Origin of the sequence: Trichocoleus sp. DQ-A2 (genome assembly GCF_039961915.1) — a bacterium.
GTDB lineage: Bacteria > Cyanobacteriota > Cyanobacteriia > Cyanobacteriales > FACHB-T130 > FACHB-T130.
Map to the genome: position 1 here is coordinate 57,226 of NZ_JAMPKD010000005.1, position 57,671 is coordinate 114,896.

The 57,671-nt window shown below is 47.6% G+C and carries 39 protein-coding genes (2 of these 39 only partly in view); 21 read left to right on the forward strand and 18 right to left on the reverse strand.

Annotated elements, in window-relative coordinates:
- Positions 1-1,634 carry the 3' portion of an iron uptake porin gene (locus NC997_RS05995; RefSeq protein WP_190530076.1) on the forward strand. Its footprint begins 391 nt before the window's first position, so 1,634 of the gene's 2,025 nt are visible here — the last part of the coding sequence; the start codon falls outside the window, past its left edge; it ends in the stop codon at positions 1,632-1,634.
- 373 nt (positions 1,635-2,007) lie between these two features.
- On the opposite strand, the gene NC997_RS06000 is transcribed toward NC997_RS05995, so the two are convergent.
- Entirely contained in the window at positions 2,008-3,828 is a 1,821-nt protein-coding gene (locus tag NC997_RS06000; protein ID WP_190530079.1) for an NFACT RNA binding domain-containing protein, read from the reverse strand.
- 152 nt (positions 3,829-3,980) lie between these two features.
- Positions 3,981-4,793 carry a PEP-CTERM sorting domain-containing protein gene (locus NC997_RS06005; RefSeq protein ID WP_190530081.1) on the reverse strand — a complete coding sequence of 271 codons (813 nt, stop codon included), beginning with the start codon at positions 4,791-4,793 and terminating at the stop codon, positions 3,981-3,983.
- A gap of 723 nt (positions 4,794-5,516) precedes the next feature.
- Here NC997_RS06005 and NC997_RS06010 point away from each other — a divergent pair.
- The 3 genes from NC997_RS06010 to NC997_RS06020 all read left to right on the forward strand — a co-directional run bounded on the left by NC997_RS06010 (position 5,517) and on the right by NC997_RS06020 (position 7,329).
- Positions 5,517-5,783, forward strand: a complete 267-nt coding sequence (locus NC997_RS06010) for a DUF370 domain-containing protein (protein ID WP_190413898.1) — start codon at positions 5,517-5,519, stop codon at positions 5,781-5,783.
- A 31-nt stretch (positions 5,784-5,814) separates the two neighbouring features.
- Positions 5,815-6,378, forward strand: coding sequence for a guanylate kinase (gmk, locus tag NC997_RS06015; protein ID WP_190413938.1), 564 nt, complete (start codon positions 5,815-5,817; stop codon positions 6,376-6,378).
- Positions 6,379-6,633: 255 nt separating this feature from the next.
- Complete coding sequence (locus tag NC997_RS06020) at positions 6,634-7,329, forward strand: SH3 domain-containing protein (protein ID WP_190413900.1); 696 nt, start codon at positions 6,634-6,636, stop codon at positions 7,327-7,329.
- A 99-nt stretch (positions 7,330-7,428) separates the two neighbouring features.
- Here NC997_RS06020 and NC997_RS06025 read toward each other — a convergent pair whose 3' ends face one another.
- Together NC997_RS06025 and NC997_RS06030 are read right to left on the reverse strand one after the other, a co-directional pair.
- Complete coding sequence (locus NC997_RS06025; protein WP_190413901.1) at positions 7,429-7,800, reverse strand: hypothetical protein; 372 nt, start codon at positions 7,798-7,800, stop codon at positions 7,429-7,431.
- Positions 7,801-8,043: 243 nt separating this feature from the next.
- Positions 8,044-9,753, reverse strand: coding sequence for an AarF/UbiB family protein (locus tag NC997_RS06030; RefSeq protein WP_190413903.1), 1,710 nt, complete (start codon positions 9,751-9,753; stop codon positions 8,044-8,046).
- Between the two features lie 656 nt (positions 9,754-10,409).
- Between NC997_RS06030 and NC997_RS06035 the strand changes: the two genes are divergently transcribed.
- On the forward strand, positions 10,410-11,666 hold the full coding sequence (locus tag NC997_RS06035; RefSeq protein WP_190530083.1) for a Na/Pi symporter: 1,257 nt from the start codon (positions 10,410-10,412) through the stop codon (positions 11,664-11,666).
- A gap of 115 nt (positions 11,667-11,781) precedes the next feature.
- On the opposite strand, the gene NC997_RS06040 is transcribed toward NC997_RS06035, so the two are convergent.
- Positions 11,782-14,442 carry a M1 family metallopeptidase gene (locus NC997_RS06040; protein WP_190530085.1) on the reverse strand — a complete coding sequence of 887 codons (2,661 nt, stop codon included), beginning with the start codon at positions 14,440-14,442 and terminating at the stop codon, positions 11,782-11,784.
- A gap of 477 nt (positions 14,443-14,919) precedes the next feature.
- Here NC997_RS06040 and NC997_RS06045 point away from each other — a divergent pair, with 477 nt between their 5' ends.
- Together NC997_RS06045 and NC997_RS06050 are read left to right on the forward strand one after the other, a co-directional pair.
- Positions 14,920-16,155: a glycerophosphodiester phosphodiesterase gene (locus NC997_RS06045; protein ID WP_190530121.1), complete on the forward strand. Its 1,236-nt coding sequence runs from the start codon at positions 14,920-14,922 to the stop codon at positions 16,153-16,155.
- 443 nt (positions 16,156-16,598) lie between these two features.
- The gene (locus NC997_RS06050) at positions 16,599-19,490 is read left to right on the forward strand and encodes a tetratricopeptide repeat protein (protein ID WP_242031508.1); all 2,892 of its coding nucleotides are present in this window, start codon (positions 16,599-16,601) and stop codon (positions 19,488-19,490) included.
- 124 nt (positions 19,491-19,614) lie between these two features.
- Here NC997_RS06050 and NC997_RS06055 read toward each other — a convergent pair whose 3' ends face one another.
- A complete protein-coding gene (locus NC997_RS06055) occupies positions 19,615-20,538 on the reverse strand; it encodes a class I SAM-dependent methyltransferase (protein WP_190530089.1) in 924 nt (307 codons plus the stop codon).
- A 181-nt stretch (positions 20,539-20,719) separates the two neighbouring features.
- Positions 20,720-22,387 carry a DUF3352 domain-containing protein gene (locus NC997_RS06060; protein WP_190530091.1) on the reverse strand — a complete coding sequence of 556 codons (1,668 nt, stop codon included), beginning with the start codon at positions 22,385-22,387 and terminating at the stop codon, positions 20,720-20,722.
- A gap of 512 nt (positions 22,388-22,899) precedes the next feature.
- Between NC997_RS06060 and ligA the strand changes: the two genes are divergently transcribed.
- Both ligA and NC997_RS06070 read left to right on the forward strand, forming a co-directional pair.
- Complete coding sequence (gene ligA / locus NC997_RS06065) at positions 22,900-24,945, forward strand: NAD-dependent DNA ligase LigA (RefSeq protein WP_190530093.1); 2,046 nt, start codon at positions 22,900-22,902, stop codon at positions 24,943-24,945.
- An 89-nt stretch (positions 24,946-25,034) separates the two neighbouring features.
- Positions 25,035-25,958 carry a DMT family transporter gene (locus NC997_RS06070; RefSeq protein WP_190530094.1) on the forward strand — a complete coding sequence of 308 codons (924 nt, stop codon included), beginning with the start codon at positions 25,035-25,037 and terminating at the stop codon, positions 25,956-25,958.
- A gap of 68 nt (positions 25,959-26,026) precedes the next feature.
- Here NC997_RS06070 and NC997_RS06075 read toward each other — a convergent pair whose 3' ends face one another.
- The 3 genes from NC997_RS06075 to NC997_RS06085 all read right to left on the reverse strand — a co-directional run bounded on the left by NC997_RS06075 (position 26,027) and on the right by NC997_RS06085 (position 30,080).
- The gene (locus NC997_RS06075) at positions 26,027-27,787 is read right to left on the reverse strand and encodes a serine/threonine-protein kinase (RefSeq protein WP_190530096.1); all 1,761 of its coding nucleotides are present in this window, start codon (positions 27,785-27,787) and stop codon (positions 26,027-26,029) included.
- Positions 27,788-27,877: 90 nt separating this feature from the next.
- Positions 27,878-28,936: a tRNA dihydrouridine synthase DusB gene (gene dusB / locus NC997_RS06080; RefSeq protein WP_190530098.1), complete on the reverse strand. Its 1,059-nt coding sequence runs from the start codon at positions 28,934-28,936 to the stop codon at positions 27,878-27,880.
- A gap of 106 nt (positions 28,937-29,042) precedes the next feature.
- Entirely contained in the window at positions 29,043-30,080 is a 1,038-nt protein-coding gene (locus NC997_RS06085) for an ADP-ribosylglycohydrolase family protein (RefSeq protein ID WP_190530100.1), read from the reverse strand.
- Between the two features lie 490 nt (positions 30,081-30,570).
- Here NC997_RS06085 and dnaK point away from each other — a divergent pair, with 490 nt between their 5' ends.
- Positions 30,571-32,496, forward strand: coding sequence for a molecular chaperone DnaK (gene dnaK / locus NC997_RS06090; RefSeq protein WP_190530102.1), 1,926 nt, complete (start codon positions 30,571-30,573; stop codon positions 32,494-32,496).
- 266 nt (positions 32,497-32,762) lie between these two features.
- On the opposite strand, the gene NC997_RS06095 is transcribed toward dnaK, so the two are convergent.
- The gene (locus tag NC997_RS06095; RefSeq protein ID WP_190433498.1) at positions 32,763-33,956 is read right to left on the reverse strand and encodes an HhoA/HhoB/HtrA family serine endopeptidase; all 1,194 of its coding nucleotides are present in this window, start codon (positions 33,954-33,956) and stop codon (positions 32,763-32,765) included.
- 276 nt (positions 33,957-34,232) lie between these two features.
- On the opposite strand from NC997_RS06095, the gene NC997_RS06100 reads away from it, so the two are divergent.
- Both NC997_RS06100 and NC997_RS06105 read left to right on the forward strand, forming a co-directional pair.
- Positions 34,233-35,552, forward strand: coding sequence for a CHAT domain-containing protein (locus NC997_RS06100; protein WP_190530104.1), 1,320 nt, complete (start codon positions 34,233-34,235; stop codon positions 35,550-35,552).
- 67 nt (positions 35,553-35,619) lie between these two features.
- Entirely contained in the window at positions 35,620-38,082 is a 2,463-nt protein-coding gene (locus NC997_RS06105) for a CHAT domain-containing protein (RefSeq protein ID WP_190530106.1), read from the forward strand.
- 227 nt (positions 38,083-38,309) lie between these two features.
- Here the strand turns inward: NC997_RS06105 and NC997_RS06110 are convergent, their stop codons facing one another.
- Entirely contained in the window at positions 38,310-38,594 is a 285-nt protein-coding gene (locus NC997_RS06110; RefSeq protein WP_348225583.1) for a hypothetical protein, read from the reverse strand.
- Between the two features lie 87 nt (positions 38,595-38,681).
- Between NC997_RS06110 and NC997_RS06115 the strand changes: the two genes are divergently transcribed.
- Positions 38,682-40,949, forward strand: a complete 2,268-nt coding sequence (locus NC997_RS06115; RefSeq protein WP_242031509.1) for a caspase family protein — start codon at positions 38,682-38,684, stop codon at positions 40,947-40,949.
- 159 nt (positions 40,950-41,108) lie between these two features.
- On the opposite strand, the gene NC997_RS06120 is transcribed toward NC997_RS06115, so the two are convergent.
- The 3 genes from NC997_RS06120 to NC997_RS06130 form a co-directional block, all read right to left on the reverse strand.
- Positions 41,109-42,761 carry a DICT sensory domain-containing protein gene (locus NC997_RS06120; RefSeq protein WP_190530108.1) on the reverse strand — a complete coding sequence of 551 codons (1,653 nt, stop codon included), beginning with the start codon at positions 42,759-42,761 and terminating at the stop codon, positions 41,109-41,111.
- Positions 42,762-43,089: 328 nt separating this feature from the next.
- Positions 43,090-44,589, reverse strand: a complete 1,500-nt coding sequence (locus NC997_RS06125) for a UDP-N-acetylmuramoyl-L-alanyl-D-glutamate--2,6-diaminopimelate ligase (protein WP_190530110.1) — start codon at positions 44,587-44,589, stop codon at positions 43,090-43,092.
- Positions 44,590-44,686: 97 nt separating this feature from the next.
- The gene (locus NC997_RS06130) at positions 44,687-44,971 is read right to left on the reverse strand and encodes a glutaredoxin family protein (protein ID WP_190414783.1); all 285 of its coding nucleotides are present in this window, start codon (positions 44,969-44,971) and stop codon (positions 44,687-44,689) included.
- A 373-nt stretch (positions 44,972-45,344) separates the two neighbouring features.
- On the opposite strand from NC997_RS06130, the gene cysH reads away from it, so the two are divergent.
- From cysH to recJ, 4 genes are all read left to right on the forward strand, one after another.
- Positions 45,345-46,076 carry a phosphoadenosine phosphosulfate reductase gene (cysH, locus tag NC997_RS06135; protein WP_190414784.1) on the forward strand — a complete coding sequence of 244 codons (732 nt, stop codon included), beginning with the start codon at positions 45,345-45,347 and terminating at the stop codon, positions 46,074-46,076.
- A 91-nt stretch (positions 46,077-46,167) separates the two neighbouring features.
- Complete coding sequence (sbcD, locus tag NC997_RS06140) at positions 46,168-47,520, forward strand: exonuclease subunit SbcD (RefSeq protein ID WP_190530125.1); 1,353 nt, start codon at positions 46,168-46,170, stop codon at positions 47,518-47,520.
- A 193-nt stretch (positions 47,521-47,713) separates the two neighbouring features.
- Positions 47,714-48,187, forward strand: coding sequence for a hypothetical protein (locus NC997_RS06145; protein WP_242031510.1), 474 nt, complete (start codon positions 47,714-47,716; stop codon positions 48,185-48,187).
- Between the two features lie 89 nt (positions 48,188-48,276).
- On the forward strand, positions 48,277-50,430 hold the full coding sequence (gene recJ / locus NC997_RS06150) for a single-stranded-DNA-specific exonuclease RecJ (RefSeq protein WP_348257767.1): 2,154 nt from the start codon (positions 48,277-48,279) through the stop codon (positions 50,428-50,430).
- A 159-nt stretch (positions 50,431-50,589) separates the two neighbouring features.
- Here recJ and NC997_RS06155 read toward each other — a convergent pair whose 3' ends face one another.
- The gene (locus NC997_RS06155; RefSeq protein WP_190414819.1) at positions 50,590-50,712 is read right to left on the reverse strand and encodes a photosystem II reaction center protein Ycf12; all 123 of its coding nucleotides are present in this window, start codon (positions 50,710-50,712) and stop codon (positions 50,590-50,592) included.
- Positions 50,713-50,975: 263 nt separating this feature from the next.
- Between NC997_RS06155 and NC997_RS06160 the strand changes: the two genes are divergently transcribed.
- The 4 genes from NC997_RS06160 (at position 50,976) to NC997_RS06175 (ending at position 53,592) form a co-directional block, all read left to right on the forward strand.
- Positions 50,976-51,326, forward strand: coding sequence for a YkgJ family cysteine cluster protein (locus NC997_RS06160; protein WP_190429480.1), 351 nt, complete (start codon positions 50,976-50,978; stop codon positions 51,324-51,326).
- 208 nt (positions 51,327-51,534) lie between these two features.
- Positions 51,535-51,861, forward strand: coding sequence for a TMEM165/GDT1 family protein (locus NC997_RS06165; RefSeq protein WP_347275957.1), 327 nt, complete (start codon positions 51,535-51,537; stop codon positions 51,859-51,861).
- 95 nt (positions 51,862-51,956) lie between these two features.
- Entirely contained in the window at positions 51,957-52,259 is a 303-nt protein-coding gene (locus tag NC997_RS06170) for a TMEM165/GDT1 family protein (RefSeq protein WP_190414788.1), read from the forward strand.
- Positions 52,260-52,404: 145 nt separating this feature from the next.
- Entirely contained in the window at positions 52,405-53,592 is a 1,188-nt protein-coding gene (locus NC997_RS06175; protein ID WP_348257768.1) for a serine/threonine-protein kinase, read from the forward strand.
- 48 nt (positions 53,593-53,640) lie between these two features.
- Here the strand turns inward: NC997_RS06175 and NC997_RS06180 are convergent, their stop codons facing one another.
- Positions 53,641-57,186: a DNA polymerase III subunit alpha gene (locus NC997_RS06180; protein ID WP_190525275.1), complete on the reverse strand. Its 3,546-nt coding sequence runs from the start codon at positions 57,184-57,186 to the stop codon at positions 53,641-53,643.
- A 65-nt stretch (positions 57,187-57,251) separates the two neighbouring features.
- Positions 57,252-57,671, reverse strand: the final stretch of a protein-coding gene (gene gatA, locus NC997_RS06185) for an Asp-tRNA(Asn)/Glu-tRNA(Gln) amidotransferase subunit GatA (protein WP_190525276.1). 1,038 nt of this gene lie beyond the right edge of the window; 420 of the gene's 1,458 nt are visible here — the last part of the coding sequence; its start codon lies beyond the right edge, outside the window; its stop codon occupies positions 57,252-57,254.

The following is a 57,671-nucleotide window of genomic DNA, read 5'->3' on the forward strand; positions in this document are numbered from 1 at the left end:
ATGTTTTAGAACAAATCGATGTTTATACCAATCCAGAGGGCGCGGATAGTTCTCTGGATAGTTCTCTAGAACAAGTCACGAATGTTTCCCAACTGCAAGACGTAGAACCGACAGATTGGGCGTATGAAGCGTTGCGATCGCTTGTCGAACGTTACGGTTGTATTGCAGGATATCCCGATGGCACCTTTCGCGGCAACCGGGCACTCAGCCGGTATGAATTTGCCGCCGGTTTGAATGCTTGTCTGCAACAAATCGAGAAATTGATTGCCGCCAGTTCGGCAGATTTCGTCACCAAAGCGGATTTAACTACATTACAGCGACTGATTGATGAATTTGGCGCGGAATTGGCGACATTGCGGACGCGCGTTGATAATTTAGAAGATCGCACCGCTTTTCTGGAAAGCCATCAATTTTCCACCACCACCAAATTACAGGGAGAAGCGATCTTTGCGCTGGCAGGGATTTTCAAGGGAGAAGATGCGACTGGCGATGAGATCGACGATGTAGCGATTTTTGGTCATCGGACCCGTCTGAATTTTGAAACCAGCTTCACCGGGAAAGATGTGCTGAGAACACGACTGCAAGCGGAAGGACTCGGTTCTCTTACCGAACGCACTTTGACACCAGAAGGCAACCTGTTTTTCTCAGGTGATACCGACAGTAATGTTTTCGTGGATGCGTTTCTTTACGCTTTCCCCATCGGTGAGAGAACAGAAGTGGTAGTTGCGGCAAATGCAGGTGCGGCGGATGACTTTACCGATACCGTCAACTTCCTCGACGGTGATGGTACAACTGGGGCACTCTCTACTTTTGGAACGCGCCCGCCGATTTATTACCTAGCAGAAGGTGCTGGAGTTGGACTAAGGCAGCAGTTGGGCGATCGCTTTGAACTCAGCTTAGGCTATTTAGCAGGGGACGCCGCTAACCCGGAAGAAGATGGTGGTTTGTTCAATGGCCCTTATGGTGCCTTGGCACAGCTATTGATCAAGCCAAGCGATCGCTTGAAGCTGGGCTTGACGTACATTCATTCCTACAACAACAATGACACCGGCACTGGTAGCAATCTCGCAAATTTCCAGGGCGGACTTGCCCGCTTCTTCGATACCGATATTGACGGTAGTTCAGTCGGCGGGGGTTTAACTAACTTAGGGTTCAGCACCAATCTCCCCGTGATCAGCAATTCTTATGGGGTAGAGTTATCTTGGCAACTGAGCGATCGCTTTGTTTTGGGTGGCTGGGTTGGCTACACCAACACGCGCAACCTCTCCACTTTAGGCGGACTCATTGAGCGTGGCAAAGTTGACATCTGGAACTGGGCTGTCACCTTAGCCTTCCCAGATTTGGGTAAACAAGGCAACTTGGCTGGCATTATCGTTGGGATGGAGCCGAAAGTCACTAACTCAACCATCGATATCAATCCCGGCGCAGTCGCCGCATTAACCGCAGCAGGCATCCCCACCCCGCCAGTGGGAGACAATGACGATACTTCACTGCACATTGAAGCGTTCTATCAGTATCAATTGACAGACAATATCGCCATCACACCTGGGGTTATCTGGCTTACTGCTCCCGACCACAATAATCGTAACGATGATATTGTGATCGGCACTATCCGCACCACGTTTACATTCTAGTGAAGCGCCATTAGTCATTAGTCATTCGTGATTGGCAGAACGCCACGCTTTGCTTGCGGGGTAGCGTTCCTCTTAACTGGGGATATTCAATCAGATTCAGTCCTAAAGGATTCTTAAAGGCGAGATCCCCGACTTCTCTAAGTCAGGGATCTGAAGGGAAGGCCTTGCGATATGACTAATGACTAGTCACCGCTGAAAAAAAACCAGCTGATGTGGCAGCTGGTTGAACAAAATCTTTATTTTTGTTGTCGTTAATCCGAGGAAATCCAGAGCTGCGCGTTCCCATCCGCCAGCCGTAAGATTTCTTTAATATTTACTGTAACAGGAAATACACATTTTTTGAAAGAAATATTTACATTTTTTTGTAAACTTCTTACCTTAGATAGTTGATTCCTGTTTGAGGACTCCCCCAGATAATGCGCTCCTGCTTATAAATAGCGATTCCCGGTTTAGCACCCTTGGGTTTGTAGACGTGCTTGGGTTCCGTGTAGACAACTGGCACGCGATCGCTTTGTCTGGCGCGGCTGTAATAGGAAATTAAATCGGCGGCAAATTGCAAATCGGCTTCTTCTGGGACAGAACCCGGAGCGACACGCAGCAATCCATGACTTCCTGGAATTTCCTGCGTGTGAAACCAGAGGTCATAGTCTCCAGCCATCCGAAAGGTTAGCTGGTCGTTCTGGCGGTTATTGCGCCCAATCAATAACTCAAAGCCGCTGGGTGTTTGGTAACGATAAGGGTGGCTTCCCTCCTCGTCCCTACGGATGCGGTTGTCCGGATCTTGTAGATACTGCTGCTGTATCAGCTCATCGCGGATTTCTAAAAGCGTTTGTAAATCTTCTGGGTCATCGTAAGAATCCAGCTGAGTTAGGCTAGCTTCCACTTGCTCCAAGTAGTCTATTTCCGTTTGCACCTCGTTAAGTAACGGTTCAACGGCTGAGCGAGCGCGTTTCAGCTTCTGATGCCGCTTGTAGAGGGATTGGGCATTTTGGACGGCATTTTTTTCAGGGTCGAGGGGAATTGTGACAGGTTTGTCGGTGTCAAAATCATTGAGGTCAATTGACTTCATCCCTGGTTCCCAGTTCTGAAGGTAAGCCATCAGCAAATCTGCCTGTTGCCGATATTGGTCTGCTTGATCGGATTGCTGCAAGCGTTCCGTAAAAGTAGACGCCTTCAAGCGTAATTTTTCCAGAACGTTGTTGAGTTTCTGGCTCAACTGATGATGAATCTGGTTAAATTCTTGTTGATTGAGCCGATCGGTGTAGTAGCGGTTGAGTAATTCTTGGATTGATTCAGCAGGCTTAACAATGCCCCAGCCCAAGACGTTGTATCCTTCAGGTGTCCAGCCGGGATGAAAAACTGCCCCAGTCTCCTTATGCGTCACGAGTGTCGTAGGCGAGGGGATAGAAGACTGAGAGGATTGGCTTTTCAGAATTGCTTGCAGCCATTCTTGCCATCGGAGAAATAATGCGTCCCAGTCAGATTGTGTGAGGGTATCGGTCGATTGCTCTGGATCTAGACCAGCGGCTTGTACCATTGAGACAACCAGCGCTGGACTCAAACCCCGGTAATTTTTCAGCATCTGACGCCGCAGTGCTGCGGGAATTAAACTCAGCCGTTCTTGCCAGCGTTCTTGAGATTCGCTTAAAGTCGGGATGGTTGCAGTGAGGGCGGGTGGAGATTCGTAGGGCTGTCCGGTCAGGATGGTACGGACGCTAGATTGTTGGGCGTTGACTTGATGGGCGGCGGTGACAATCAGGTTGTCTGCACCTGTAAGGATGACGTTACTGTATTTGCCCATGATTTCAACGTACAGGTGCCAGATAGCCGGATCTCCAGGCCGTCTGGCAAATTGTAAATCTATCACTCGTTCCCAAGGTGCGATCGCTGAAGGTGTATTCGCGTCAGCGCTACTCGCTTCTATCGCCACCAAGGCAAAGCCCCCCAACTGATGTCGTAACTGGTCGCTGAAGGTAAATGTATCTGGCGTGCGGGGGGGTGGATCGCCAATGCAAACACGCGCTGCTTGCGGATGCCAAGAAACTGTCAGCCAACTCCGCCGCTTCAGGGTTCGCAGGGCTATGGAAATTGTAAAGCGATCGCGCTGATAAACTTGTTCCAGCCGCGCCGGTATCCACTCAGCACGCAGCTCAGAACAAGCGGCAGTTAAGGTAGTAAAGTCAACGAGTTGCACGCGCGATCGGTATTTTTTGTAAAGATTTCGAGGAGCGGTCTCTTTCTATCCTCTCAGTTTCAGGCTACTTCCGACAAAAAAACGCACAAAGCTATTTTAAAGGAGCTTTGTGCGTTAATGAGTATCACCCGTTTCTGTTGAGACACATTGGCTTAGACAGATTGGCGACGGCGACGAGTTTTTAAGCCGAGTGCGATCGCGCCCAAGGTCAATCCTAGCGTCGCGCTGGGTTCTGGAACGCTCTGTTGGTTTTTCCAGTCATCGGTCGTCCCAACTTTGATTTGGTAGGCGAGATTGGATTGGGTAGGGATTTTTCCCGTCCAACTCATAATTGAATTCCCTGTAAGGCTGAAACTCCCCGATACATCGCCGATCCGAAGATATTGCACTCCCCCCTTCACATCCTCAAAAATATTGCCATTGGCATCCTTGTACCAGGTTGTGCAATTAGGACTCAAGGTACATGAAACGCTAGAAGTTTCGGCGATGGACTTCATACCCGACGCATCTTTCAGCAATAAGTCTTTGACCGTCATGCTGCTATTCGTGTTATTTGCTCTAGTGCGGACAAAGATATCTGTGACGCCTTGGGTAAATTTCGATGTGTAATCGTAAGCTAAAGTTTGGTTTCCAACTTTATAAGTAACGATCTTTGTGAGTGCGTCGTAAGCCAGAGTGAGAGCATCCACTCTTCCGCTTTGCCAGTAATTTGAACCTGTTAATTCCTGTTGTTTCTGTACTGTAAAATTAGTGCTGCCAGTATCATCGTGCAGATCGAGTTCGTAAGTGCTGTTATTGATACTGCCAATCCGGCCCTCCGCAACAAACAATAAATCTACATTTAAATCTTTAAAGGCTTGGTCAGTTTCTAGATAACTTAAAGAAATTGCTTTTGCGTGGGTGGCAGTCGATAATATCCCTAAAGTGGCAACGAATAATCCAATAAGTGTTTTACGAATAGCCATTTTTTTATTCCCTGGTTTGGGTAAGTGAAGCACGGTATATCAGGATTTTTCTTTACTTCCCCGCTTGCCGTGCTTTGGTTGGCGCTACTTTTTTAGCATAAATTACTCATGCCAATGACCGCTACTAAAAGTAGCCTATTTTACGGAAACTTTATCGCTGTGGTTTATATTTTGAAGTTATGGAAAAACCTAGATAAAAGTATTTTGTTTTCGATAGTTTGGGATGTCAAAAAATCTTTGTTTCCATAAAAACACGGTAGTTGTTTTTATGGAAATGGTGAAAAAGCGGATTAATTGTAATTCTACGGATAAGCGCTCTATGTAAAATCTCGTAAATAGTTGCAACCATCCATCCTCTGGTAGAATTTGATTTTTATGGGCATACAAAGAAATACTTCCCACCCTGTGAACGAAGAGCGATTCCACGGACAATCGTGAAGCGATCGCGTCCCTCAAGCTGTTCCAGTCATGCTGGATATCTATTTCACAACCAGCGCCAAGAGAAATGAATTAAGTTGAATTTGTGCAGTTGAATGTTAACGCAACTGTCAAACCTGCCTCTGCCTTTCGGAATAGATAATAGAGGTAAAAGGGAAAAAAAAGCAGCGATCCCTTAAAAACGCGAGTTTTTGTGGATTTTAGGCTTGTAAGTCAAAAATTTTGTAGATAACATGGGAACTAGACTTAAATAAGCTTTTTAGGCGGTTATGCCGCTAGTTTTTTATGGACATTCAGTTAATCAATATCGGTTTTGGTAACATCGTGTCTGCAAACCGAGTGGTTGCCATTGTCAGTCCAGAATCTGCGCCCATTAAACGGATTATCACCGACGCCAGAGATAGAGGGCAGTTGATTGATGCAACCTATGGGCGTCGCACTCGCGCGGTAATTATTACCGATTCCAGCCACATCATTCTCTCCGCCATTCAGCCTGAAACCGTTGCTCATCGCTTTGTGATTGGCAAAGACGTGAATGCCAGCAACAATTAAGGCAATAGGCATTTTCACGGGTGACAGGAGCATGAAAACTGGCAGGCTGATTGTTTTGACTGGGCCGAGTGGCGTAGGCAAAGGTACTTTGCTGCGATCGCTCTTGCAGCGTCATCCGGAACTGTATTATTCTGTATCCGCGACGACTCGCGCCCCTCGTCCCGGCGAAATTGAGGGAAAACACTATTATTTTGTTAGCCGCAACCAGTTTGAGCAAATGCTGGAAGCTGGTGAATTACTGGAGTGGGCTGAGTTTGCTGGTAACTGTTATGGCACCCTACGACGACAAGTGGAGGAGCAAATCCAGCAGGGTCAGTGGGTGATATTAGAAATTGAACTAGAAGGGGCGCGGCAGATCAGACAAAATTTCCCAAGCGCCCTACAGATTTTTATCCTACCGCCTTCCGTCAGCGAACTAGAAAATCGAATCCGAGGACGCGGGCAAGATTCAGAGGTAGCGATCGCGCGACGGCTTAACCGTGCCGAAGCCGAAATTGCTGCGGCGAGTGAATTCGATATTCAAATCATGAACGACGATCTGGAAAAAGCCCTGAATCGTATCGAAGCCGCTATCTTCACACCGGCAAGCTGTTGAATTTTTTCCCGCTTTAAATCACAAAGGCGATCGCTTTCAGTTATAAAAGCGATCGCCTTTTTCTAGAGCTGGAAAATTGGAATAAAGATAAAAATTAGGCTCAAAAAGTTCCCTATTGACTCTTAAATATATCTTGAGATAGATATGGAATTTTTGATTGTAGGCAAGTCCGAAAAATCAGTTTGCATCATTGTGTTTAATAACATGCGGAAGGAAAACGACCTTCACAGACTGATTTAAAGGAAAAGAACTACTATGCGCCTTGGATCTCTTAAAGTAATTGGTGGATGTGCCACAACGGTTACGCTACTAGCCCTTGCAGTAGGTTTGTCCGTCCCCAAAAATTTAGCTGAACCTTCTCAAGATGGTAACAAATTTGCTCCCAGAACTGTCGCACCAGAACAAGCGGGCGGTGTTACGGAAGCTCAGACAGCCCGCGAAGCGATAAAAGCTAGGGTTGGTACGGCAAATGCTCTCGGTGCAGGTATCGCTGGCACGGCGACGGATGATGGTCGGGTTTATAACGTCCTGAGTACCGTGAACATTCGCTCTTGTCCCAGTACCAGCTGCCGTATCCTGCGGGTCGCTAGACCCGGAGCTGATGTTCTCAACGATCCTAGCGGAGGTACTCAGCAAGGCAATGGTTATACTTGGATTCGCGTAACTTACGGATTTAATTCTACCAATGCTTGTGATAGCAATCGCGCTCAAGGATGGATGATCGTTAATCCTCTCGCTCCTGGAAAGGTTCGCGTAACAAAAGGGCCGTTAAATGTTCGGTCATCGCCATGTTCGGGTCGCATTATTAAAACTTTACCCACTGGCACAACTCTAGACTTCCATCCAGACCAAAACCAATGGAGCAACAAGTGGTATAAAGTTGTTGTTCCTGGGGCGACGCCAGGGCCTTTGGGCTATGTTGATGGTTGGGACTTCGCGGATGTCTACTAATATCGGTTCCAAATAATCATTGCTATTTAATCTAAAAGAGAGAGGGTAAGCAGTTGCTTACCCTCTCTCTTTTAAATAGCAAAGCGAATCGCTAATCGCTTATTCCCAAGCATCTAAATCAAGTGCGCGAGAGCCACCGCGTTCTAGCTGACCTAAAAGGCTTTTGAGTTGCGACCAAACTAACATGCCAATAAATAGAGTGAGTGGCATCGAAGTCCCAAAAGACAGCCATCCAGGAAAGCCAAAAATCTCTAATCCAGCTACTAGAAACAGACAGATTCCGCCACAAATTCCCAAGAATGGCAACTGTAATTGTATCCCTTGCATCTGAGCCAAAGTCCGGGTAGAGCGGTTCTTTGACCATTCCCGTACTTGCTGTTTGAGGGTGGCTTCAAAAGCAAGACCACAGGTTATTCCAGCAAACAAACCGAAAACAAGTAAAAAATACGGCGGATCTGGGAAATAGTACACTAAAAACTCCTAATAGGTAACGGGTAAATGGGCAACGGGGAATCGGTAATGGAAGATTTACCAATTACCGCTATGTGCAACTTTTTCTCAGCCTCTAATTTATCAGGGGTTGGGGCGATCGAAATGTCAAGCAAATTTTGTCAGCTCCCCCAATCCCCCCATGAGATGGAGGGAGAAATACAGAAAGTTGCACACCGCGCCAATTACCAATTACTCATTACCGATTCCCTAAGACCCAACACTTTATTCTCTCTCCTGCAAGGCAGCAAGTGTGGCAAAAGAAGGTAATAGTGCGGCGACTCCTTCAGTGGAGAGTTCCGTCAAGGCTCCGAGGGCTACATTAAACAACCGTGACGGCTTCAGGTCATCTTTCACTAGATTCCATAGACGTCGCACTTCTTCGGTATGAAGTCGGTCATCTTCTGTCAAAGCGATTAGCACTTGGCGTCGCAGAAATTGTCCTTCTTCAGAGAGGAGAAACTGTAATCCTAGTTGAGCCGTAGGCAATAGATCGAAGTTATCATCTGAGCGAGCGATCGCAATCATGTTCTCTAACCGCTGCCATTGGAATTTGCCGTCTTTGAACAAGACTTCAATCAATCGCCGTCGCATTTCTGGAGATTCGCCAGTCAGCAAACGCCGCGCTACGTAGGGATAGGCAACTTCGACAATTTTGAAATTGGGATTCAAGCTGAGAGCTAATCCCTCTTGTGTCACCAGGGAACGAATAATTAAGGCAAACTTCGCCGGAATTCGGAACGGATAGTCATACATCAGTTCCGAGAACTTGTCTGTAATTGTCTTAAAGTTAAAGTCTTGTACACTTTCGCCGATGACATCTCCTAGCACACTTTCTAGTGCCGGAATGATCGGAACAATATCCGTTTCTGGCGTCAAAAAGCCTAGCTTAACAAAGTCTTTGGCTAACTCAATATAGTCTTTGTTAATTAGGTGAACAACGGCACTGACGAGGGTTTCTTTGGTATCCTCCTCCATCTGATCCATCATGCCAAAGTCTATATAAGCCATACGACCATCTGGCAGGGCAAACAGGTTACCTGGATGGGGATCAGCATGGAAAAAGCCGTATTCCAATAGCTGTCGTAGACCGGCGGTGACGCCAATCTCGATCAAGGTATCGGTTTCCAAATCGGCTGCTTTAATGCGCTCGGTATCGTTCAGTTTGAAGCCGTCAATCCACTCTAGAGTCAGGACGCGAGTGTTGGTGTAGCGCCAGTAGATGGCTGGGACTTTAACGCTGGGGTCATCGCGGAAATTAGTGGCAAACTTTTCGGCGTTTCGTCCTTCGTTGAGGTAGTCAATTTCTTCAAATAACTTGTAACCGAATTCATCGACGATCAGAGTCAGGTTATGCCCTAAATTTAGGGGAAGCCAAGGACTCAACCAAGCCGCCATCCATCGCATCAAGTAAAGGTCGAGGGTGATGGTTGGTAGCAAGTTGGGGCGTTGCACCTTGACGGCGACTTCTTCGCCGGTGTGAAGACGCGCTCGATAAACTTGACCCAGACTGGCGGCAGCAAGTGGTTCTGGGGATATTTCTCTATATATCTCTTCTACTGAGCGTTCTAGCTCGGTTTCAATGATATTGAATGCGATCGCATTATCAAATGGCGGCAGTTGGTCTTGTAATTTGATGAGTTCTTCTAAAAAGTCTTTCCGCACTAAGTCGGGTCTTGTGGAGAGAGCTTGACCGACTTTAATAAAGGTTGGACCCAGGCGAGTGAGGATTTCCCGCAGTTGAGTGGCGCGTTTCTCTCGATTCTTCCAGTCCTGGTTCAGCCAATCGTCCCACTTTAAGCCAAGAACAAACCCTGCAAATAACCAGATAATTTTGATGGCTCGCCAGAGAACTCGCCAGGGACGATAGCGGAAGTACTGGGCGATCGCTTCGGGATCGTAGCGCCGAGACTGGATGAGGGAGTACCGATTCACGCTTGTGCTTGCCTCTTTTAACCTAACTTAATTCGCCATTAGCGGCTTCTGGGAGTATTCAAGCCACTATTTAACCTAATCAATCGAATAACATTAATTTCCAGGGATTTCGACCGCATTCTTTCGTAACTTTACTCATTGATTTTTACCAGGTTTTTAACGTTTTATTAACTATAGTATACAAAACTACAGACACTTGCGGGGATCGCCCATCTGCTTTAGGAGAGCAAACAGTTCCCTCACTTGCTATTTTTTCTCTGTCAAGGTTCCATGACAAAACTGCTAAAGTCTCCTACCAGCAAAACCAGCAGCGACTAATTATTCTTAAGGAATAAATTAAAATAATCTTAAGTATATTTTAAATTACGAATAAATAGTGTACTAGAGCCGTGAATCTCTCTCTGAAGAGGTAAGCACCGTAGGGGAGAGACATCGAAAATCTTTAGTGTCTACCCAGCAGCTCGAAAATGCTGTTTTGAGTCTAGACGCTGGGCAAGGTAGTCAAAGCGCAGCGCCAGTCCGATAGCGAGTTTTATCAGTATCAATTTGGTTTAGGTCAGCATGACGAGTGCTATGGCTTTGCTCTGCCATGAGCGTTTACTTCGTCCTCAGCTGTGATTGAGAACTTATCTAGCCATTGTTTTGAGGGGTCATTCATGTTGTTTTCAAAAAATTCAAAGAAAAAAATACTTAAGTTGTTGGGTTTGAGCCTTGTAGTTACAGCTTTGATTGTTAGTCCTTCCCTATCAGGAAATAATTTCCACTTATTTAACGCACCCGCGTTAGAAGTTAGTGTCAATGCTCAGTCTCCGGCTGGAACTGATGCGGCACAGCAGAATCCTGCTTCCGCTGAAGGCGAAGAAAAGGGAAAAAGTGACAAGGCTGAGAGTGCCTCGTCTGAAGGAGAAACGAAAGGAAAGATCGATATTTTCAAAATTGTCATGGGTGTGCTGGCGGGTCTGGTGCTGTTTTTATATGGTGTGACCCGGCTTGCTGAGGGACTCGAAGCGATCGCCGGCGATCGCGCAAAAAATCTCATCGATAAGTTCACCAGCAATCGCTTTGCCGCAGTGGCAACTGGCACGGTGGCAACAACCATATTAGATTCATCGTCGGTCACGATCATCATGACGATCGCGATGGTGAGTGCTGGGTTGTTGACGTTCGTCCAGTCTCTCGGCGTGGTTCTAGGTTCCAACATCGGAACGACCATCGGCGCTGAACTGATCGCTTTTAAGATTAACGAATATGCACCGATAGCCTTGTTCCTTGGTTTCTTGTTGCATTTTTTGGGCAAGACAGACCGCTGGAAGAACATCGGTTTAATTTTATTGGGGATAGGCTTGCTCTTCTTCGGTCTAGACACGATTGACGAGGCGATGAAACCGTTCCGGGACTACCAACCCTTTATTGATTGGATGAAAACCTTAGGGGAAAATCCGCTGCTGGGTGCCTTAGTTGGGGCGCTGTTTACCGTCTTGATTCAATCCTCTTCCGCCACAGTAGCCATTGTCATTACGCTGGCAGCTTCTGGCTTGATCTCATTGCCCGCAGGCATCGCCTTGATGCTGGGTGCGGAAGTTGGCACCTGTGCTGACACGTTGGTAGCGACGATTGGGCGATCGCGCGAAGCTGTGCGGACGGGTGTCTTTCATGTGATTTTCAATGTGATAACCGCAGTCGTGGGGATCTTATTTGCGGCTCAATTAGCAAGCCTTGCCCAGTGGATTTCTGGGGGGGCTGATGTTGCCCGCCAAATTGCCAATGCTCAGGTGATATTCAACGTATTGGGCGTAGTGTTGGTTATCGGGTTTCTACCGTTAATCGCCCGTGGATTGGAAATGCTAATTCCCGGCGGTAAATCGAACCGGCAACTCGCAGGGGAGCCTCAAAGGGAACAAACTAAAGTGTAGAGAGGCAATACTTATCGGTTCTCTCCCCCAACTCCACTGTGACAGGGAAAGGAGATCCTTGTTTTCCGGTTAGGGGAGATTGGGGGAGAGGTCGGGTTGATGCGATCGCAATTGCTTAGGTACCTGAGGTGCTGGACTTAGCTTCTAGGTTTTCCAAGCGGCTTTTGAGTTCCTGGTTTTGCTTCTTGATCAGGTCGAGTTCGTCTCGCAGTTGCTTGATCGCTTGATCCGATCCAACATTTTTTTGCACCCGCTCAACCGCTTCCTCAGCGATGCGACGGACTCGTCCATCGGGGGTTTGGTCGGCAAGACTTCGCAAAATCCCAATCGCTTTGGGAGTCTCCATTTGCCCTAGTGCGATCGCGACTGATACTTGGGTTAAGAAAAATGTCTCTTTGGAGAGTTCTGCAAGTTGTTCGAGAATTCGTTCCAAGTTGACATTATTCTGACCCGTTGAAATGGTTCCCAAAGCGCGAATGGCAGCTAGACGCAACGCTTGGGGAACGCCTTGGGCGGTGTATTCCAGAATCAGATCCAGCGCTTGGGGCGAAGTTTTGAGTTGAGACAAACCAGCGATCGCGCCAGTTCTCACAACCTCATTCCAACCCGCCTTTTCTTTGAGTACTGTTTGCAGCAGCTTCAACACTTTCTCTTCTTTGGGCTTTTCGTCCAGATTTGCCGCCCCAATTCCGCCAATCGCATTAACCGCTGCGGACTCCACATAATAGCTAGGGTCGCCATCTTCTACTAATGGTTTCAGTGCTTTATAGCTGTCATGGGTTTTGATCGTTCCCAATGCTTGCACCACTGCACGACGCACTAAGGCTTCTTTATCTTTTAGACCCGCAACTAGACCGTCAAACGCTTGATCGAGTTTAACTTCTGCCAACTGTTTAGCAACTTCCGCCCGGACGCCCCAGAAAGAATCGTTTTTCAGGGCGAAAGAAAGCGCTTTTACGACCTTCAATCCGCCTTTTTTCGCCAACGCCTCAGCCGCATAGATGCGAGAGACGGGATCGGGATCGGATTGCAGTTGGGCTTTGAGTTCCTGAACTGGATACTCTAAGGACACCGTTTTTAGGAAATTATTCCCGATGTCAAAGCTAATAAAATGGGGTTTCTCTTCAAGGGGGAAGTAAAAGCTTTGTTCCCGTTCGTGAACCCTGACTGCGAAAGTTTTGAAATTGACGGTGGAGGATTGTTCAGACGAGGAAGCTGACGTCTCTACATTATTCTCGCTGGGGGAATTTCCTGAGACATAGCCAAAAGCAATGGGAATTTTTAGGTCAAATAAATCGCTACGACTGCCGTTAGTATCGCTGGTGGCTTGAGTTTGAGTAACGGTAACTTTAGCCAACTTGCTATCAGTATCCCAGGAATAAGCAACTTTGAAATCTGGATGACCGCCGCGATAAACGTACTGATCAAATAAAAATAGTAAGTTGCGACCCGTCGCTTTTTCAATTGCCCGTAGCAGGTCAACAGTTTCAACTGTTTTATGGGCGTTGTCCTGAACAAAGGTGTGGATGGCTTTAAAAAATAGCTCGTCTCCCAACTCCGCCCGAATCATGTGATAGACACAAGCACCTTTTTCATAGAGGTGGCGGTCATACAGTTCAATCGCCTCACGATAGACATGAGTGACAATCGGGCGACGGTAACGGCTGCTGTCTTCTACAAGGTAGCTGCGAGCTTCATTGAGCAGGTAATATGCTGCATCTTGCAAACCATACTCTTGGTGTGTCCACAGCACTTCTGAGTAAGAAGCCATCCCTTCTTTAATCCAAGCATGAGACCAGTGCTTGATGACGACTAAATCTCCAAACCACTGGTGGGCGAGTTCGTGAGCGACTAAGCTTTCTGTGGTGCGATTATCTAAAGATGCCCGTTTATCCAGCAAGCAGCGGTCGGTTAGCAGCGTGGTGGAGGTGTTCTCCATTCCACCGAAGATGAAGTCATCGACGCACACTTGGGCGTATTTGGGATAGGGGTAGGGATAACCAAATTTTTCACTGAAAAATTCAATCATTTCCGGCGTTTTGCCCATACTACGGCGGGCATCTTCTTCTCTGCCCTTCTCCACATAGTAGGTGACAGGCTTGTCGTTCCATTCATCTTGAATTTCGGCAAAGTCACCCACTGCGAGCGTCATCAGGTAGGTGGGATGAACTTGCTCTTGCAACCAGTGATAAGTTTTGTAGTGGTTATCTTCCTCGGTTTTGATGAGCAATCCGTTGGAGATGGCGACTAGGAGTTTGGGAACTTTGACCCGAATTTCTGAAGTGGCTAACTGTCCGGGATAGTCAAAGCAGGGGAACCAGAAGCGGGAATCCTCATCTTCTCCCTGCGTCCAAACTTGAACGGGTTTATCGGGATAGTGTTTGTTGGGGGAAATAAAGTAGATACCGCGCTGGGGTTTCTCCACCGAGTAGGCGATCGCTATCTCGATCGTTTTTCCCACCTGAGTAGGTGTCTGCATCTGGATGTGCAGTTGTTCGCCGTCATAGTCAAAGCTTTGCGGTATTTCGTCAACCTGCACTGACTGAATATTTAGGTTGACGGCATCTAAGGTTAAACGGTCAATCCCACTCCGCACCGGCAGTAAGGTAATGGCGCAAGTACCTCCGACGGTTTCATTAGGAATATCCAGGGCTAAATCCAGGAAAATATGCTCGACTTGTCCGGGTCGATCTGGGTTGTAGTGGGGACGGGCACCGGGCAGTTCAAAGGATTTGTGACCGTTATTTTCTGAATCGAAATAAGTCTGCAACTTCATGGTGAGATTGACCTGTAAGACTCCGAAGTATAGCCGAGAATCAGGGCTAAGGAGGTTATTTCTTTAGGTTAACGCCTTCAGACTGGGTGGACTTCTCTTCTAAGCAGAGCGACGCGCGGGGTATCCAAATTTGTAGCGAACACCCAGATGCTTTGTCACTTCAGGCGCGATGATTTTCAAGCTTCACTTAGCGTTGTGTCTACTTGCGCTCTCAAAAAAGTGCTGGCTTGAGGGGCGTGTTTATGCCCATTGGCGTCAACTTGAGAAAAAGCAGAGCGAGAAAGGGTGGGATCGCAGATTCTATCCAAGCGCAAATGCTATATCTCTGCTCTTTTAATCAATCTTTAAATGGTATTTATACTTAGCTTTACCCAGCCTAATGCTCAAGCTTAATCTCGGCACCGTACATTTACTTAAGTACATTTACTGATGAATTTCATATCAACCAAGCTTGAGCCGATTGGTGAGGAAAGCAATATGTGGCGCGTTTTTAAGCTAGCTTTATTAACAACAGCAGCTTTGGCAGTTTTTCCAGTGGGTGAAGCAGCAGCAGCAACTTTGACGGGTGCCCCTCCAATTGTGATTGGACATCGGGGCGCTAGCGGCTACCGTCCCGAACATACGTTAGCAGCCTATGAGCTGGCAATTGAGATGGGCGCTGATTTTATTGAACCTGACTTAGTTTCGACAAAAGACGGCGTTCTAATTGCTCGCCATGAAAATGAAATTTCTGGAACGACAGACGTTGCAAATCGCCCAGAATTTGCTAACCGCAAGACAACCAAAACAATTGATGGAAAACCAGTCACCGGCTGGTTTACCGAAGATTTTACCTTGGCTGAAATCAAGACTCTCCGGGCGAAAGAGCGTATCCCTGAATTGCGCCCCGGATCGGTCAAATTTGATGGTTTGTATGAAATTCCGACTTTGCAAGAAGTTATCGACCTAGCCAAGAAAAAGAGTGCCGAAAAAGGTCGCACGATTGGTATTTATCCGGAAACGAAGCATCCCACCTACTTTGATTCCATCGGATTATCGTTAGAGGAACCTTTGGTAAAAATCCTCAGCGAGAACGGTTACACCGATGCGGATGATGCGGTTTTCATTCAATCCTTTGAAGTTGCAAACCTGAAATTTCTCAAAACACTGACGAATTTGCCGCTAGTTCAGTTGTTTGATGCAAGTACCGCCAAGCCGTATGATTTTGTTGTCAGTGGTGATTCTCGCACCTATGGCGATCTCATAACTTCTTCAGGATTGAATGCGATCGCGCAATATGCAAGCGGAATTGGCCCTTGGAAACGTCTGATTATTCCGGCTGAGACGGTCGATCAAAATGGCGATGGTCAACCTGACGATCTCAATGGGGATGGGGTCATTAGCGATGCTGACAAGCCATTGTTACAACCCACATCCCTAATTAGTGACGCCCATGCGGCGGGTTTGCTGGTTCATGCCTACACTTTCCGCAGTGAAGACTTCTTCCTCGCTCCAGACTACAACGGCAACCCAGAGCTGGAGTACGAACAATTCTTTAAATTAGGGATTGATGGTGTCTTTAGCGACTTTCCAGATACCGCCGTTGCAGTTCGCAACCGGATCGCTGGCGATCGCAGCCAAGACGTTCCCGAACCCACAACCCTACTGGCGTTTGGTATTCTCCCAATCGCAGAGATTTTGCGCCGTCGCCAAAATAAATTTAAAAAGGCTTGATTGAGTATCCGTCCTACACTGGCACTACTCAGATAACTTTCGCCTATTAGCTTTCCTCTGTAGATGTTGGGCTAAACATCGCCGAACGCATCTATCCGAACGCACCAATAAAGTCCGCTGAAGCGGGCTTTTTTTATGGCTGTTCAGTAATTAGACGGAAAGCTCTAGTTACAAGTATTACTAGACACCTTTGAGTTTCAGCAACATACAGCGATCGCGCAATTACTCAAGACGCAAGCCATTATCGGACAATTTACTGGATAATCTTAACGGGAATGTGTACCGAGAGCGATCTGCGTTTTCTTTCCCCTGCGCCACTGGACACTCCCTATCAGTCTGGGCTAAGACTGTAAGCTGCACTCAATCAACATCTTCCTTCAGCTATGCGCCCTCAACTCGGAATCTTCGCGCTTATCGCCTTCCTAGCTACCATTTCAGCGCCTTTGAACGCGCCTTCCATAACACAGGTGTTGGCGCAAACTTCAGAATCCCGCAAAGCAGAAGCTGAACGCCTTTTAGAACAAGGTATTCAGCAGATTGATAACCGTCAACTTGACAAAGCCTTACAGTCGATACAACAGGCATTGACGATTTATCGAGAACTCAAAGATCGTCAGGGAGAGGGAACCGCTCTAGCAAACCTGGCAAGTATTTACTATTGGGTGCAACAGTACTCTCAATCAATTGATTTCCAACAGCAAAGTTTAGCGATCGCGCGAGAGATTGCCGATCGTCCCTTAGAAGCGAAGAATCTTAGACAATTGGGAAGTACGTACTCGGCGCTGGGGCAACATCCCCAAGCAATCGAGTATCTGCAACAAAGTTTAACTCTTGCACGGGAAATTAAAAATAATAAAAGTGAAGCAGCCGCTCTTGGTATGCTGGCTCTTGCTTATCAACAAATAGGAAACTATCAGAAAGCGATTGATTCTTGGCAACAAGCACTCCCTATTTTTCAGCAACTCAAAGAACGTAGGGCTGAAGGAGCTGCTCTTACATCTATCGGAAGTTACTATCAGTTGCTGGACAACTACCCTGAAGCTCGAAAGTTCTTCCAACAAGGTTTAGTCATTGCCCAAGAACTGAAAGATCGCTCTAGCCAACAGGTAATTCTTGCACTTCTGGGTCATGTTCATGAATCCCTCGCTGAATACTCCCAATCTATTGATAAATATCAACAAAGTTTAGTTATGGCGCGGGAAATGGGGGAATCGGCAATTGAAGTAGAAATTTTGAATAATTTGGGCGGGATTTATGCCAATTTATCAAGATATCAGGAAGCGATTGAATATTATCAGCAAAGCTTAACCATTGCCAGAAAAATTAACGCTCGCCAATCAGAAGCAGGTATTCTGTCTAATTTAGGCACTGTATATAAAAATTTGAATGATTCTTCACAAGCAATTCGCTATTATCAGCAGAGCTTAGCAATTACCGATGAACCCAGTAATCAACAAAGTGCTTTAGAAGTTCGAGAAAAACGGAAATTATATGCCCAAACAATCCTAAACTTAGGAAACATTTATCAAGAAAGTGGCACAACAGATAAAGCAAAAGAATTTTATCAGCAAAGCTTGAAAATCGCCCAAGAAATCAACGATCGTGATTTGCAAGCAGATATCTTAAATTTTTGGGGAATTCTCTCCTATCAAAATCTGGGAGATTACCGGCAAGCCAGTGAATACTATCAACAAAGCTTAGCCTTAGCCAAACAAAATAATAATAAACGCGGGGAAGCAAAAGCGATAGGCAATTTGGGACTCGTTTATAATTCTATGGGCGAGTACGATAAAGCGATTAATTACTTTCAGCAGGATCTCGCAATTTCTCGCGAAATTAAAAATAAACGAGGGGAAGCTATCGCCTTAAACAATTTAGGGCTAACTTTTATGCGTGCTGGTAAGCTATCGGAAGCCGAAACATATTTAAAAAATGGAATCGAAGTATTAGACTCTGTCCGATCCGGATTAGGTAGAAATGATGCTAGTAAAGTATCACTTTTTGAAGATCAAGTCAGCACTTATCGCAATTTGCAACAAGTTTTACTTGCCCAAAATAAAATAGAAGCCGCATTGGAAATTGCTGAACGGGGGAGAGCAAGAGCCTTTGTTGAGCTATTAGCTTCGCGGTTATCTGAAGCATCCGTTCAAGCTACGCTTACCTCACCGAATATCAACAAAATCAAAGAGATTGCCAAGCTTCAGAACGCTACCTTGGTTGAATATTCTATTGTCTATGAAGACATAGATGCTATAGGGAAAAGATCGCAATCCCAAACATCTGAAATTTATATTTGGGTAGTTAAACCAACCGGCGAAATTGCCTTTCGTAAAGTCAACCTTAAGTCTTTGCGACAGCAAAAAAAGAGTTCTTTAGAAGAGCTTGTTGTCAGCAGCCGCGAATCGATTGGTGTTAGAGGTCGTGGTTTAGGTGTAGAGGCTAAAGTTCCTGGAAGTCCAGCAAAACAAGGTTTTAAGGAACTTCACGAACTACTCATTAAACCCATTGCTGACCTGCTCCCAAAAGACCCAAATGCTCGTGTTATCTTTATTCCACAAAGCGAACTGTTTCTAGTTCCTTTCCCAGCATTGCAAGATGCTTCTGGCAAATACTTAATCGAACAACATACTATCCTCACGGCACCTTCAATTCAGGTACTGGATTTAACAAATCAGCAACAACAGCTTGTAGGAACGCGAAGTTCTACTTCTGTACCAAATCAAGATGTATTGATAGTTGGAAATCCCACAATGCCAAGTGTTCCTGAAAAAATTGGCGAGCCGCCAACTCAGTTACCAAGCTTACCGGGTGCAGAACGAGAAGCTTTAGCGATCGCGCCTCTGTTTAAGACTAAAGCTTTCACCGGCTCTGAGGCAACGAAAGCAGCGATTCTGCAACAAATACCCACAGCACGAATCATTCATCTCGCGACTCATGGTTTACTAGATGATATTCGAGGATTGGGAAGTGCGATCGCGTTGGCTCCATCTGGCAACGATAACGGCTTACTCACCGCTGAAGAAATTCTAGACTTGAGATTCAATGCCGAATTAGTTGTCCTGAGTGCTTGCGACACAGGTAGAGGCAGAATCACTGGTGATGGTGTGATCGGCTTATCTCGCAGCTTAATGAGTGCGGGTGTACCCAGCGTAATTGTGTCTCTCTGGCAAGTGCCAGATGCTCCTACAGCCTCATTGATGACAGAATTTTATCAAAATCTTCAAAAAACACCCGATAAAGCCGCCGCCCTGCGAAGCGCTATGCTAAGCACCATGAAGCAACATCCAAATCCTAAAGACTGGGGGGCATTCACTTTAATTGGAGAAGCAGAATAATTAAAAATTGAAGAATTTCCAGGCGTTGCACATTGGACAGATGATAATGTCGCGCAAAGCCGCTAAGTTTTTCTTAACGTCTTTGCGCGAAACGAAAAAGAAACTCTTTCTTAATGTTGAATTTTTAATTCTGCTTCACTTTTGCAATTACCGTGCGGTGACGATGAGTATTGCGGGTAATTGTCGGCGCAGTGAAACCCGAATCTACTAGCGCTTGTTCAATATCCAACGCAAAATACTCATCTAAATAAGGCTCGGTACTCTTGAGCAATGTCAAGATGTAGGGCGGCATTTTGGTATAAATCTCAGATTGAGGATTCATATCCATAATTGCCAAACAGCCACCGGGACGCAGTACGCGCCGCACTTCGCGGAAAATCTGCATAGTTGCTGACTGAGGCAACTCGTGGCACATCAAAAAGATAGAAACTAAATCGAAGGAGGCATCTGGCAAGCCTGTGGATTCAGCAGCAGCATGAACCCAGGAAATCGATTTTTGGTGCTGTTGGGATTGGTAGTGGGCAACTGCTAGAAAATAAGGCGACAGATCCAAACCCGTCAGCTTTGCTTGGGGATAAGTATCTTGGAGGGCAAACGTACTCATTCCCACACTGCATCCCAAATCTAAAATATCTTGTGGTTGAGTAGCGATTTCATTTTTGAGAATATCAAGATAACTCTGGCGCAATCTGGCATCTCCTTGCGCCCCCGCATCAGGCCAAATTCCGGCGTGAACAGCATAAGCCGCAACTTCTACTTCCCAAGCGGCTTCCCAGCTTAAGTTACCGCTGTCGTAGGCATGGAACGCTCGCAGGTAATATTCTGGGTAAGTCAGTTGGGGGTTTTTTACTTGAGCCAGATGACTTTCCCAGTCGTATTGTGAAAACGTCTGTACTTGCTTTCTCCAAGGCACTCCAATCTTCTCGGCGCGTTTGATCATCATTGAACGCGCTTGCTGCTTGGCTAGATTGGCTAATGGCTTAATCGCTAGCAATCCGTTTACCAAGCGTGAAGATAATCCGAGTTCAGTATTTACTGTGGTAGTCATAAGGTAATGGGTAATGGGTAATGGGTAATGGGTAATCGTAAGTAACAAATGACCTTGTGACCCATTTCCAATTCTGAATAAAAATGTCTCAGTAGGATGAGCTTTTATCCCACCAAAGCTTGAAGGGTGGGCAATGCCCACCCTTCAAGAATATTACCAATTACTTATTCCCAGCGACTTCCTATTTGCCCGTTTTAGGCTTGAGTGCAAGTAACACCTCAACTTGACCCGTTGATGCGTCTGGTTGAGTAACCGTCAAACCAATACCATGCATGGAATTCAGAATTGCAGTGGTTTCAGGCGTGATGGAACTCTTTTGTGCTGGAGGTAGTTGGCGATTCACTAAAGACATGGTTTTGTCCATGTCGAGGTAAAAATAGCCTGCGTTTGGCTTCTGCAAAGACCCCGTGACCGTTTTAAAAGATGTGCTATTGTCCAAAGGCTGGCTGGGCTTGTTTGCCATGACATCGGCGATGGGACCACCAATCGCCACATACATCGTGTTTTCATCTATCCAACCATGCCCTAAGAAAGCGCCTTGTTGCGGCATTTGCCATTCGGTAACGGTTTTACCCTGAATTTTTCTAGGCGCTACGGTGATTGAGTTTCCTTTAGCGATCGCATCCAATTTGTTGAAAGTGGCTTCAGCCGTTTTGCGATCGCTGGTTTGAAATACCAAAGCTCCACCAAATCCAACGGGTGCTAAGATTCCCTTGGTCGATGGAATCGCCGCCAGAGCAAATTCCCCATCCATCCATCCGAAGATATCTTTATCCAGGTCAAGATTGACGAGTTTGAGTTGCTGTCTTGCTATGTCAAACCCTTGCTGGACTTGGGGATCGGCTTTGGATTGTTCGACAACTGTTGCCCAAGTTTGGCTGATTCCATTTCCAGCAATGAGGGCAATTGTCTCAGCCGGAAGTTGAGATGCGACTTTGCCGGGAGAAGCTTTGTACTGAACTTTCATCACCGAGGGATCTACCTTTGCGATCGCCTTCATTCTCACACCGGCATTATCAATCCCAACACCCATCACCACTGACTGCACAGCCTTTAACTGCTTTAGGGTTTCTGGAGGAAGCGGGGGCGTATTCGGATTGTTTGCCAGTGCTTGCTGCACCGTCCCCGCATAATCGGGGATATAGAATTGAGCGATAGAGTTTTGTACGTCTACACCCTTAGTCAGAAGGCTGGCTGCACCTGCTTTGCTAGCAAATGAAGGTTGTCCTTTAAAGGTATCAATGGCGAGTTGCACCGCTTCTTTTTCATCAGACATCACTAAATGACTGTCTAACAAAGCCGTGTAGGTTTTGCCACTTTTATCTGTGGTTTCCTCTATCGTGATGCCTTTGTAATCTATTTGTTTGGTTCCAGCTTTCTTGGCTTTCAGCTTATTTGCAAAACTTAAAGCACTTACTTTGTCTTTGACGCCAACCACCATCAACATCCGGACTTCCGGTGACGATTTGGGGGGTGTCGCTTGTGCCGGTTTTACAGTCGGTGATGGCAGAACGGCAAACATCACGCTACCCAGCCAAGGCTTAACATCTTTTTCATAATTGATGTTGGATTCAGTCAACATCTCTTTGTTGAAATCCTTCAGCCCTTTATCAACCAATTTTTGGGCTTCCGGAGTCCCAAACTGTTGCAATTGCGCCCAGTTTTTCGGATCGGTGGAGACAAAACCCGCCATTAATGCTTCATCTGGCACTACTTTGGCACTTGCAAGAGGGCTGGTTGCATCGCTAAAAGCACCCTTCAAGTAAAGATAAGTACCGATGCCTCCCGCTACTACAACGGCAGTGCCAACAATAATAGGAACTATACGATTTGGTCTTCTTTCAGACATTTAAATTTTTCCTTAGATTATTACTGCTTGTGATTGTTATCGATACATCCACAAATGGCATTGTGGATTTTGCGGATTTAGCGGGAATCGCTGTAAGGAAAATTCGTAATTTTGCTTAGTCATGATTCCTACTAAAAGGATTGTTATTGGAATACTTCAACCTGATTTGGATAAACTCCGCAAACCAGAAATATGAAGTTTAAATACAAAAATCGCCTGCTGATACGAAGTGAGAGGTTTCGCGTCAGATAAGGCTAAGCGATCGCGCTCTAAAATTCTTTCAACAATAAATTCCCTCTCCTCTTTCACTTAGTAGGGGCGTGTTTATGCCCCTACTAAATGTCGCAATGCCTCGATATTTTCTGTGACTGTATGAAACCACCTTGGCTCTCGAAAAGCGGAGAGGGAGCTGGGGGCAAGGTTCCGGTTGTGTTGAAATCCATTGAGAGCCGTTCTATATCTGGTGATGGCAGTTAGACTAAAAGCGGAAACAGATAGAGTTTTAAGTAGGGATGGATGCTGTGGAAGTGACACAGGCAGTCAAGCAGCGGGTACAGGAACTGCGACAGTTGTTGGACAAAGCTAGTTATGCCTACTATGTCCAGGATGCTCCCATCATGGAGGATGCCATCTATGACCGGCTGTATCGGGAACTGCAAGACTTAGAAGCCCAGTATCCAGAACTGGTAACACCGGACAGCATCACTCAGCGCGTGGGTGAGAAACCGGCAACTCAGTTTTCCTCGGTGCGGCACAATATCCCTCTCTATAGTTTGGAAAATGCCTTTAATATTCAGGAATTTGCCAAATGGCAGGAACGCTGGCGGCGACAAGTCCCCGAACTCAATGCTTTTGAATATGTCGCGGAGTTGAAAATTGATGGTTCTGCGATCGCTCTCACCTATGAAAATGGCATTTTGGTGAGAGGGACGACGCGGGGGGATGGCATCGCGGGGGAAGATATTACTCAGAATGTGCGGACAATTCGCGCTATTCCCTTGCGATTGAATTTAGAAAGCCCTCCCACTCACGTAGAAGTTCGCGGCGAGGCGTTTTTAGGCTTAGATGTGTTTAAGCAAATTAATCAGGAACGGCAGCAAGCTGGCGAGCAGTTATTTGCCAATCCTCGCAATGCAGCGGCGGGAACCTTGCGGCAATTAGACTCTCGGATTGTGGCAAAGCGGCGGCTAGATTTCTTTGCCTATACGTTGCAAATTCCTGGGAAGCATGATGCCGAGGTTGCCCGAACTCAGTGGGAATCGTTGGAATTGCTGCAACAAATGGGATTTAAGGTGAATCCCAATCGCAAGCTTTGCCAGTCTTTAGAAGATGTTCGGGATTATTATGACGAGTGGAATACGGGGCGATTAAATCTACCCTATATGACCGATGGGGTCGTCGTGAAGCTCAATTCGATTCCGCTTCAGGAACAGTTGGGATTTACGCAAAAGTTTCCCCGTTGGGCAGTGGCGCTGAAATACGCGGCGGAAGAGGCACCAACGCGAGTGGAAAATATTTCTATCAATGTGGGGCGAACGGGGGCGCTGACGCCGTTGGCAGAGTTGCAGCCAGTGCAATTAGCTGGGACAACTGTACAAAGAGCCACATTGCACAATATTGATTATGTGCGATCGCTTGATATTCGGATTGGCGATACGGTGATTATCCACAAAGCCGGGGAAATCATTCCCGAAGTGGTGCGCGTACTGCCAGAACTCCGCCCAGAGGGAACTCAACCCTTCCAAATGCCCACCTGTTGCCCGGTGTGCAATCAGCCAGTGGTAAAACCTGTTGATGAGGCGGTAACGCGCTGCGTGAATGCTTCTTGTCCCGCCATTCTCAAAGGGGCGCTGGTTCACTGGGCAAGCCGTAATGCACTGGATATTAACGGCATGGGCGAAAAATTAATGCACCAGTTGGTGGATAAAGGAGTGGTGAATTCGGTTGCAGATTTATACGATTTAACCGCTGATAGGTTGGGAACTTTGGAACGGATGGGTAAGAAGTTAGCCCAGAAATTGGTGGATGCGATCGCGCACTCAAAAACTCAGCCTTGGTCGCGGGTATTATACGGTTTGGGGATTCGTCACGTCGGCAGTGTCAATGCCCAAACTTTAACTCAAAAATTCACCACCGTTGAGCAACTCGCTACGGCATCCGCAGCGAATATTGAAGCAGTGTACGGCATTGGCCCAGAAATTGCCCACGCTGTTTACGACTGGTTTCAAGTCCCGGCGAATCAGGCGTTAATTGACAGACTGAAAGCATCGGGTTTGCAACTCGCCGGTGACATAGAAGCCCCATCCACAGAAAGTAGAAGCGTTCCCTCGCCCCTACAAGGCAAAACCTTTGTGATTACTGGCACATTGCCGACTCTCAAGCGCGACGAGGCGAAAGCGTTGATTGAAAAAGCCGGTGGTAAAGTCACGGGTTCCGTTAGCGCTAAAACCGACTACTTACTGGTAGGGGAAGATGCGGGTTCCAAGTTAGAAAAGGCTGAAGCGTTGGGAATCACCCAACTGAGTGAAGCCGAACTGCTGGAAATCGTCGAAGATTAGATGTCAACAGCAAACACACAAAGGAAAGATTGTAGGAGCGTGCGGCACAAAACGTATCGCTCCTTTTCCCTTTTTATCAGAATATACCAATGCCACTTCACGCTAGTTCCGGTAGATGGCGATTAGGGCTAGCCTTATCGCTTGTAACTGTATTTTTGTGGGGAATTCTGCCCATTGCCTTGACGGTAACGCTACAGGTACTCGATGTTTACACCGTCACTTGGTTTCGCTTTTTGGTATCCTTTGGGCTGCTAGCCATTTATTTAGCCGCACGCAAGCAACTACCACCTGTCGAAAAATTGCGCTCAATGCCGCTGGGGTTGTTAGCGATCGCTATCTTATTTTTAGCAGCTAATTACATTCTTTTCCTACAAGGTTTACACCAAACTTCACCCGCTAACGCCCAAGTTCTCATTCAACTCGCTCCAGTTTTAATGGGTTTAGGAGGATTGGTTGTTTTCAAAGAACGTTATACCCTGCGTCAATGGGCGGGCTTAAGCGTCCTCACCTTAGGTTTTGCGCTGTTCTTTCACGAACAATTAGCCAACTTAATTACAGCACAAGGCAAATATTTAATCGGCTGCGGATTAATCTTTTTTGCAGCAGTAACCTGGGCGATTTATGCTTTAGCTCAGAAGCAGCTTTTGCAAAAATTACCGTCTTCAAATATTATGCTGCTGATTTATGGAGGCTGTGCGATTTTGTTTAGCCCATTTGCGGCACCTCAACCCATTCTGACGCTGAATCCTTTACATTTAGGAATGCTGCTTTTCTGTGCTTTGAATACCATCATCGCTTACGGTGCTTTTGCTGAATCTTTGGAACACTGGGAAGCATCGCGAGTAAGTGCAGTCTTAGCAACAACTCCCATTGTCACTTTAATCTCTGTATCAGCAGTTTCAAGGTTTTTACCAACCCTAATTGCCCCAGAACGCCTCACTGTTTTAGGAGTCGTAGGGGCAATTTTTGTAATATCTGGTTCGATAGCGATCGCCTTAGGGAAAGCCCGTTGAATGCATAATCAAGCGAAATAAAAAGAGCGCTCGCCCTTTTTATTCCGCTCTTTACCTCAATATCTCTTCTATGGCTTAATCAGACGCCTAGTTTGTGTTGCATGGCGATAGTTAGCCATCAGTTTTTCTCGCTGTTGATATGGATAATACATGATAGCAGCTAAGGATAAACTGGTTCCTAGTAAGGATAAAAACAGAAAGAAATTGAAGAAGCCGATATTGAATCCTGTCCCTAAGCTCATGCCGAAACCTGTTATTAAAAGTGCGCTGCCAATGGCAATCTTTTCAGGAAATCCCCTTTCTTTATAATTTTTAATTACTGCCCCATTTAGGAAGCCAATTACTAGACCTGCCAAGGTTCCCAAGGCAGTAATCGCCGCCGGTAAGAACCCTGATGACAACAAAACAACTAACATTGTCACAGTGGTCAACCAAGCTGCAATCTTTATGCCTAGCACAGTTCTGATGCCAACTGCTGCCAGTAGAGTTCCGGCGCTAAACCAAGCCAAAAATACCGCGATTACTCCAACTTCAAAAATTGCTACAGATGTCCAAGAGGTAAATTTGAATAGAATTGCGACCATCCAAGCGATCGCACCTGTCCAAAATCCAGTCATTGCTAAAGCAATTCCTAATAGCAAAGCCATTGAAATATAAGGCGGCTTTGGAGTTTCAAGCAGAGTTGTGCGAACTGTAATCGTGAGCGGGTAAGTTTCTGGGGAAGAATTGGTGTGTAATAAAATCTGACGACTATAGGTTTTATCTGCCATCAACTTATTTGTATTCACGGTGATTTTGCAATCAGCATGATTACCCTTAAATGTGGCTGGTTCAAAGGAAATCCAAGCATGAGAATTGGAATAGCGCGGATCGCTGTCGTGGGGGGCTACTTCCCAAGTCCCTTCTAGCAAAGTGTCTGGCACGGAATTATTAACCCTAACGGTTTGAGTTAATTTTTCGCCTAGTTGTGTTGTTTTTAATTCCAGAGCCAGTTGGCTAAATTTAACTTCCGGTAAACGATTAACATAAATCGGCTTGAGAGCTTCCAAAGCAGCCGTAGCATTAGGGAAACGGTCTTTTGCTTTGGGTTCGACCATTTTTGAGAGCCAATCCACAAAACGCAGGCTCAGCTTGGGAAGCAGCGGCTTGAAATTAAGGCGACCATCTTCATCAAATAAGGTGTCAATTGCCGTTGATTTTGTCCCAGTTAATAAGCAAATGAGTGTTGCGCCTAAACCATATAAATCTGTCGCTTCGTTTAGCTGGCGGTTGTATATCTGTTCGGGTGCCATAAACCCAAATGTCCCGGCGGCGACGCTGCTCATTGCCATTTCCCCACTGCCAATTCGAGCTAAGCCAAAATCCACCAGATAAACATTTAGTTGTTCGTCTACGAGGATATTTTCAGGTTTAATATCCCGATGAATTACAGATGGAATCCGATTTTGTAAATAAACAAGAATTTCTAGGACAGAAGCAGCAATTTTCTGGATGTCATCCGGGTCAAAACTGCGCGGAGAGGATAAAGGCAGGGCGTCTTTATGCTCCTGCACCATACAAAAGCCAGATGGGGTTTCAAAAGAATCGAGATAACGGGGAATTCCCGGATGATCGAGTCCTCGCAAGACTTGAATCTCGCGCTCGTAAGCTTTAAAACCCGACCATTCAGACCCAACTTGGGCAAATAGAAATCGCTTCAGGATGACTGACTGTTCTGTGACGTTATCCTTTGCCAGATAAGTGATGCGACCCCCGGCGCGATTGCGCCCAAGTTCTCGAAGGGTCTGATAGCGGGGACGGGGACTCGAAGTGTGTGAGGAGTTGCTCATGACAGCAAACAATGCAGGTAGATGGCGTCTATTCTAGGCGATCGCTTTCCTTGCCTTGTTCTCCTTCGCGCCCTCTGCGCCTAGAGTGGTTCAAACTTCCACCAATGCTAACTCCTCTTGTTCAACCTCCTGCCAAGTAGAATTAGCCAGTCGTTCAATCGCCCGATCGATCGTCTCCAACCCCTGCTCAAGGTTTTCGATCACCGCTAGATGTCCGCGCAACTCCGCAGCACCGGCAAAACCCTTGGCATACCAAGTCATGTGTTTTCGTGCCTGCCGAATGCCGCGATCGCCTTTATATTCCCACAAAGCTTGCAGATGTTCTTTGGCACATTCCAACCGTTGTATCGGCGTTGGTGGCGTCTTTTCTTGCCCAGTTTTTAGGAAATAGTCAATTTCTCCCACTAAAAAGGGATAACCCAGAGTTCCCCGCGAACACATCACCCCATCTGCGCCGGTTTGTTCCAAACACTTCACCGCCGCTTCCACGGAAAACATATCGCCATTGGCAATCACTGGAATCGAGAGAATTTCCTTCACTTTCCCAATCCACTCCCACTTGGCAGGACCAGTGTAACCTTGGGAACGGGTGCGACCGTGGACTGTAATCATTTGCGCCCCCGCATCTTCCATCCGTTTGGCAAAGTCCAGAATATTAATTTCCTTATCTGTCCAACCGATGCGGGTTTTCACCGTCACCGGCACATTCACCGCCTTCACGACCGCCCGGACAATTGCCTCAGCGACCTCTGGTTGCCGCAACAACGAAGAACCGCCACCATTTTTGGTAATTTTGTTGACCGGGCATCCCATGTTGATATCAACCGTATCAGCGCCCTCTTCCACAGCCATTACAGCCGCTTCTGCCAAGAAATCGGGGCGACAGTCAAACAACTGAATGCTAATCGGTCTTTCGTTCGGATCTACCTCCATAATCTTGGGGAGTTCCTTCACGTAATGGAGTCCCGTCGCGTTCACCATCTCGGTGTACATCATCGAGTCAGGTGCATGGCGACGCACCAAGCGACGAAACACCATATCGGTAACGCCAGAGAGGGGCGATTGTAAAACCCGGCTTCTGACTTCAAAAGAGCCAATTTTCAGCGGTGTCGAGAGTCGGGATTGCAGAGTAGGAGAAAGAGTAACCATAGGTTTTATCGCGGTCAACCGGGCTTTTTCATTTTACGAGCGATCGCTGTTGAACCATTTGAGCTTCATGGCGATCGCCCCTATCTTTATTGTGAATCGCGATCGCTCACGATAACGGCACCTGAGGGCGACTGGCATCTGAAGTTGCTTCCTCATCCCATCGGTTGCCCAGTGTTGCTAAGCGATCGCGGTACTCGATGCGGCTTACCCAATCTTCGGGCCATGCTGCCATCCCTAAATAGGCTCCGGCGAAAGCACCCGTGAGGCAGGCGATAGAGTCTGAATCGCCTGCGGTGAGTGCCGCACGCCGGAGCGCCGCTACTGGCTCTTCAGGAAACAGTAGAAAGCACAGTAGACCTGTGGCAAAGGCTTCTTCTGCGATCCATCCTTCCCCCGTTGCTAAACAGGGGTCTGCATCCCGGTTCGGTTCTGCCAAGGCGGCATCCAGACGATCAAGGATGGACAAACATTCATCCCAGCCACGACTGATAAATTCCTCTGGTGTATTGATAGAGGGACGTTGCCAGAGCAACCCCAGCCAGTTGGCATGGTAGATCGAGCGTTGCTCCTCAGCATAGGCGCGAAGTCGAGAAGGTAGCCCTTTGGGATCGCCACCCGCTACCAGGTCAGCGATCGCTCTAGCAGTTAAATCTGAGGCGGCAAGAGCGGTGGGGTGCCCGTGGGTCAAAGCTGCCTGGAACTGAGCGATCGCGGCGCGGGTCGTTTCGTTCAAATTCTTGACGAGTCCCACGGGTGCCACCCGCATATTGGCTCCACAACCCTTTGAGTTTGCCACCGTTGCCTGCTGCCACGGCAGGTCAGTCGCCAAGTTAGCGCAGGCATTTAGACAAGTTCTTCCCGGTGCCCGGTTATTGTCGGGGCTGCACCACCAGTCGATAAAGGCGCGGCGCAGAGGCGGCTCTAAGTTGTCAGCGAGAAAAGGCGACGTTACTTCTAGGAGTGCCTCTCCAACCGCTAAAGTCATCTGCGTGTCATCTGTAACGCAAGCCGGATTGCCCATTGGTTGCTGCGGCCCTTGGGGTGGGAAGCGGCGCAGGATCTCCTCAACATTGAGAAACTCAGTTACGGCACCAAGCGCGTCACCAAAAGCTAAACCAAACAGGCATCCAGAAGCACGGCCCATAGCTAGTACAACTCTTCTTTTTTAGAAATTCCGAACGATGGCTCGAAAATCGCATCCTTTGTAATACATATAATACAAGCTTTGAGAACGAACTAATCGTGAATGATTTAGGTGGTGTTGGTAGAGAGTCCAATGAGCTAATCGCGATCGCGTTGAATTCCTCTAGACGGCAAATACACCTATTTAATTACGGCTTGCCCCCATACCTAAAGCCCCTGATTTCCTTACAGTAGACACAGTGAAAGCAATCAGCAGATGTTAAGTGATTGAGCCAAAGGGGATGCCTCCTGAAGGTTAACCGTCCTTCCTCAGGTTCGGAAAACCCCACAACACCAGAGTGGCTAATCCCGCACACTATATAGATCGGTACGCACGCACCAATGGTTATTAAATCTGGAAAGAGCTGCTGATTTAACCCGGTTGGTTCAATTTGTAGTTCCGTATCCGCCCTCAAAAGTTTTTGTAGTTATTAGGAAGCCGAAATACCCCTATGGCAAAAGTAGTTGGAATTGACTTAGGTACGACAAACTCCTGCGTAGCAGTGATGGAAGGTGGTAAACCCACCGTGATCGCTAACGCAGAAGGTTTTCGGACAACCCCCTCTGTCGTAGCATTTGCCAAAAATGGCGATCGCTTAGTGGGTCAAATCGCCAAGCGTCAATCGGTGATGAACCCCGAAAACACCTTCTATTCGGTAAAGCGTTTTATCGGACGCAAGTTTGAAGAAATCACCCACGAAGCCACCGAAGTTTCTTACAAAGTGCTGCGCGATAGCAACGGCAACGTTAAGCTAGACTGCCCCGCTCAGAGCAAGCAGTTTGCACCAGAAGAAATTTCTGCCCAAGTGCTTCGCAAGCTGGTGGATGATGCCAGCAAGTACCTTGGAGAGACCGTTACCCAAGCTGTAATCACCGTTCCCGCTTACTTCAACGACTCCCAGCGCCAAGCTACCAAAGATGCTGGTAAGATTGCCGGGATTGATGTAATGCGGATTATCAACGAGCCGACCGCCGCTTCCTTGGCATACGGACTCGAAAGAAAGGCCAACGAAACCATTCTGGTATTTGACCTGGGTGGCGGTACCTTCGACGTATCCATCCTGGAAATGGGCGATGGCGTATTTGAAGTGTTAGCGACCTCTGGCGACACTCACCTGGGTGGTGACGACTTCGACAAGAAAATCGTTGATTACTTAGCCGAAGAATTCAGAAAATCTGAAGGCATTGACCTCCGCAAAGACCGTCAAGCCCTCCAGCGTCTCACCGAAGCCGCTGAAAAAGCCAAGATTGAGTTATCTAGCGTCACACAAGCGGAAATCAACCTGCCATTTATCACCGCTACCCAGGATGGTCCAAAGCACCTGGATATGACCCTGACTCGCGCTCAGTTTGAAGGACTCTGCGCTGACTTGATCGATCGCTGCCGCATTCCTGTGGAGAACGCCCTGCGCGACGCCAAGCAAGACAAGAGTGCAATTAATGAAGTCGTGCTGGTCGGTGGTTCTACCCGGATTCCTGCCGTACAAGAACTGGTGAAGCGGGTTTTGGGCAAAGAACCCAATCAAACCGTCAACCCGGATGAAGTGGTAGCTATCGGTGCCGCAATTCAAGCCGGTGTCCTCACAGGTGAAGCTGGAACTGAAGGACTGTTGCTACTCGACGTTACCCCGCTGTCTTTGGGTGTGGAAACCCTCGGTGGCGTGATGACCAAGATTATCCCCCGCAACACCACGATTCCTACCAAGAAGTCTGAGGTCTTCTCTACTGCTGTAGATAATCAGACCAACGTAGAAATCAAGATTCTGCAAGGCGAACGGGAGATGGCGGCGAACAACAAAGAGTTGGGGATCTTCCGTCTGGATGGAATTCCTCTGGCTCCTCGTGGAATGCCACAAATTGAAGTTACCTTCGATATTGACGCCAACGGTATCCTGAACGTCACCGCTAAGGATCGCGGTACTGGTAAAGAGCAATCAATCAGCATCACGGGTGCTTCCACCCTGCCCCAAAACGAAGTGGAGCGGATGGTTAAGGAAGCCGAACAAAATGCCTCCACTGACCGGGAGCGTCGTGAGAAGATTGACCGCAAGAACCAAGCTGACTCCCTCGTGTACCAAGCTGAGAAGCAAATGGCTGACTTGGGCGACAAGGTTCCCGCTGCTGACAAGAGCAAAGTCGATGGATTGGTCAAAGACCTGCGCGATGCGATCGCTAAAGAAGACGATGATCGCATCAAGACGCTCACCACAGAGCTACAGCAGGCTCTCTACACCATCGGCACGAACATCTATCAACAAGCAGGCGGCGCAGGTGCAGCTCCTGGCGATGGCACCGGCACCCCTGGTGGTGGTGGTTCCAGTCAGTCCACTGGTACTGGGGATGATGTAATTGATGCTGATTTTACGGAAAGCAAGTAATTAGCTAAGTGCTAAGTGCTAAGTGCTAATTGCTAATAAGGGTTGATGAATTGCTTCTGGGCGCTCATCAGCCCTTTTTTTGACAAAAAGACGCAGGGTTACTTTCTGCTTGTGTCAAAAAGACCCGCTTCTGCGGAGCGGGTCTAGTCTAAGATGCTAGGTTTCGTGTCTCAACCCAGCCTACTACTGCTTTGCGTCAACTTTTGCGTTAGCGAAGCGGCGCGACAGCGCTACCTTTGCGTTTAAAACAGATAAAATTATCTGTACTATTCCACGGGGAAGGCACCAGGTTGTACTTGGACAGTTTCAGTCCGACCGCTACGGTTGACCTCTACTTCTAATCTGGAGCCGACGCTACTCGCTTCTACCCGTTCTTGCACTTGATCGGCACTTGCGACCGCTTGACCGCCAACTTTCTGGATCACATCTCCTGCACGCAAGCCAGCGCGTTCTGCGGGTGAGTTTTTGACCACCCGAACGATGACAACGCCTTTATCCTGCGTAACTTTGAAGCCTGCCTCATTGTCTTTGTTAATGTCGTCTTTTAGTTCCGGCGTCAGCGTTACCATTTGAATTCCCATGTAGGGATGCTCGACGCGACCTTTGCTAAATAGCTGATTGGCGACTCGTTCGGCGGTTTCAATCGGGATGGCAAAACCGAGTCCTTGAGCATTCGCGCGAATGGCTGTATTAATCCCAATCACTTCACCCCTGGCATTTAACAAGGGGCCACCAGAGTTACCGGGGTTGATAGCGGCATCGGTTTGGATAAATCTGACTCGCTTATCCGGGACACCTACCTGCGAACTGGAGCGACCCGTCGCGCTGACGATACCCACCGTCACCGTGTTATCTAGACCGAGGGGATTGCCAATTGCGATCGCCCACTGTCCCGGTATTAAGTTATTCGAGTCTCCCAAGCGTACCGTCGGCAACTTTGTCGCATCAATTTTGACAACTGCCACATCCGTAACCGGATCGGCTCCCACCACTCGACCTTCCATCGTCCGACCATCTTTGAGCGTCACCTTGACCTTATCTGACCCCGCGACAACGTGGGCATTTGTCATTAAGCGACCATCAGCACTGAGAATGAAGCCAGATCCGGTACCTCGTTCCACCCGTTCTTCCGGAACCGGCGTTTCGTTCCCAAAAAATCGTCGGAAAAACGGGCTTCTGAAAGTATCTGGAATGTCCTGCGATACGGTACGAGCCGCATCAATTCGCACGACAGCAGGGCCAACTTTTTCGGCTGCTTCGGCAATAAAATTCAGGTTCTCTTGGGGAGCGCGATTCTGGGGCGGGGAGATTTGCTGTAGCGCGGCTGGAATCGCTGATGGGATTCTGCCTTCGACACTGGGGTTGTCTGCTGCGAAATGGCGACTGGCATATATTCCTGCACCACCGCCGATAGCCAGCAAAGCTAGATAAGTGGTCAGCTGTTTGACAAGTAAACTCATGGTCTTTGGGCTGAAGGACAGCAATACAGGTAATAATTCCACTCTAATCAAAAAATGCTGTGGATGAGCAGCATTTGGGTAGAGTTTTAACTGGGTTTCAAGATATTGGGGTGCCCAAGAGGAGGCACAAACAGCGCATCAGAGTGCATACGCGATCGCTTGGTCTGTCAAGTTGGCGTTACCACTACTCAAGGATAAAGCCAACACTGGACACACCCGATTCCCTGGGCTAAGACAGTGTAAACACTGTCCGTACATCTACTTACCTTGTCAGCCATGCAACTCCAGAAAATCAGCCTTGCCGGGGTGCAAAGCCTTGTACCCTTACTGATTACTTTTGTGGCGACTGTCTTAACCCCTTTCCCAGGGAAGACGGCTGAAATTTTCCCTGGCTCTCAGATGTTGGCACAAACTCCAGAGGCTCCAGCGACCGTCAATCCGCTCAATATCGAACAAATTCGACAAGTTGCTAAGGAACACAACGCCACACTGGTTGAATACTCAATTAATTACGAGACGTTCCCCGTTCAAGGAAAAGAACAAACCCAGGAATCAGAACTGCTGATTTGGGTGGTTCAACCCACAGGTGAAATCACCTTACGACGGGTTGACCTGAGACCGTTGTGGCAGAAGCAAAATACCTCTCTCTCAGAGTTGGTGAGTAGTAGTCGTGCGGCGATGGGGATTGGGAGTGCTGCAAATAAGAGTGGCATCTTCGTAACGACAAAACAGGACAATCGCCCAAGCAAGCAGTTACAGCAACTTCATCAGCTGCTCGTTGAGCCGATTGCCGAATTGTTGCCAAAAGCTCCGAACGCTCGTGTCGCCTTTATCCCGCAAAAATCTCTGTTTCTGCTTCCCTTCGCAGCGCTGCAAGATAAACAAGGCAAATACCTGATCGAGCGACACGCAATTTTTACCGCTCCCTCAATTCAGGCGCTGGCTTTACTTTACAAGCATCGACAGCGAATCCAAGGGATTGCCAAGGATGTGCTGGTGGTGGGGAATCCGACGATGCCCCGCGTTCCTCCCAAGATAGGACAAAAGCCGGTGTTGTTACAGCAACTGCCCGGAGCGGAACAGGAAGCAAACGCGATCGCGAATCTCTTCAATACCCAAGCGCTTACCGGCGACGCAGCAACTGAGACCGCGATTGTGCAGCAAATGCCCCAAGCGCGAATTATTCATCTCGCAACGACTGGGTTAATCGATGAGGAGGAGGCATTGAGAAATGCGATCGCTTTGGCTCCCTCTAACACCGATGATGGGTTGCTGACAGCAGAAGAAATCCTGAATTTGAAGCTAAACGCTGAGTTAGTTGTCCTGAGCGCCTGTGATGCGGGTTTGGGTCGCATTACCGAAGATGGCGTGATTGGGCTAACGCGCTCTTTTCTAGCAGCGGGAGTTCCCAGCGCGATCGCTCCCCTAGGGTTGATATCGGATGAGCCGACTGCCTTTCTAATGACCGAGTTTTATAAAAATCTGCAATCGAATCCCGATAAAGCAGTTGCACTGCAAAACGCCATGCTAGCGACGATGAAACAGCACCCCAACCCAATAAACTGGGCGGCTTTCATCCTCATCGGCGAACCGTAGAGACAGCGCCTCTGTGCCTATCTTCATCCCAGCTATTTGACAACTCAGTTCATTTACCTAGCCAACTATGCATTCTCGTAGAATCAGTCTAATCGCCTTCATCGCCTTTGTTGCCTCCGTCTCGGCACCTTTAGCTGCCAATTTTCCAGCACCTTTAAGAGCGCCACGGGTGTTAGCTCAAACCCAAGCTGACCGGAAAGCGAAAGCCGACCGACTGCTAGATCAAGGGATTCACCAGTATCAGATCGGTCAATTTGAGGCAGCATTACAGTCTTGGCAACAGGCACTGATTATCTATCGAGAAATTAAAGACCGCGAGGGTGAGGGAGCAGCACTGGGAAATCTAGGAGTTGCTTACGATTCCCTGGGGGACTATGCCAAGGCCATTGAGTACCAACAGCAGCATTTGGCGATCGCGCGGGAGATTAAAGACCGCCAGGGTGAGGGGAAAGCTCTGGGAAATCTGGGAGTTGCTTACGATTCCCTGGGGGACTATGCCAAGGCCATTGAGTACCAACAGCAGCATTTGGCGATCGCGCGGGAGATTAAAGACCGCCAAAGTGAGGGAGCAGCTCTGGGAAATCTGGGAGTTGCTTACCTTAACCTGGGGGACTATGCCAAGGCGATTGAGTACCAACAACAGCATTTGGCGAGCGCACGGGAGATTAAAGACCGCCAAATTGAGGGGACAGCACTGGGAAATCTGGGAGTTGCTTACCGTTCCCTGGGGGACTATGCCAAGGCCATTGAGTACCAACAGCAGCATTTGGCGATCGCGCGGGAGATTAAAGACCGCCAGGGTGAGGGGAAAGCTCTGGGAAATCTGGGACTTGCTTACCTTGACCTGAGGGACTATGCCAAGGCGATTGAGTACTCCCAGCAGGTGTTGGCGATCGCGCGGGAGATTAAAGACCGCCAGGGTGAGGGGAAAGCTCTGGGAAATCTGGGACTTGCTTACCTTGACCTGAGGGACTATGCCAAGGCGATTGAGTACTCCCAGCAGGTGTTGGCGATCGCACGGGAGATTAAAGACCGCCAAAGTGAGGGGACAGCTCTGGAAAATCTGGGAGTTGCTCTCTACAAATCTGGCAATCTTGCGGCAGCAGAGAAAACTCTAATCGATGGAATGGAGGTTAGGGAATCTCTCCGAGAAAGATTAGGCAGCGACGATGCCAATAAAGTTTCAATTTTCGAGCAGCAAGTTCGCACCTATCGCACTTTACAACAAGTCCTGATTGCTCAGAATAAGACCGATGCAGCACTGGAAATTGCCGAACGGGGTCGGGCACGGGCGTTTGTGGAGTTGCTGTCGAGGCGATTATCCCCGAACTCTGTAGAGACGTTACCGGCAAAGTATCTACAGCCGACAATTTCACAGATTCAACAAATTGCCAAAACTCAAAATGCCACCCTCGTTCAATATTCGATTATTTACAATGAGTTCAAAGTTCAAGGTAAACAACAAACCAAGGAATCAGAACTTTTTATTTGGATTATCAAACCCACAGGTGAAGTGACATTTGGTCGCAGTGACCTCAAACCCTTGTGGCAAAAAGAGAATTCTTCTCTACAAAACCTTGTTACCAACACCCGTCAATCAATGGGCGTAAGGGGACGTGGTGGCATTGAAGTAGCGCTAATAGAGGAAGAAAGGCCAACTAAAAGATTACAGCATCTGCATCAATTACTGATAGAACCGATTGCCAAAGAGCTGCCAACCGATCCGAATGCTCGTGTAATTTTTATCCCTCAAACAGAACTATTCCTAGTCCCCTTCCCAGCTCTCCAAGATGCTTCTGGCAAATACCTGATTGAAAAACATACGATTCTCACGGCTCCTTCAATTCAAGTGCTGGATTTAACTCATCAGCAAAGGCAACGTGTAGAGAAGCAATCAATCGCATCTCTACAAGGGGCATTGGTAGTGGGCAATCCGACAATGCCCAAAGTGGTGCTGAACCCTGGAGAATCAGCGCAACCGTTATCTAATTTGCCGTGGGCGGAACAGGAAGCCAAAGATATTGCTAAATTACTCAAAACTCAAGCAATTACTGGTAGCCAAGCCACCAAAGTCGCGATCGCGCAAGCATTGCCTAAAGCGCGAATCATTCATCTAGCTACTCATGGCTTACTAGATGATTACCGGGGATTGGGAAGTGCGATCGCTCTCGCTCCATCTAACCAGAATGATGGGTTGCTCACTGCTGAAGAAATCCTCAATCTAAAATTGAATGCTGAATTAGTGGTTCTCAGTGCTTGCGACACCGGACGAGGACGCATTACGGGCGATGGTGTTATTGGTTTATCCCGTTCTTTAATTTCCGCTGGTGTGCCTAGCGTGGTGGTCTCTCTATGGCAAGTCCCGGATAATTCGACTGCTTTTTTGATGACGGAGTTTTATAAAAATCTTCAGCAAAAGGCTGATAAAGCTACGGCATTGCGAAATGCGATGCTGACAACCATGAAACAGCAACAATATTCAGATCCCGTGCAGTGGGCAGCATTTACTTTGATTGGCGAAGCTGAATAAGGCAATATTCATCTGAGCGCTTGACAAAGATTTGTTAGAGAATTTATTTCTAACTAATGACAAAATTTTTTCTACAACGATTAGGAAAAATAAGTGAAATCGAATCTAGTTAATTATTTTTTTGATGATTGGTCAGTAATGGATAATTGTTTTTTTATCCTTCTACCTATTCTTTATTAACCATTACCAACCTGACAAATAAAATAAGTTTCCACCCAAAGTTGACGCTAGAACTTAGGCATAGCGGTCAGTGCGATCTCGCTGACTCCCCAAGCTTCAAAAAACTGGCGATAGAGAACTTTACTGGCTGAGGTTAAGTCGCCATCCGGCTCGATGATTCCTCCTTGGAGGATTTTGCCCCCATCTGTGCGGAAATCCAACCTCAGATCGCCATTTTCATCTTGTTGAATGATAAAATTTCCGTTTGCCAAAACTTGACCAGCACGACTTAAAATAGCGCAGCGCATCGTTAACGACTTCCGATATAAATAGAACACAGTTAACCATGTCACTAATCTGTGCCGTCGTCAACATAGCTCGTTGAACACAAGATTTCAGTAATCTCAGCCTTTCATCCTGCACCACTTGAGGAAACATTGATGATGTCTCACATCAAGCGCCGTCAGTTTTTGCAATTTGCCGGATCGACGCTGGCAACTTTGGGTTTAAGCCATCTGGATGTGATGCGAAAGGGCGATCGCTATGGCAAAGCCCTCGCGCAAAGCACACCCCGCAAACTGGCGCTGCTGGTGGGAATTAACGCTTATCAAAATAGTAGCGATCGCTTAGCGGGTTGCATCACCGATGTGGAAATGCAGCAACATCTACTCATTCACCGCTTTGGCTTCAACAAGAAGGATGTCCATATCCTGACAGATGCTCAAGCCACTCGTGAAGGTATCTTGGGTGCATTTGACGAATATCTGATTGGGCAAGCGAAGCCGGGAGATGTTGTGGTGTTTCACTTCTCCGGGCACGGTTCGCGAGTAGATGACAGCCCAGAATGCGATGAAGTGGTCTTAAGACTGAGCGAAAGTTGTTTAAACAGTACCATTGTCCCTGCCGATAACTCCCTACCTTTGGTTGCCCGTCGCCGTGGGGGTATTGCATCCGATATCACAGGACACACGCTGTTTTTGCTGGCGTCAGCGGTAAAAACAGAAAACCTGACAATGGTTTTGGATAGTTGTCATGCTGGGGGCGGGAAACGGGGGAATTTGAACGTCAGGGCGCTGGATGGTGGCGTGCAAGTTAAAGTCAGCCCAGTGGAGAAAGAATATCAGCGGCAATTGCTATCGCGGGTAAATTTATCCCCGGATGAGTATATTCAGGCACGCAGGGCAGGAGTTGCCAAAGGGATCGTCATTGCTGCCGCCGATCGCAAGCAACTGGCGGCGGATCAGCGCTTCAACGGCTTTGCGGCGGGGGCATTTACTTATGTGATGACCCAGTATCTTTGGCAGCAAACCGGGGATGAACCCGTGGCGAGTGCGATCGCAAATATTGCCCGTACTACTAACCAGATTTCTTCTACGGGTCAAATTCCAGAATATGAAGCTAAGCAAAAAAGCAATGAAGAGGAACCCGCTTACTTCCTAAACCAACAGACTCTCCCAGCGGAAGCGGTAATCACCAAAGTTGAGGGAGATGGGGTGCAGTTGTGGTTGGGAGGTGTCAATTCCCAAAGCATCCCTGCCTTCGATCGAGGTGCGATTTTGACAGTGATAGACGCTCAAGGCAAGGAGCAGGGATTGGTACAGTTGGAAGCGAACTCGCGCAAAGGATTAACGGCGCGGGGCAAACTCCTAAATGCAGGAAGGGGCGGGGTTTCCTCGCCTCCGCAACTGGGAACATTGCTGCAAGAGCGAATGCGCGGGATTCCCAGTGATATGACCTTACCGATTGGTCTAGATCCATCGCTGGGTAACGACACAGCCAAGGCAGAACAAGCGCTTAAGGCAATTGTGCGCCTTGAAGTATTGCCTGTACAACAGGAAGAATATGTCGCCTACCTTTTAGGTCGCATCACACAGGAGAATCGTCAATTTCAGAGAAGCGGAAAGACTCCCAATTTAACGTCTGTGCCCGATATTGGCAGTGTCGGCTTATTTACTCCAGCACTAGAACAAATTCCTGGTTCTTTTGGTGCATCTGGTGAATCGATAGAAGCTGCTGTCGCTCGTCTTACCCCGAAATTTAAGTCACTGCTAGCAGCTCACATTGCCAAGATGATACTCAATCCCGGTTCCTCCCGGCTAAATGTAGTGGCTTCCATGAAAAGAGCGGAGGGCGAGACATTTGCAACGATTTTCCCGGTTCGCGGCGCACAAAACAGCAGCAATTCTTCAACTCAAAACTCAAAACTCCCCTTGGGGACACCGATTCAGTTTGTGGTGACGAACCAAGAAGATCGGGATCTCCACGTATCCGTTTTGGTAATCGATCCCGAAGGAGAAATGACAATCGTTTTTCCCAATACCTGGACGGTGGAAGAGAATGCGACTCTGGTAAAAGCAGGAGCAACGCTGCAAATCCCGCAAGCGGGAAAAGATAAGTTCAGATTTAAAGTTGCAAAACCCGTCGGCATGGTAGAGGTTCTGATCATAGCCAGTGGCACTCCTCTTAAGCAAGCGCTCAAGGCATTGCAGGAAGTGGCAAGGGTGCGAGGGCAAGCATCAGGGTTGCCAATGACGCTGGGTGAGGAACCAACCAAGTTAATCGACGGTTTGCTAGAAGACTTTAACCGAGGCGCTGGAGATAGTCGTGGAGGTGAAAAGACGGATGTTCGGGGGCTGGGGCTAATTAATCGTGTCGATACTCAAGAGTTGGCGGCGATGTCAATTACCTTTGAATCGGTGGAAACATAAGCATTTATCGCCATTTCAGGGTGGGGTGGGATACATCTGTAGGGGCATGACAATCAAAAAGCCCCTACCGTTAGAAGCGTAATATATTCCAGCCAACTGAAAAATGGTATAGATGAATCTATGGTAGATATCCCGTGCAATGGTATTCAGATACCCAACTTACGGCTGAACAGATGTCGAATGGTGAACGGGTAACAACACTTTGAAAGTAGAACCCTGACCAAGTTTACTGGTGACAGAAATAGAGCCAGCGCAACGTAGGAGAAGTTGCTGCACAATGGTTAAACCTAATCCAGCACCGAAAACTTCTTCGCCCGGTGCTAGGCGTCCGCGATAAAAGCGGTCAAAAATCTTGGGCAATTCGTTCGGGGCAATGCCGATGCCGGTATCGCGAAATTCCAACTGTACGTATTCGCCTTGTTGCTTGGTGCGTACCACCACCTGACCGCCAGTGGGAGTGAATTTAATGCTGTTGTGTAGCAGATTGATAATAATTTGTCGCAGCCATGCCTCTAAGCAGGAGACAGCCGGAAGGTTAGGACTGACCGTGTAGCCTAGCTGGATGCCTTTTTCTTGAGCGATCGCTTGATAGGTGCTGACAACTCCAGGCACGATATCTGCCAACTGCACTGGAAGCAAAGTTGTTGGGGTAGTTGCCCGATCTAGCTGTACTAGCTCCATTAAACCGCTAATCAAAGAAACTTGGCGATCGCACTGTGTATGCAGCAAATGCAGGTAGCGCTGACGCTGCGAGGGTTTGAGTTGTGGGGACTCTAGCAGCGTCAGCGCGGTTTTCATGTTGGTTAGCGGCGTCCGCAGTTCTAACAGCGCATTGCTTAGTAGTTCATCTTTAAAGCGCACTTCATCCAGCAAAGCTTGATTTTGCCGCTGGAGTTCGGCGATTTCCGTTGTTGATGCATGATTGGCGGCAGCACCCCGCCCGATTTCCTCTTGCTGCTGGACTTGTTTTACCAGTAACTGAGTCAGGATGGATGCGATCGCTCGATTCTGTACTAAATCGGGTGATTGCGGTAAGGTAAATAGCTTGTCCCAGTTGCTGAGGAGAGTCTCTTCAGTGGGCGCGATCGCGGGTCGGATTCCCTGCAAAACCTCCTGAATCACTGGCTTGTCAAAAGCGCAAATTGTCAGCAGCGGTCGTCCTCGCTTGTCCTCCGTGCCTGCTGTAGCCATTTGCTTTTGCAAAGCCAAAACGCTTTCGCTAACGCCTGACTGTGCCCCGTAAGGATTGCCTAGGGCGCTCTTATTCCGGTACTGAGAAGCGAGAAACTCTTTTGAGTCTATATTTTTGATTTGATCCAAATCCTTTGAAGTTGTCTGGGCAGATGGCTTAGCGCTGCGGGGTCGATGAGCCAGAATTAAGCCGCAAAAGCGTTCGGATAGCACTAACAAAAAATATTCTCTGGAAATTGCGTTTTCCGGCTTCAGTTGAACTGGAATAATCTGCGAGGCGGTGGGGGAAATTTTTGGCGATCCGGTGAGTGCATAAGGGGAATTTTCAAATTCTTCCTGGCTTTGGCTCTCTCCTGCTTCTACTCTCTCCTGCTCTCGTCCCTCTTTGCCGTTACAGACATAAATGGTATGCCCAACCTGCCCCCGCTCCTGATATTGTTCTATCTGCGCCTGCCAGCCTTCTCCAGGCGGTAGCTTTACCCAGAGTTTGGCTGGCAGTTGTTGGTCAATCAGTACGTCCATCAGCGCCCACAGCAAGGACTTGAGCGTAGTTGCACTCACGGCAAGCGGCTGAGGCGCTGACTCTACACGCAGAGCCAATTGGTAAAGGGATGCATCCATAAGATTTTAAGATTTTAGAGGTTGCTTTTGGATGAAAAGGTGACTTGTTAAATGCACTGATGTCTCAACAAATGGGTGAAAATCAACTTGGATGATTTTGAAGACTTTTGACTGGAAACTTCTTTGTAGCTACTTTTAGCGCAGCGGTGCGGATCGCAGATTGGGAGAAACCAGAGATAGTTTCATCTTGATTTCTACCCATCTAGCGAGTGTCTCTTTAATCCTTTCCCAGCCATCAATCTCCATTTCAAGAGACAACAAGTTAGATTGAATTGCGCCTAGTTACAAGTTAACCGCTCCACTCTAAAATCTAAAATCCACAATTGCTTTAACCAGGCATCCGCTTTAATAGGGCATCGCGTGCTTGTTCTCGATCGTCAAAGTGGATTTTTTCCGTTCCTAAGATTTGGTAGTCTTCATGACCTTTACCCGCGATGAGGACGCCATCACCCGGTTGGGCTTCTAAAATGGCGGTATGAATGGCAGTCGCGCGATCGCTAATCACCATCACTGGTTGAGCCGAGGTTGGTATCCCGGCGACAATATCTTGCAAAATCCGTTCTGGATCTTCCGTCCGCGGATTGTCGGAGGTAACAACGGCTTTGTCTGCTAACTGCGCGGCAATTTGACCCATCTTTGGGCGTTTGGTGCGATCGCGATCGCCTCCACAACCGAAGACGCAGATCATCTTACCGGGAATAAACGGACGCGCCGCTTTTAGCAAATTCTCCAAACTGTCCGGCGTGTGAGCATAATCGACAATAACGCTAATCTCTTGCTGGGAACCGATTTGCACTCGTTCCATCCGTCCCGGCACTCCCGAAAATTGGGGTAGCGCCGCCGCAATTAACTCCAAATCTACTCCCAGATGCAACACTGCTCCCACAGCGGCAAGTAAATTTTCCAGATTGTACTGCCCGACCAGGGGAGAACGGAAAGCCACGTCCCCTTTGGGGGTATGCATGACCCCGCTGACTCCCGTTGGCTCATAACTCAGGTTGCTCATCCACAAATCGGCGGTTGTATCGTTGACACTATAGCGCCATACTTGGTCTGGATTTAACCGTTCGATCAATCGCTGTCCATAAGAATCATCTGAATTAATTACCGCCCGCCCTTTGAGATATTCAGGGCTAAACAGCAACGCTTTTGCATTGAAGTAATCTTCCATGTCGTGGTGGAAGTCTAGATGATCCTGGGTGAGATTGGTAAACACCGCAACCGAAAACGGACAACCTAAAATCCGACCTTGCGCCAAAGCGTGGGAACTTACTTCCATCACACCCATCTGAGATCCGGCTGCGATCGCGTCTGCCAGTTGTTTTTGCAGTTCGACAGCAAAAGGCGTCGTGTGGGCAGCGGTTTGTTGAAAGCCAGCCCAACGGGCATACAGCGTCCCAAATAAAGCCGTTGGTAACTGGCTCCAAGTCAGGAAAAATTCGATTAAATGAGTCGTTGTCGTTTTGCCATTCGTGCCAGTGACGCCAATCAGTTTTAGCTGTTGCGCTGGGTAGCCATAAAAGGCAGCAGCAACTTGGGCGCAAGCTTGAGTCATGTCTGCAACTGGAATCACGCAGGCATCTTCCCCTTTGGGAGGATGTTTTTGGGCAGCTTGGGAAGAAACCAGGGCGGCGACTGCACCGGATGCGATCGCGCCTTCCCAAAACTCCCCTCCATCCACTCGCGTTCCGGGCATCCCGATAAACAAATCTCCCGGTTGACAAGCATGGGAATTTGTCGTTAAGCCCTTAACTTCCAATTCCAGAGCAGTCTGACTAGAGGGTTGCTCAATCTGGGGAATGGTTGCTAATAACTCTCGCAATTTCATCTTTAGTAACTCCTCACAATCGTCACGAGTCATTAATCGTTAGTCATGAGTCATCGGATCGTTAGCAGGCGGACGCTCGACTCAAGACTATTCGCGCTTATTCTTTATCTTTTACAAGCAAATATTTCTGTAACATTTGCGCCAACTGTTGCACCGTAGCGCGGGGAGAAGGACGGGGCAACGGTTCTTCTACTCGATCTGTACGCTGAGATCGAACCCTAAACAGGACAGGAATTTCATATTGATAGGCTTGAAACCAATCTTCGCGGGTAGTGATATCCCGGATTTCCAGTTCAATGGGGGGGTTTGAAACTTGTTCGAGTTTTTCTTGTAACCCCTCGCACAAGTGGCAACCCGGCTTGCTGTACAGAATTAACCGCACTCAATCTCTCCAAAAAACTTTTATAGGGCGATGATAGCTCCTAGTGCAGTTTGGCAGAAATCAATTGCCGGTTCAACAATTAGAAGTTATCTCATCTTTTCTTCAAAGCGGACACCCATCCCAAAAAAAAGCAGCAGAATCATTCTGTGACTGGCTACGCTTTGCCTCTACAATCCTTCCTCTCGATAGCAGGATGTTGGCGAGGGAATGTAGGCGGGGTGATTCTTGTCCGCGCCCATGTCTGCGCCAGTAGAATGCCATGCAATTCTTTACACGATGTTCATTTATAGCCCTGTTCTCCGATCGGGTTAGGTGCTTATAAGAGGTAAAATAATTTGTAATAAAGAATTCAGAAATTCACTAGAAACGTACCATGAGCGATAGCACCACAGCTCCCGTTAGCATCTCCTCGTTTAATCTGGATGAGCTTAACCAAAAATTTGACAAAGCTCATCCCAGAGAGATCCTGGCTTGGTGTGTTACAAATATCCCCACGGGACTGGTGCAAACCAGCGCCTTTAATGTGGATGATTTGGTAATTACGGATCTTTTATACCGCGATCTCAAACCAGCAACGCCAGTGCCAGTCCTGTTTCTGGACACGCTGTATCACTTTCCTCAAACCCTGGAGTTAGTTGCTAAAGCGCAGGCACTTTACAATTTAAACCTCCAAACTTACAAAATTCCCGATCTAGACTCCCGCGAAGCCTTTGCGGCTAAATACGGCGAAGCGCTGTGGGATAAGGACATCACTCAATTTCACCACCTGACCAAAATTGAACCATTGCAACGGGGTCTAGCAGAACTCAGCACCGTTGCCTGGATTACCGGACGCCGCCGCGACCAAGCCGTGACTCGTGCTGATATGCCAGTCTTGGAACTAGATTCACAGCAACGGCTGAAAGTGAATCCTCTGGCCAACTGGACACGCAAGGATAGCTGGGCTTATGTGGCTGAGCATGGCATGATTTACAATCCTCTGCACGATCAGGGATATGCCAGCATCGGCGACGAACCCATCACGACACCCGTTGCTGAGGGTGAAGACGAACGCGCAGGTCGCTGGCGCGGCATGGGTAAAACCGAATGTGGAATTCACATTTAGAATGTCTAATGGGTAATAGGTAATGGGTAATGGGTAATGGCAAGAAGATTACCCATTACCCATGACCAATCACCAATTACCAATTAGCAAAATGATTAAAATCCTCCACCTATCCGATATTCACATGGGGAGTGGCTTCTCCCACGGACGGGTCAATCCGGAAACCGGAGTAAACACACGCCTTGAGGATTTTGTCAATACTTTATCGAAGTGTATTGACCGAGCGATTGGGCAAAGCTCAGATGGAGAGAATGCCGAACCCGTCGATTTAGTCTTGTTCGGTGGAGATGCTTTTCCCGATGCAACGCCGCCGCCATATGTACAGGAAGCGTTTGCCAGTCAGTTTCGCCGCTTAGTCGATGCTCAGATCCCAACGGTGTTGCTCGTGGGGAATCACGACCAGCATTCTCAGGGGCAGGGAGGCGCAAGTTTATGTATTTATCGGACATTAGGAGTGCCAGGGTTTATTGTCGGCGATCGCATCGTCACCCACCGCATCGAAACCCGCAGCGGTCCCGTCCAAATCATTACCCTCCCTTGGCTCACCCGTTCCGCCCTGCTGACGCGCCCAGAAACCGAAGATTTGTCTCTAGCCGAAGTTAACGAGTTATTAATTAAGCGTCTTGAGCCTTGCCTGGAAGGAGAAATCCGGCGTCTAGATCCGGAAGTACCAACCGTTCTTTTAGCTCACCTGATGGCAGACCGAGCTAACTTAGGTGCAGAGCGCTTCCTAGCAGTCGGCAAAGGGTTTACCATCCCCATCTCGATGCTGACGCGACCTTGCTTTGACTACGTCGCGTTGGGGCACGTCCACCGACATCAGAATCTCAACAAGTCGAACCAGCCTCCAGTTATCTACCCAGGCAGTATTGAGCGAGTCGATTTCAGCGAAGAAAAAGAAGACAAAGGCTATGTGATGATTCAACTGGAACGAGGCAACGCCCAATGGGAATTTTGTCCTCTTCCCGTGCGCCCCTTCCGAACTATCGAAGTGGATGTCTCTGATGCATCTGAGCCGCAAGCCGCTTTAATCAAAGCGATAGGCAAAAAAGATATCAAAGATGCTGTCGTGCGGCTAATCTACAAACTGCGTTCCGAGCAGATAGATTTGATTGATAATAATGCCCTGCACGCTAGCTTAAGTGACGCCCACACCTACACAATTCAGGCGGAATTAGTCAGTCAGCTAGCGCGTCCTCGCTTGCCCGAACTCGGTTCTAGTGCCAGCACCGATCCTGTGGAAGCGCTGAAAACTTACTTAGCCAATCGGGAAGACCTTAAGGATATTGCCGCCTTGATGCTGGAAGAAGCCCAGAAGTTACTGGCACATGAGGAAGAGGCGTGGTTCAACGCTTCTGACATTGAGGAAGCATCAGCGATAGGAACGAATCAACCGAGTCAGCAATCTGTGGCAACGACAGATTCCCAGCTGCGTTTACTGTAAAAGTCTTGCTTGAATTTGTGCTAAATCTGCAAGGATTCAGTATTACTTAGTATGCGCGTATTTTTCATACTAAGTATTGTTCAGTATACGTATAATTACATAAACTAAAAAGCAGGTTTGAGCGTATCAGCAAAAAGCAAAAAACTCTGAAAAAGTTTAAAATTTAGATAAATAGATTACAGAATTTGAGTAAATGAGCTTTCGGGAACAGACTTCTCAGCAAGTCACAACGCAGCCTTTAATGTCTAAATTTTTACCAGCAGTTTTAGTCGCAGCTGCTTTTAGCGTTGGTGCAGCGGCACACATCCAACCAGCTTTGGCGGGAACTTGTGCGGCAAAGTGCCCCCCAGCCCCGATTCAGTTCGTACCGGGACAACGCATCACCTATGAGGTGGTAAACCTGACATCGAGTTTGGTTCAGATGCAAAAGGTGGTGGGTACCGATCCGATTCCCCTCAATCCCGGACAAGTCGTGTCTTTCACGAGGGGAGGGGGTACAGACCCGAATCTATCACTTTTGCTGTGGGATGCGACGGGTTTGCCCCTGGGAGTGAGACTTGCTAAACCGAATCCTAGAACTTTACGAATCGAAGTCCGTCCTGGTGGGCGTCCTCCAGGCGATCGCACAATTTATTTAAGAGATGACGGTCGGGTTGCTGTTTATTAAAAGCGATCGCATATCCCTATAGACCCAGTCATTTAACGAATTAAAACTGATAGGATGGGCTGAGCCAGACTGCTGGAAATACGACGCCTGTGCAAGATCGTCCTCATTCAGAATCATCCCCTCGTCCTGCCCGATTGCCCAATCATCGATGGCAAATATTTCCAGTACGAGACGAACTAGCCCAACAGTTAGCTAAAACGACGGGTCTTTCACCACTGTTGAGTCAGGTACTGATTAACCGAGGCATTGAGACGCCAGAAGAGGCACAAGCATTCCTAGATCCAGAATCTCAGGTTTTGCCCTCACCGTTGGAAGAATTTCCCGACTTGGCAATTAGTGTGGAGTTGTTGAAAGAAGCGCTCGCATCCCAGCACAAAATTGCGATCTGCGGAGACTATGATGCGGATGGGATGACCAGCACCGCGCTATTACTCCGGGCATTGCGGTGGTTAGGGGCACAGGTAGATTATGCGATTCCCAGCCGCATGAGTGAAGGCTACGGGATTAATCGCCGTATTGTCGAAGAATTTCACCGGGAAGGCGTTTGGCTGATTTTAACGGTAGATAACGGCATTTCTGCGTTTGAGCCAATCGATCGGGCACGGCAGCTGGGTGTCAAAGTTATTGTCACCGATCATCACGATATTCCCGAAAACTTGCCTCCAGCGGATGCCATTCTCAATCCCAAGCTGATTCGAGAATCTTCCCCTTATCGCGGGGTGGCGGGCGTCGGCGTCGCTTATATCTTGGCTGTCACCCTCGCCCAACAGCTGGGGCAAACGAAGGGATTGGTGAAGCCGCTATTAGAACTCTTTACCCTCGGAACCATTGCCGATTTAGCACCGTTAACCGGGGTAAACCGCCGCTGGGTGAAGCGGGGTTTGCAACAATTACCGAATTCTCAACTAGCGGGAGTTCAGGCGCTGATTCAGATAGCGGGAGTACCTCAAGGCACAGAGAACAGCGAAGCGGAAATTCCAAAATCTAAAATCCCAAATCCGCAATCTTTAAAGCCAGAGGATATTGGGTTTCGCCTGGGGCCAAGAATTAACGCCGTGGGACGGATTGCCGACCCGCAGACTGTGATTGAATTGCTGATAACTGATGATATGGGAATCGCACTGGAACGGGCGATGCAGTGCGAACAAATTAACAAACACCGACAGCAACTCTGTGAAGAGATTGAACGGGATGCCGTTACTTGGTGTGAAGAAACCCAGATTATTGGAATCCCGAAGAAAAATTTAGATTCTGCCAGTGAGGTTTTACCTCAAATTCCAGATAAGTCGATTGACTTCCAGCAAGAACGGGTGTTAGTTCTGGTTCAACCGGGATGGCATCATGGCGTGATTGGAATTGTTGCCTCGCGCTTGGTGGAACGCTACGGCGTGCCGGTGTTTATCGGAACTTATGAGGATGACCATCACGTCCGGGGTTCGGCGCGGGGAATTCCTGAATTTCACGTATTTGAAGCTTTGCAGTTTTGCGAGGATTTGCTGGGGAAATTTGGCGGACACAAGGCGGCGGGGGGTTTTTCGATGCCAGCCGAAAATCTCCCCGCATTGCGATCGCGTCTTAGCCTTTTTGCTCATCAGTGTCTGGAACCCCAGCACCTAAAGCCGCTGCTCAAGATTGACGTTCAGGCTAACCTCGACGATATTAATCTTGATCTGTACCAACAGATTGATGCCCTTCACCCGTGCGGGATTGAAAACGCCGATCCCGTATTCTGGACGCCGAATGTCCGCGTAGTTGAGCAAAAAATTGTCGGGAAGGGTCACGTCAAATTAAAATTCCAAGACTCTGGGGATAACGGGAGTCAGGTTCGGAAAATCGAAGCGATCGCTTGGCGATGGGGCAATTATTACCCTTTACCGTCGCGGGTTGATATCGCCTACAAACTGCGACAAAATACCTGGAATGGCAACACCACAATACAACTGGAGTTAGTAGGTCTGCGACGTTCCACGGGGGAACCTCATCAATTGTCCTTCTCCCCAGGATTGAAAGCTGAGTTTCACTACAACCAGCGTCGCTATACCTGTAGCCTTTCTGAGTCTTTAAAAGAGTTAAAAATTAGAAATCCCGAAGGCAAGGTTCTGGCGATTCAGCAAGGACACCGAATGGGTTTACTCGGAATCACGCGGGAAAATGCCAAAGAGGTTGATGTGACGAAACCTCCGTTTTATCCATTGATTAAAGCGGCAATGCAAGCGCTGGATCTACCGGGGAAAAATACCTAAGTTTTCTGAGAAAGCAAGATAAGATTTTTTAAGGCAAAGTAACGCAAAGGGATTTGCCAAGTTACGCAAAGCTATCTGCTCATTCTTCGCGTAGACTCTGCGCTATCCTTTGCGGTACTTTGCGTTGAAAATACGATTTTGTGTCAAAATGCCAGTCTTTTAGAGGTCGCCGCCTCGAAATGCCAGCACGAAGATAACTGCTGGGCCAGCAAGCATAATTACCGCCACAAAGCCTAGCTGAGCAATGACTTCCCAGTTGATGCTGCTCAAACCGCTGAACAAGTCGCTGAAAATCTCCATTTGTCCTGCCTTTCTACGGGTATTTACAATGTGTTGATTTGAATAGCTAATTGGCAAATTTTGCCATCTAATCTTACCCAGCGATCGCGTCTTTTATTTAAAGAACTTTACAAAAGTATAAACAATGACAAAAAACCCTCAGAAAGTCGTTTCTTGCCGCTGGCAAGGAAAAACCTCTCTTCAAGGCGCGATTTATCGCGTCTAAACTGAAGAGACGAGAACTTTTTGAAAGATGGTTTGGAACAATGCCGACTTGGCGATGTGTTAAGCAATGTGGAGCCTGCTGTCATCTCGATCCAGCAGATCGCCCTGACTTAGATCAATATCTCATGCCAGAGGAGTTACAGCTATATCTGAGCATGGTCGGCGAAGGGGGATGGTGTGTGAATTTCGATCGGGAGACGCGAGAATGTCAGATTTATCTAGATCGTCCTCGCTTTTGTCGGGTGCAGGCAGATGTTTTTGAGGAATTGTACGGCATTGAGCCAGAGGAACTCAATGACTTTGCAGTGGAGTGTTGCCGCGAACAGATTGAAGGCGTTTATGGCGATCGCTCTTTAGAAATGATCCGATTTAACCAGGAAGTTGGCTTTTGAAACCGATTAGGAACTTAAATCTTCTGCAAGCAACCAAAGGTTGATATTTGTACCATATTCTGAGAAAATGAAAAGAATATGAAAACTAGCTAGCGTTGAGCCTAACTCAATAGTGAAACTTTCTGCACTGCCTCCTAGCCTGCCTGCCTTAGAGCGTCCTAGCGCCCAGGTACCTGCCGTTGAATCAGCGCCTTCACCCTCTTCAAAGATTAGCCATTCTAAATCTCAAAAGCCAAAAGTGAAGCTTTTCCAGCGGGTGCCTTGGACAGTCTTTAGCTCCACGTTCTTGACGATCTTTTTGGCAGAAATGGGAGATAAAACTCAGGTGGCAACGCTGCTGATGAGTGCAGAATCTCAGTCGCCGTGGTTGGTGTTTGCGGGTGCGGCGGTGGCACTAATCGCTACAAGCTTGGTGGGTGTATTGTTGGGGCGCTGGCTGGCAACTCGGCTGTCTCCTAAAACCTTGGACATGGCAGCGGGAGCTTGTTTACTCTTTGTTTCTGTGATGCTGCTGTGGGATGTCGTACATTTTTAAGTTGCAAGATTTTCACGTTGCAAGGTTGGCACGTTGAAAGTTCAACCTGTCAGCGATTCAAAACTTTCAACCTTTAACCCTTCCAACCTTCAACTATGGATTGGCATCTTCTCGGAATTAGTTTCATCACGGTATTTTTAGCGGAGATTGGAGATAAGAGCCAATTGGCAGCGATCGCGCTCAGTGGCAGTTCTAAATCTCCCCGCGCCGTGTTTCTAGGAACGATCGCCGCACTGCTGTTGGCTAGCTTCCTGGGAGTCATTGCTGGGGAAGGCGTGGCGGTGCTGTTGCCTGCGCGGTTACTCAAAGCGATCGCAGCCATTGGGTTTGCCTTAATTGCCGTCCGCTTGTTGTGGCCCGATACCGATGTGCCAGAAGATTTAGAAGAGACACCGTAAAGATCGGGTTTGGGTTTTGAGTTCTTACATTGGGAAGAAAAATTCCAGCCAGAAAAACATTAATTCTGGAAAAAGCCCGTAAAAAAACAAGGCTTTAGCGCTAGGAGTGTCAACATAGATTTAGTCAGTTGCAGCGCTTCCCACTATGAGCTATTGCCTCAATCCAGCTTGCCCAAACTCTCAAAATCCCTCTGATACAAAGTTTTGCCTGACTTGCGGCACTAAGTTGTTGCTCAAAGACCGCTACCGTGCCATCAAACCGATTGGGCAAGGCGGTTTTGGTAGAACTTTTTTGGCAGTGGATGAAGATAAACCTTCTAAACCGCGTTGTGTAATCAAGCAGTTTTACCCGCAAGCCCAAGGCACCAGCACGGTTAAAAAGGCAATTGAGTTATTTAATCAAGAAGCAATGCGGCTGGATGAACTGGGTAAACATTCCCAGATTCCCGAATTACTGGCATATTTTACTCAAGACGATCGCCAGTATTTGGTGCAAGAGTTTATCGACGGGCAAAACTTAGCCCAAGAATTGGCACAAGTAGGTGCTTTTAGCGAATCTCAGATTTGTCAGTTGCTGAATGATTTATTGTCAGTGCTGCAATTTGTCCACAGCCAACAAGTGATTCACCGAGATATTAAGCCAGAAAATATTATTCGCAGAAGTCGCGATCGCAAGCTCGTTCTGGTTGATTTCGGCGCGTCTAAAGTTGCCACCACTAACGCCCTCAACCAAACGGGAACCAGCATTGGCAGCCCTGAATATGTGGCACCAGAGCAAGCCAGAGGCAAAGCTTCTTTCGCTAGCGATATTTATAGTTTAGGCGTCACCTGCATTCATCTATTAACTCAGCGCTCTCCATTTGACTTGTACGATATTAACGAAGATGCTTGGATTTGGCGGCAATATTTAATCTCTAAAGTTAGCGATTCGCTGGGCAAAATTCTGGACAAAATGCTGCAAACTGCTCCCAGTCGGCGCTATCAATCAGTAGAAGAAGTCTTGAAAGACCTGAATCCTTCGCCAGCCCAAGTCACGGTAATTTCTCATACACCGGCGACACCTGCCAAGCCTCTGAAATCATCGCCAGTGACACCACCCGTTGCCAACAAACCCCCTAACCCATCCAAAAGCCAAATTGATATTGAATTAGAGGCTTTAAAAGCCGAAATAATGGGTGGTAGCACCGCCAAAAACGAAAATCAAAAATCGGCGTCCCCACAACCTCCATCTTCAAATCCTGCTAAAGCTAACAGCCAGGTCGATCTGGAATTGGAGGAGCTAAAAAGTCAGTTTCTGGGATCTCCAACGCCCAAAAAGCCCCCTCAGAGCTAGCGCCTTGGGGATGGCTGTTTGGAAGGCACCGCCATCAATTAAACAATCTCAAACAGCGATCAGAGGCTGAACGCGAGCCGGAAAACCCGCGGAATTGAGCGCCTCAACCGCTGTGTTGTGGTCTTGCACCCAGAATTGACGACCCAGGCGAACGGTTAAGTGCCGCTGTCCTCCTTTCACCGTTGCAATCACCGGGACATTTGCTTTGTCTTTATCGCCTGAGTGTTCTTGGAGATTGGTCATCAAGCGATGCTGTTCCGCAATGTCACCCGCTTGATGAGGTGTCAGTTCCACCATCACCATCCGCACTTGTTCAATGGGTTCTGTATCCTCAACGATCAGCTGAGTTTTATCGTCTCGCCTGTCTACTTTTCCCCAAATAATCAGGCGATTATCCACGACCAGATGTAAGTGAATGCGTTCGTAAGTTTTCGGAAAGACGACGGCTTCAGATTGACCTGTTAAGTCTTCGATTTGCAAGATCGCCATGCGATCGCCCTTTTTGGTGACTACGGGTTTGATCCCGCTGACTATCACAATGGCGCTAAGAGTCGTATCCTCCCGCTGGTCGCCGAGTTCGCTAAGATTAATCGGAGCGAGAATTTGAGCAGATTTTCGCACAGATTTAAGGGGATGGTCAGAGACGTAAAAGCCTAGCAGTTCTTTCTCAAAATGTAACTTTTCGTGTTGAGAAAAATCAGGGATGGCTGGAGCCTTGGGAGCAGATTCAAAGCTACTTTCTGTTGTCGTATTTCCAAAGTCAAAGAGATTTCCCTGCCCACTGGCTCGGTCTTTAGCGCGATTTTGCCCCCAAGGGAGAACTAGCTCAAGGTCTTTGCTTAATTGCTGTCGGTTGGGTTCGAGGGTATCAAACGCACCGCATTTGATCAAAGCTTCTAAGGCGCGGCTGTTAACTGTGCGAAGATCCACGCGATCGCACAAATCAGCCAAAGACTTAAAATTGCCCCCACTTTCCCGTGCTGCCAAAAGACACCGAATCGCCCCCTCTCCCACATTTCGGACTGCCGACAATCCAAATAAAATACTATTTTGCAGCGGTGTAAAATCAACTCCCGATCGATTAATATCTGGCGGCTCCACTTGAATATTCATACTCAAACAAGTGGTGATATATTTTTGCACCTTATCCTGGTCGCCACTGTTAGAGGTCAGCAGCGCTGCCATGTATTCAACGGGATAATTTGCCTTTAAATATGCCGTTTGATAAGTTACATAAGCATAAGCCGTTGAATGGGATTTATTGAAGCAATATTCGGCAAATTTAACCATCTGCTCGAATAAATCTTCAGCAATCTTTTCCTTTACTCCATTTTTAGCAGCTCCATCAATAAAGGCTTCTCGATGCTTTTGCATTTCCGAAACCTTTTTTTTACCCATCGATCTCCTCAATAAGTCTGCTTGACCTAGAGAATATCCAGCTAAATCCTGAGCCATTTTCATAATTTGTTCTTGATAAACAAGAACCGCATAGGTTTCTTGCAGAATTGGCTCTAGTAAGGGATCGACATACTTAATTTCTTCTCTACCATGCTTGCGGTTAATAAACAGAGGAATCAGACCCGCATCTAATGGTCCCGGTCGATAGAGAGCAAGAATTGAGGAAATATCTTCGATGCTGGAAGGCTTCAGGTCGCGCACAATCTGACGCATCCCAGAAGACTCTAATTGAAAGATGCCTTCTAATTCACCTTTTTCTAATACTTCGTAGGTTTTTTGAATATCTAGGGGGATTTTTTTAACTTCACTTTTGGCTAAGATTTTCTGAGCTTTTCTTTCTTCAAGCGGGAGTTGATCGGGGTCGAGAGTAATATTTTTATTTTGCTTAATTAGATCGATGCTTTTCTGGATCATGGTTAGGTTTCTTAACCCCAGAAAGTCCATCTTTAACAACCCCAGCGATTCCAAGTCTTCCATGAAATACTGGGTAATGACTGAGCCGTCATTATTTCGTTGTAGCGGCACAATTTGATCTAAAGGTTCTGCTGAAATCACGACACCGGCGGCGTGTACCCCAAAAGTTTTGTTCGTTCCTTCAATTCGCATTGCCATATCAATCCAATGGCGAACGATGGGGTCATTATTGTATTTTTCTTTAAACTCTGGTGCCGGGGTATCATCCGAAATCATCACCTTGAGTTTTGTGGGCTTACCACGCACCACTGGGATCAGTTTCGCCATTTTGTCTGCATCCCCATAGGGAATATTCAACACTCTGGCAACATCTTTTAACACTGCTTTAGACGTGAGGCGGTTAAAGGTAATAATCTGCGCCACCCTATCCGTGCCATACTTTTGGGTGACATATTCAATCACTTTGTCCCGTTGTTCAATGCAGAAATCTGTATCAATATCCGGCATAGATTTCCGTTCTGGGTTCAAAAATCGCTCGAATAGTAACCCATGATGGACGGGATCGATGTTAGTAATTTTTAAGGCATAAGCAACTAGAGAACCCGCCGCAGAACCGCGACCAGGCCCTACTGGAATGTTATTATCTCTGGCATATTTGATATAGTCCCAAACAACTAGAAAGTATGTTGAAAATCCCATCTGCTGCATCATTTTCAACTCATATTCCAGCCGTTCTTTATAGATGGGATCGACTTCAGCACGAGAACGATAACCAAAGCGTTCTAAGAGACCTTTCCAAGTAACATCTTCGAGATAGGTATCGGCGGTGTAGTCGGCTGGGATAGGATAGTCGGGAAGGCGAGGTTCGCCGAGGATGTTGTAAGGTTGAACTTTATCTGCGACTTCTAGGGTATTTGCGATCGCTTCCTCAATTACGTCGTCCGGTAGATGATCTCGAAACAGATATTTCATCTCATCAGCGGATTTCAGATATTCAGTGCCGCTGTAGCGCATCCGATTATCTTCAGAAATCAGTTTTCCGGTCTGAATACATAACAATGCGTCGTGAGCTTCGACATCGTTGCAAGAAATAAAATGGGAATCATTAGTAGCGACAATTTTTATGTCTAGTTCCCGCGCAATTTTTACAATCTCAACGTTAACTGTTCGGTCTTCTTGAGAACCGTGATCTTGAATTTCTAAATAAAAATCTTCACCGAAAACATCTTTATACCACTGAGCAGTTCGACGAGCAACATCTGGTCGGCGCTGAAGAATTGCTTGAGGAATTTCACCTCCCAAACAAGCACTGGTAACAATTAAACCTTCGTGGTATTCAGCTAATAATTCTTTATTGATACAGGGACGGGCAAAAATTCCTTTTCCCTGATAACCTTTGAGATGGGAAATTGTTGTTAATTTAACTAGATTTTTATAGCCTTTCGTATTTTTCGCTAAAACAACTTGGTGATATTTTTTTCGACCACGCTTTTGTTCTTCAATATCACCATTAACGACATACATTTCATTGCCAATAATCGGCTTAATCGTTTTCCCACGACAAACCTTAATTAGCTCAATCGCGCCATACATAACACCGTGATCTGTGAGCGCGATCGCAGGCATCCCCAATTTCAATGCTTGATCCACCAGTTCCGGTAACTGACTGGCACCATCCAGCAAACTATAATCACTGTGAACGTGCAAACCAACAAAAGACATATTCGGTAATCGGTAATTGGTAATCGGTAATCGGTAATCGGTGATGCCAATTACCGATTACTAATCTAGAGTTTTGGAGCGCGTAGATGCCAATCAGTTGCTTGCTCATATGCATAAGCAACTTGCAGTAGCAAATCTTCTCGCAACACGTTACTCATCATCTGTATCCCAATCGGTAATCCCTGGTCATCGAATCCACAAGGTAAACTCAATCCAGGCAAACCTGCGAGATTTAAAGGAATCGTCATCAGGTCATTTAAATACATACTCAAGGGATCTTCGCTATTTTCCCCTGCTTTAAATGCAGTGGTGGGAGCAGTGGGAGACACTAAGATATCCACTCTTTCAAAAGCCCGTTGGAAGTCTTGTTTAATCAGGGTGCGGACTTTTTGCGCTTTCAGATAATAGGCGTCGTAATATCCTGCGGAGAGAGCATAAGTGCCTAACATGATCCGCCGCTTAACTTCGGTGCCAAAACCGCCGGA

Bases quoted from the DNA above. Each gene is read 5' to 3' on its own strand.
- sbcD (WP_190530125.1), top strand. From the start codon at position 46,168: ATGATTAAAATCCTCCACCTATCCGATATTCACATGGGGAGTGGCTTC.
- NC997_RS06175 (WP_348257768.1), top strand. From the start codon at position 52,405: ATGAGCTATTGCCTCAATCCAGCTTGCCCAAACTCTCAAAATCCCTCT.
- NC997_RS06075 (WP_190530096.1), bottom strand. From the start codon at position 27,787: ATGAGCAACTCCTCACACACTTCGAGTCCCCGTCCCCGCTATCAGACC.
- NC997_RS06070 (WP_190530094.1), top strand. From the start codon at position 25,035: ATGCCACTTCACGCTAGTTCCGGTAGATGGCGATTAGGGCTAGCCTTA.
- dnaK (WP_190530102.1), top strand. From the start codon at position 30,571: ATGGCAAAAGTAGTTGGAATTGACTTAGGTACGACAAACTCCTGCGTA.
- NC997_RS06170 (WP_190414788.1), top strand. From the start codon at position 51,957: ATGGATTGGCATCTTCTCGGAATTAGTTTCATCACGGTATTTTTAGCG.
- NC997_RS06125 (WP_190530110.1), bottom strand. From the start codon at position 44,589: ATGAAATTGCGAGAGTTATTAGCAACCATTCCCCAGATTGAGCAACCC.
- NC997_RS06040 (WP_190530085.1), bottom strand. From the start codon at position 14,442: ATGAAGTTGCAGACTTATTTCGATTCAGAAAATAACGGTCACAAATCC.
- NC997_RS06100 (WP_190530104.1), top strand. From the start codon at position 34,233: ATGCAACTCCAGAAAATCAGCCTTGCCGGGGTGCAAAGCCTTGTACCC.
- NC997_RS06085 (WP_190530100.1), bottom strand. From the start codon at position 30,080: ATGGGCCGTGCTTCTGGATGCCTGTTTGGTTTAGCTTTTGGTGACGCG.
- NC997_RS06035 (WP_190530083.1), top strand. From the start codon at position 10,410: ATGTTGTTTTCAAAAAATTCAAAGAAAAAAATACTTAAGTTGTTGGGT.
- NC997_RS06045 (WP_190530121.1), top strand. From the start codon at position 14,920: ATGTGGCGCGTTTTTAAGCTAGCTTTATTAACAACAGCAGCTTTGGCA.
- NC997_RS06060 (WP_190530091.1), bottom strand. From the start codon at position 22,387: ATGTCTGAAAGAAGACCAAATCGTATAGTTCCTATTATTGTTGGCACT.
- NC997_RS06160 (WP_190429480.1), top strand. From the start codon at position 50,976: ATGCCGACTTGGCGATGTGTTAAGCAATGTGGAGCCTGCTGTCATCTC.
- dusB (WP_190530098.1), bottom strand. From the start codon at position 28,936: ATGGTTACTCTTTCTCCTACTCTGCAATCCCGACTCTCGACACCGCTG.
- NC997_RS06120 (WP_190530108.1), bottom strand. From the start codon at position 42,761: ATGGATGCATCCCTTTACCAATTGGCTCTGCGTGTAGAGTCAGCGCCT.
- ligA (WP_190530093.1), top strand. From the start codon at position 22,900: ATGGATGCTGTGGAAGTGACACAGGCAGTCAAGCAGCGGGTACAGGAA.
- NC997_RS06055 (WP_190530089.1), bottom strand. From the start codon at position 20,538: ATGACTACCACAGTAAATACTGAACTCGGATTATCTTCACGCTTGGTA.
- cysH (WP_190414784.1), top strand. From the start codon at position 45,345: ATGAGCGATAGCACCACAGCTCCCGTTAGCATCTCCTCGTTTAATCTG.
- NC997_RS06105 (WP_190530106.1), top strand. From the start codon at position 35,620: ATGCATTCTCGTAGAATCAGTCTAATCGCCTTCATCGCCTTTGTTGCC.
- NC997_RS06145 (WP_242031510.1), top strand. From the start codon at position 47,714: ATGAGCTTTCGGGAACAGACTTCTCAGCAAGTCACAACGCAGCCTTTA.
- NC997_RS06005 (WP_190530081.1), bottom strand. From the start codon at position 4,793: ATGGCTATTCGTAAAACACTTATTGGATTATTCGTTGCCACTTTAGGG.
- NC997_RS06180 (WP_190525275.1), bottom strand. From the start codon at position 57,186: ATGTCTTTTGTTGGTTTGCACGTTCACAGTGATTATAGTTTGCTGGAT.
- gmk (WP_190413938.1), top strand. From the start codon at position 5,815: ATGAAAACTGGCAGGCTGATTGTTTTGACTGGGCCGAGTGGCGTAGGC.
- NC997_RS06010 (WP_190413898.1), top strand. From the start codon at position 5,517: ATGGACATTCAGTTAATCAATATCGGTTTTGGTAACATCGTGTCTGCA.
- NC997_RS06095 (WP_190433498.1), bottom strand. From the start codon at position 33,956: ATGAGTTTACTTGTCAAACAGCTGACCACTTATCTAGCTTTGCTGGCT.
- NC997_RS06115 (WP_242031509.1), top strand. From the start codon at position 38,682: ATGATGTCTCACATCAAGCGCCGTCAGTTTTTGCAATTTGCCGGATCG.
- NC997_RS06020 (WP_190413900.1), top strand. From the start codon at position 6,634: ATGCGCCTTGGATCTCTTAAAGTAATTGGTGGATGTGCCACAACGGTT.